53 protein-coding genes (2 of these 53 only partly in view) are annotated in these 57,671 nt (G+C 37.2%); 30 read left to right on the top strand and 23 right to left on the bottom strand.

Annotation, left to right across the window (positions count from 1 at the left end):
- From prfA to kdsA, 6 genes are all read left to right on the top strand, one after another.
- Positions 1-137: the final stretch of a peptide chain release factor 1 gene (prfA, locus tag CPS_RS15860; RefSeq protein ID WP_011044312.1), read on the top strand. Its footprint begins 952 nt before the window's first position; the window shows 137 of its 1,089 coding nt (coding positions 953-1,089); its start codon lies off the left edge, out of view; it ends in the stop codon at positions 135-137.
- Positions 138-172: 35 nt separating this feature from the next.
- Entirely contained in the window at positions 173-1,030 is an 858-nt protein-coding gene (prmC, locus tag CPS_RS15855; RefSeq protein ID WP_011044311.1) for a peptide chain release factor N(5)-glutamine methyltransferase, read from the top strand.
- 408 nt (positions 1,031-1,438) lie between these two features.
- Positions 1,439-1,804, top strand: coding sequence for a SirB2 family protein (locus CPS_RS15850; protein WP_011044310.1), 366 nt, complete (start codon positions 1,439-1,441; stop codon positions 1,802-1,804).
- A 94-nt stretch (positions 1,805-1,898) separates the two neighbouring features.
- Positions 1,899-2,720, top strand: a complete 822-nt coding sequence (locus CPS_RS15845) for a SirB1 family protein (protein WP_011044309.1) — start codon at positions 1,899-1,901, stop codon at positions 2,718-2,720.
- A 76-nt stretch (positions 2,721-2,796) separates the two neighbouring features.
- Entirely contained in the window at positions 2,797-4,059 is a 1,263-nt protein-coding gene (locus CPS_RS15840) for a DUF819 domain-containing protein (RefSeq protein WP_011044308.1), read from the top strand.
- A 208-nt stretch (positions 4,060-4,267) separates the two neighbouring features.
- Positions 4,268-5,110 carry a 3-deoxy-8-phosphooctulonate synthase gene (gene kdsA / locus CPS_RS15835; RefSeq protein WP_011044307.1) on the top strand — a complete coding sequence of 281 codons (843 nt, stop codon included), beginning with the start codon at positions 4,268-4,270 and terminating at the stop codon, positions 5,108-5,110.
- 247 nt (positions 5,111-5,357) lie between these two features.
- Here the strand turns inward: kdsA and CPS_RS15830 are convergent, their stop codons facing one another.
- Positions 5,358-5,645, bottom strand: coding sequence for a hypothetical protein (locus CPS_RS15830; RefSeq protein ID WP_011044305.1), 288 nt, complete (start codon positions 5,643-5,645; stop codon positions 5,358-5,360).
- Between the two features lie 320 nt (positions 5,646-5,965).
- Here CPS_RS15830 and CPS_RS15825 point away from each other — a divergent pair, with 320 nt between their 5' ends.
- The 4 genes from CPS_RS15825 to rlmM all read left to right on the top strand — a co-directional run bounded on the left by CPS_RS15825 (position 5,966) and on the right by rlmM (position 9,251).
- The gene (locus CPS_RS15825; RefSeq protein ID WP_011044304.1) at positions 5,966-6,898 is read left to right on the top strand and encodes a transcriptional regulator GcvA; all 933 of its coding nucleotides are present in this window, start codon (positions 5,966-5,968) and stop codon (positions 6,896-6,898) included.
- Positions 6,898-7,608 (top strand): alpha/beta family hydrolase, encoded by a 711-nt coding sequence (locus tag CPS_RS15820; protein ID WP_011044303.1) that lies wholly within the window; start codon positions 6,898-6,900, stop codon positions 7,606-7,608. Before CPS_RS15825 ends, CPS_RS15820 begins: the two co-directional genes overlap by 1 nt.
- 27 nt (positions 7,609-7,635) lie before the next feature.
- On the top strand, positions 7,636-8,064 hold the full coding sequence (locus CPS_RS15815) for a DUF423 domain-containing protein (protein ID WP_138140303.1): 429 nt from the start codon (positions 7,636-7,638) through the stop codon (positions 8,062-8,064).
- A gap of 80 nt (positions 8,065-8,144) precedes the next feature.
- Positions 8,145-9,251, top strand: a complete 1,107-nt coding sequence (gene rlmM, locus CPS_RS15810; protein ID WP_011044301.1) for a 23S rRNA (cytidine(2498)-2'-O)-methyltransferase RlmM — start codon at positions 8,145-8,147, stop codon at positions 9,249-9,251.
- A gap of 109 nt (positions 9,252-9,360) precedes the next feature.
- Here the strand turns inward: rlmM and CPS_RS15805 are convergent, their stop codons facing one another.
- From CPS_RS15805 to CPS_RS15785, 5 genes are all read right to left on the bottom strand, one after another.
- A complete protein-coding gene (locus CPS_RS15805) occupies positions 9,361-10,368 on the bottom strand; it encodes an isocitrate dehydrogenase (protein ID WP_011044300.1) in 1,008 nt (335 codons plus the stop codon).
- 268 nt (positions 10,369-10,636) lie between these two features.
- Positions 10,637-11,062, bottom strand: a complete 426-nt coding sequence (locus CPS_RS15800; protein WP_011044299.1) for a DUF3192 domain-containing protein — start codon at positions 11,060-11,062, stop codon at positions 10,637-10,639.
- Positions 11,063-11,082: 20 nt separating this feature from the next.
- Positions 11,083-11,955: a flap endonuclease Xni gene (gene xni, locus CPS_RS15795; protein WP_011044298.1), complete on the bottom strand. Its 873-nt coding sequence runs from the start codon at positions 11,953-11,955 to the stop codon at positions 11,083-11,085.
- A gap of 2 nt (positions 11,956-11,957) precedes the next feature.
- A complete protein-coding gene (gene ppnN / locus CPS_RS15790; RefSeq protein WP_011044297.1) occupies positions 11,958-13,304 on the bottom strand; it encodes a nucleotide 5'-monophosphate nucleosidase PpnN in 1,347 nt (448 codons plus the stop codon).
- A gap of 91 nt (positions 13,305-13,395) precedes the next feature.
- On the bottom strand, positions 13,396-15,006 hold the full coding sequence (locus CPS_RS15785; protein ID WP_011044296.1) for a GGDEF domain-containing protein: 1,611 nt from the start codon (positions 15,004-15,006) through the stop codon (positions 13,396-13,398).
- A 281-nt stretch (positions 15,007-15,287) separates the two neighbouring features.
- On the opposite strand from CPS_RS15785, the gene CPS_RS15780 reads away from it, so the two are divergent.
- Entirely contained in the window at positions 15,288-17,120 is a 1,833-nt protein-coding gene (locus tag CPS_RS15780; RefSeq protein WP_011044294.1) for a M61 family metallopeptidase, read from the top strand.
- A gap of 69 nt (positions 17,121-17,189) precedes the next feature.
- On the opposite strand, the gene queF is transcribed toward CPS_RS15780, so the two are convergent.
- Positions 17,190-18,050, bottom strand: a complete 861-nt coding sequence (gene queF, locus CPS_RS15775) for an NADPH-dependent 7-cyano-7-deazaguanine reductase QueF (protein ID WP_011044293.1) — start codon at positions 18,048-18,050, stop codon at positions 17,190-17,192.
- A 55-nt stretch (positions 18,051-18,105) separates the two neighbouring features.
- Between queF and syd the strand changes: the two genes are divergently transcribed.
- Positions 18,106-18,708 carry a SecY-interacting protein gene (gene syd / locus CPS_RS15770; protein ID WP_011044292.1) on the top strand — a complete coding sequence of 201 codons (603 nt, stop codon included), beginning with the start codon at positions 18,106-18,108 and terminating at the stop codon, positions 18,706-18,708.
- 20 nt (positions 18,709-18,728) lie between these two features.
- Here syd and CPS_RS15765 read toward each other — a convergent pair whose 3' ends face one another.
- Positions 18,729-19,094, bottom strand: coding sequence for a hypothetical protein (locus tag CPS_RS15765; RefSeq protein WP_011044291.1), 366 nt, complete (start codon positions 19,092-19,094; stop codon positions 18,729-18,731).
- A 192-nt stretch (positions 19,095-19,286) separates the two neighbouring features.
- On the opposite strand from CPS_RS15765, the gene CPS_RS15760 reads away from it, so the two are divergent.
- The 3 genes from CPS_RS15760 to CPS_RS15750 all read left to right on the top strand — a co-directional run bounded on the left by CPS_RS15760 (position 19,287) and on the right by CPS_RS15750 (position 22,766).
- The gene (locus CPS_RS15760; RefSeq protein ID WP_011044290.1) at positions 19,287-19,679 is read left to right on the top strand and encodes a DUF3192 domain-containing protein; all 393 of its coding nucleotides are present in this window, start codon (positions 19,287-19,289) and stop codon (positions 19,677-19,679) included.
- A 168-nt stretch (positions 19,680-19,847) separates the two neighbouring features.
- Positions 19,848-20,519 (top strand): GNAT family N-acetyltransferase, encoded by a 672-nt coding sequence (locus CPS_RS15755; protein ID WP_011044289.1) that lies wholly within the window; start codon positions 19,848-19,850, stop codon positions 20,517-20,519.
- Positions 20,520-22,409: 1,890 nt separating this feature from the next.
- Positions 22,410-22,766 carry a hypothetical protein gene (locus CPS_RS15750; protein WP_041737100.1) on the top strand — a complete coding sequence of 119 codons (357 nt, stop codon included), beginning with the start codon at positions 22,410-22,412 and terminating at the stop codon, positions 22,764-22,766.
- A 94-nt stretch (positions 22,767-22,860) separates the two neighbouring features.
- On the opposite strand, the gene trpA is transcribed toward CPS_RS15750, so the two are convergent.
- Genes trpA through CPS_RS15720 form a run of 6 tightly spaced genes read right to left on the bottom strand, consistent with a single transcriptional unit; the run spans position 22,861 to position 29,829 of the window.
- Positions 22,861-23,709, bottom strand: coding sequence for a tryptophan synthase subunit alpha (trpA, locus tag CPS_RS15745; protein WP_011044287.1), 849 nt, complete (start codon positions 23,707-23,709; stop codon positions 22,861-22,863).
- A complete protein-coding gene (gene trpB, locus CPS_RS15740) occupies positions 23,709-24,971 on the bottom strand; it encodes a tryptophan synthase subunit beta (protein ID WP_011044286.1) in 1,263 nt (420 codons plus the stop codon). Before trpB ends, trpA begins: the two co-directional genes overlap by 1 nt.
- Before the next feature lies 1 nt (position 24,972).
- The gene (gene trpCF, locus CPS_RS15735; protein ID WP_011044285.1) at positions 24,973-26,415 is read right to left on the bottom strand and encodes a bifunctional indole-3-glycerol-phosphate synthase TrpC/phosphoribosylanthranilate isomerase TrpF; all 1,443 of its coding nucleotides are present in this window, start codon (positions 26,413-26,415) and stop codon (positions 24,973-24,975) included.
- Between the two features lies 1 nt (position 26,416).
- Positions 26,417-27,514, bottom strand: a complete 1,098-nt coding sequence (trpD, locus tag CPS_RS15730; protein WP_011044284.1) for an anthranilate phosphoribosyltransferase — start codon at positions 27,512-27,514, stop codon at positions 26,417-26,419.
- A 49-nt stretch (positions 27,515-27,563) separates the two neighbouring features.
- Complete coding sequence (locus CPS_RS15725; protein WP_011044283.1) at positions 27,564-28,193, bottom strand: aminodeoxychorismate/anthranilate synthase component II; 630 nt, start codon at positions 28,191-28,193, stop codon at positions 27,564-27,566.
- Positions 28,186-29,829: an anthranilate synthase component 1 gene (locus tag CPS_RS15720; protein ID WP_011044282.1), complete on the bottom strand. Its 1,644-nt coding sequence runs from the start codon at positions 29,827-29,829 to the stop codon at positions 28,186-28,188. The genes CPS_RS15725 and CPS_RS15720 overlap by 8 nt, the downstream gene beginning before the upstream one ends.
- A gap of 403 nt (positions 29,830-30,232) precedes the next feature.
- Here CPS_RS15720 and rnm point away from each other — a divergent pair, with 403 nt between their 5' ends.
- The 8 genes from rnm (at position 30,233) to CPS_RS15680 (ending at position 37,553) form a co-directional block, all read left to right on the top strand.
- Positions 30,233-31,138 (top strand): RNase RNM, encoded by a 906-nt coding sequence (gene rnm / locus CPS_RS15715; protein WP_011044281.1) that lies wholly within the window; start codon positions 30,233-30,235, stop codon positions 31,136-31,138.
- Positions 31,139-31,226: 88 nt separating this feature from the next.
- Positions 31,227-31,847 carry an L-threonylcarbamoyladenylate synthase gene (locus CPS_RS15710; protein ID WP_011044280.1) on the top strand — a complete coding sequence of 207 codons (621 nt, stop codon included), beginning with the start codon at positions 31,227-31,229 and terminating at the stop codon, positions 31,845-31,847.
- A 374-nt stretch (positions 31,848-32,221) separates the two neighbouring features.
- A complete protein-coding gene (gene rluB / locus CPS_RS15705; RefSeq protein WP_011044279.1) occupies positions 32,222-33,289 on the top strand; it encodes a 23S rRNA pseudouridine(2605) synthase RluB in 1,068 nt (355 codons plus the stop codon).
- Positions 33,290-33,309: 20 nt separating this feature from the next.
- Entirely contained in the window at positions 33,310-34,449 is a 1,140-nt protein-coding gene (gene rnd / locus CPS_RS15700; protein WP_011044278.1) for a ribonuclease D, read from the top strand.
- A gap of 262 nt (positions 34,450-34,711) precedes the next feature.
- Positions 34,712-35,005, top strand: a complete 294-nt coding sequence (locus tag CPS_RS15695; protein ID WP_011044277.1) for a YcgL domain-containing protein — start codon at positions 34,712-34,714, stop codon at positions 35,003-35,005.
- Complete coding sequence (locus CPS_RS15690; protein WP_011044276.1) at positions 35,005-36,048, top strand: lytic murein transglycosylase; 1,044 nt, start codon at positions 35,005-35,007, stop codon at positions 36,046-36,048. Before CPS_RS15695 ends, CPS_RS15690 begins: the two co-directional genes overlap by 1 nt.
- Positions 36,049-36,109: 61 nt before the next feature.
- Positions 36,110-36,631 carry a YcgN family cysteine cluster protein gene (locus tag CPS_RS15685; RefSeq protein WP_011044275.1) on the top strand — a complete coding sequence of 174 codons (522 nt, stop codon included), beginning with the start codon at positions 36,110-36,112 and terminating at the stop codon, positions 36,629-36,631.
- A gap of 58 nt (positions 36,632-36,689) precedes the next feature.
- Entirely contained in the window at positions 36,690-37,553 is an 864-nt protein-coding gene (locus tag CPS_RS15680; RefSeq protein ID WP_041737975.1) for a DMT family transporter, read from the top strand.
- A 247-nt stretch (positions 37,554-37,800) separates the two neighbouring features.
- Here the strand turns inward: CPS_RS15680 and dsbB are convergent, their stop codons facing one another.
- Together dsbB and nhaD are read right to left on the bottom strand one after the other, a co-directional pair.
- A complete protein-coding gene (gene dsbB / locus CPS_RS15675) occupies positions 37,801-38,319 on the bottom strand; it encodes a disulfide bond formation protein DsbB (protein WP_011044273.1) in 519 nt (172 codons plus the stop codon).
- A gap of 137 nt (positions 38,320-38,456) precedes the next feature.
- Complete coding sequence (nhaD, locus tag CPS_RS15670) at positions 38,457-39,857, bottom strand: sodium:proton antiporter NhaD (RefSeq protein WP_041737099.1); 1,401 nt, start codon at positions 39,855-39,857, stop codon at positions 38,457-38,459.
- A gap of 951 nt (positions 39,858-40,808) precedes the next feature.
- Here nhaD and CPS_RS15665 point away from each other — a divergent pair.
- Positions 40,809-42,725 carry an alpha/beta hydrolase family protein gene (locus CPS_RS15665; RefSeq protein ID WP_011044271.1) on the top strand — a complete coding sequence of 639 codons (1,917 nt, stop codon included), beginning with the start codon at positions 40,809-40,811 and terminating at the stop codon, positions 42,723-42,725.
- Between the two features lie 544 nt (positions 42,726-43,269).
- On the opposite strand, the gene CPS_RS15660 is transcribed toward CPS_RS15665, so the two are convergent.
- Positions 43,270-44,082: a type 1 glutamine amidotransferase domain-containing protein gene (locus tag CPS_RS15660; protein WP_011044269.1), complete on the bottom strand. Its 813-nt coding sequence runs from the start codon at positions 44,080-44,082 to the stop codon at positions 43,270-43,272.
- A gap of 281 nt (positions 44,083-44,363) precedes the next feature.
- Between CPS_RS15660 and CPS_RS15655 the strand changes: the two genes are divergently transcribed.
- From CPS_RS15655 to CPS_RS15635, 5 genes are all read left to right on the top strand, one after another.
- Positions 44,364-46,502, top strand: a complete 2,139-nt coding sequence (locus CPS_RS15655) for a winged helix-turn-helix domain-containing protein (protein ID WP_011044268.1) — start codon at positions 44,364-44,366, stop codon at positions 46,500-46,502.
- Positions 46,503-46,699: 197 nt separating this feature from the next.
- Entirely contained in the window at positions 46,700-47,965 is a 1,266-nt protein-coding gene (locus CPS_RS15650) for an efflux RND transporter periplasmic adaptor subunit (RefSeq protein WP_011044267.1), read from the top strand.
- A 94-nt stretch (positions 47,966-48,059) separates the two neighbouring features.
- The gene (locus CPS_RS15645; RefSeq protein ID WP_011044266.1) at positions 48,060-48,776 is read left to right on the top strand and encodes an ABC transporter ATP-binding protein; all 717 of its coding nucleotides are present in this window, start codon (positions 48,060-48,062) and stop codon (positions 48,774-48,776) included.
- Positions 48,769-51,183: an ABC transporter permease gene (locus CPS_RS15640; protein ID WP_011044265.1), complete on the top strand. Its 2,415-nt coding sequence runs from the start codon at positions 48,769-48,771 to the stop codon at positions 51,181-51,183. Before CPS_RS15645 ends, CPS_RS15640 begins: the two co-directional genes overlap by 8 nt.
- A 90-nt stretch (positions 51,184-51,273) precedes the next feature.
- Entirely contained in the window at positions 51,274-52,461 is a 1,188-nt protein-coding gene (locus CPS_RS15635) for an alpha/beta hydrolase-fold protein (RefSeq protein ID WP_041737098.1), read from the top strand.
- A 538-nt stretch (positions 52,462-52,999) separates the two neighbouring features.
- On the opposite strand, the gene CPS_RS15630 is transcribed toward CPS_RS15635, so the two are convergent.
- The 6 genes from CPS_RS15630 to CPS_RS15605 all read right to left on the bottom strand — a co-directional run bounded on the left by CPS_RS15630 (position 53,000) and on the right by CPS_RS15605 (position 57,404).
- Positions 53,000-53,827: a hypothetical protein gene (locus tag CPS_RS15630; protein ID WP_041737097.1), complete on the bottom strand. Its 828-nt coding sequence runs from the start codon at positions 53,825-53,827 to the stop codon at positions 53,000-53,002.
- Between the two features lie 92 nt (positions 53,828-53,919).
- A complete protein-coding gene (locus CPS_RS15625; protein WP_238383551.1) occupies positions 53,920-54,216 on the bottom strand; it encodes a hypothetical protein in 297 nt (98 codons plus the stop codon).
- A 60-nt stretch (positions 54,217-54,276) separates the two neighbouring features.
- A complete protein-coding gene (locus CPS_RS15620; protein ID WP_011044261.1) occupies positions 54,277-55,266 on the bottom strand; it encodes a cyclase family protein in 990 nt (329 codons plus the stop codon).
- Positions 55,267-55,397: 131 nt separating this feature from the next.
- The gene (locus CPS_RS15615; protein WP_011044259.1) at positions 55,398-55,760 is read right to left on the bottom strand and encodes a nuclear transport factor 2 family protein; all 363 of its coding nucleotides are present in this window, start codon (positions 55,758-55,760) and stop codon (positions 55,398-55,400) included.
- A gap of 133 nt (positions 55,761-55,893) precedes the next feature.
- Positions 55,894-56,358: a RidA family protein gene (locus CPS_RS15610; protein WP_011044258.1), complete on the bottom strand. Its 465-nt coding sequence runs from the start codon at positions 56,356-56,358 to the stop codon at positions 55,894-55,896.
- 116 nt (positions 56,359-56,474) lie between these two features.
- Positions 56,475-57,404 (bottom strand): LysR family transcriptional regulator, encoded by a 930-nt coding sequence (locus tag CPS_RS15605; protein ID WP_011044257.1) that lies wholly within the window; start codon positions 57,402-57,404, stop codon positions 56,475-56,477.
- Positions 57,405-57,502: 98 nt separating this feature from the next.
- On the opposite strand from CPS_RS15605, the gene CPS_RS15600 reads away from it, so the two are divergent.
- On the top strand, positions 57,503-57,671 hold the start of the coding sequence (locus CPS_RS15600) for a DMT family transporter (protein ID WP_011044256.1). Its footprint extends 740 nt past the window's final position; the window shows 169 of its 909 coding nt (coding positions 1-169); it begins with the start codon at positions 57,503-57,505; the stop codon falls past the right edge of the window.

Below are 57,671 nucleotides of genomic sequence, written 5' to 3'. Positions count from 1 at the left end.
GCATGAGTGATCACCGTATTAACCTGACTTTATATCGTTTAAACGAAATTATGGAAGGTAGTTTACAACTGGTGATGGAGCCGATAATGCAAGAAAACCAAGCTGATTTGTTAGCTGAATTAGCCGAACAACATTAATCGTAGTTTTGTCAGCCACTTTATCAGTAATATCAATGGAAAATAACACCATAGCGTACTGGATAGCACACGGACAGGAACAATTAGTTTCCTGTTCAGATAGTGCTAAGCTCGATGCACAAATCCTCTTGTGTTTTGTGCTTGATAAGGAACGTAGTTACTTACTTACTTGGCCAGAGAAAGAAGTAACTGAGCAATCTGAACAACAGTATCTTGCCTTATTACAAAGGCGGATAATGGGTGAGCCAATAGCTTATATTGTTGGAGTACAAGAGTTTTGGTCTCTGCCATTTCGGGTTTCACCGGCTACGCTTATCCCACGTCCTGACACCGAAGTTTTAGTTGAACTAGTCCTTGAACATTTTGGTGAGTTGGATACCTTACATTGCTTAGATCTTGGTACTGGCACTGGTGCAATCGCACTAGCGCTTGCATCAGAACAACCAAACTGGCAAATTGACGCTATTGATTTTAGTCTTGATGCAGTAAAACTAGCCAAGCAAAACGCACAAGACTTACACTTATCGCATGTGAATATATTCCAAAGTGATTGGTTTAATGCAGTTAATGAGCGTAAGTTTGATGTGATTGTTTCTAACCCCCCTTATATTGATGCATTAGATAAGCATCTAAGCCAAGGTGATGTGCGTTGTGAACCTGAATCTGCTTTGGTTGCCGATGAGCAAGGGCTTGGTGATATTAAGCACATAGCACAACAAGCGCTAAAGTTTCTCAATACTCACGGTTCTCTATTTTTTGAACATGGTTTTGAGCAAGGTCAAGCGGTAAGAAATATCTTAACGGCTTTAGGTTATGACAATGTACAAACCGTTAGAGACTTCAATGGTCACGAGCGTATCACTTGGGCAAGTTTATATACCCGTCCCACTTGAATATGCAGGATGCAGCTGGAATTATAAATGCTTTAGGGAAGGCATTGATTGAAGAGAATGGTTGTTCCCTTATCGAAATCAATAACGTAGCATAAAGCATTTATAAACCAGCCCTTTGGGGAGAACTGAGCAAACCATACTCTTCGTTACATTTATTTTTAAGGGAATAACCCTTAACAAAAAAATGTGCCTTGATTATGATTCGCTCAGATCTCCTGAAACAAACATCTTCAGGTGGAGCGGGTATAAGTCGGTTAATACTTGTTGTTTAACTTAATCGTTGATTTTTGCTTTAGGGTTACACTTTGAAACGTTTTGATAACCTAAAATCGATACACTATGAGAAAATAATTGCATAAGCAATTGGACAAATTAATAGAACCATTTGCTCAAATAAAAGGAATAACTTTGAAACATTTACATATAACCCTTGCAGTACTTAGCATTAGCTTATTCACCTACCGTTTTATTTTAACGTTAATGGCATCAAAGAATCTTGACCGTAAATGGTTAAAGATAAGCCCTCATGTTATCGATACTTTTTTACTTATTGCTGGTATTTCGTTAGCCGTAAAATTACATTTAAACCCAATGGAACAAATGTGGTTAGCTGAAAAGATTTTAGCTTTGTTTGCTTATATATTTACTGGCTATTACACCTTGAAATTAGCGCGTAATAGACCGATGCAAATACTTGGTTTTTTAGGTGCTATGGGTTGGGTAATGTTGATAGTTCGCTTAGCAATAACTCGCGAAGCGATGTTTTTTAGCTAACAATAACAGTTAAAAATAAAGTTTAAGTCTGAACTAAAGTGCAAAATCGAATTTATTGGTTAAGCATCCAACGGAGTCATTAAGATAATTAGTTATGAATGAATTGTTTTTATCAGAATTAAAGTCTGCCGATAAAGATTTACTACAGAAACTTGTACTAATTGAAGAGCATGTTTTTGCCGATAGTGCTCAAGAACCTGTGCAAACTGAAGCATCTTTGGATAGCTTAGAATTAATTATCAGCCAGTGTATTGCCATCATAAGTGAAATAGAATCACCATTAGAAAAAGCAGAAGCTTTACTTAATGAATTATATTTTCAGCACTTATTTATAGACCGTTATCAGACCCGCTGGCCTATTTCTGCTTATAGTGTCGCAAAAGGTCTGAATCAACGTGCTATGTCACCTGTTGTTAAGGCGGCTTTAGTTAAAGAAATCATTACCGCTTGTGGCTTTGAGACAGACTTAGTATTTATCCCCAATAAAATTATGGTACGCCTGTGCTGTGATGAGCAGTACGCTATTATTTTTGATGCAATAACAGGAGAGTCACTCGATTGGACTGAGCTTGATGTGCGTTTAGATGAGTTAGATGGCGATCCTGGAGAGCAAGAATTAAAAGCAATCGATGACAGTGTCGCTTTGGTAGAACACCTATCAGCACTGAAAAACGTTTTGATCCATGAACAGGCCTTTGATAAAGCATTAACATGCGTTGATGTTATCTTGTCATTAAATCCTGACGATCCATTGCAACGTAGAGACCGTGGTTTCTTGCTGCACCAGCTTGATTGTTTTAAAGTGGCGGTTGATGATTACCGTTATTTCGTAGAGCAATGCCCTAAAGATCCCGCAGCGAAAATATTAAAAATTCAACTTGAAAAAATTGATGTTGGTAATAACGTACTTCACTAGAATTTTTACTTTATCAAGAATAAAAATAAGAACAAAAACAAAAACAAAAATATAAATAAAGATAAAAGGCAAAATAATGCAAGAAAATATTGTGGCGAATGCGCCACTCATTACCAATGATGCAGTAGTATTGGGACTTTTGGCGCTTATCTTAGGCTTGGTTTTTTATACTTCCACGAGTAAGAATTCCGCCTGTCAAAAATTTTATAAATATGTACCTGCGTTATTAATGTGCTATTTACTGCCTTCTTTTTTAAATACCTTTGGCATAGTGAGTGCTGAGGTTAGCCAAGTTGATGAAGTAGCAAAATACTTTCTTCTACCTGCTTGTTTAGTACTGTTAACGTTAAGTATCGATGTAAAAGCCATTGCAGGCCTTGGTAGCAAAGCTATTATTATGTTTTTAACTGGTACCGTCGGGGTCGTAATTGGTGGTCCAATTGCTTTGCTAATTGTCTCTGCTATTTGGCCTGAGCTTATTGGTGTTACCGGTCCTGAAGCTGTATGGCGTGGTATGGCCGCTCTTGCTGGTAGCTGGATTGGCGGTGGCGCTAATATGTTAGCGATGAAAGAAATATTTGAAGCGGATGGTAAGATATTTACCATTATGGTCACAGTAGATATTGTAGTGGCTAATATTTGGATGGCAGTATTACTTTATATTGCTGCAAACCATAAAGCTATTGATGCTAAAAGTGGTGCAGATACCTCGGGTATTGATAAATTAATTGCTGATGTTGAAGCTTTTGACAAAGAGCATAAACGAACGCCAGAATTGAAAGATTTTATATTTATTATTGCCATCGCTTTTGGTGCAGCTGGTTTTGCCCATTTTGCAGCTGATTTACTGGTACCGTTTTTCCAACAAAATTTCCCTGATCTAAAAAAATTCAGTCTACACAGTAAATTATTTTGGATTATTGTCTTAGTAACTTCAATTGGCTTGGCTTTATCGTTTACTAAAGTTAGACGACTTGAATCGGTAGGTGCCTCTAAAGTTGGTAGTAGTTTCTTATATATTCTTGTTGCAACCATTGGTTTGCATATGGATGTTACCCAAATAGCAGAAGCGCCGAAGTATGTGGTTATTGGTTTAATTTGGATGGCAATACACGTCGCTTTATTATTTGCTGTTGGCCGATTCATTAAAGCGCCAATATTTTACTTAGCGGTAGGTAGTAAAGCTAATATTGGTGGTGCAGCTTCTGCCCCAGTGATTGCCTCTGCATTCCACCCATCATTAGCACCTGTTGGTGTATTACTTGCAGTACTAGGTTATGCCCTAGGTACTTATATGGCTTGGATGTGTGGACAACTATTACGTATTATCGGTAGTTAGTAAAACATCACCTTGTTGATGTATGAACGAATTTAGGTGTCAAAAGTGCTCATTGATACTTTTCTAATTGATAAGTGTCAACTCAGTGCTTTTTCCTTTAAATTGATTTATACAGCTTAAAGTTGAAGCATTACTTAAAGCTACTTTTTGCACATATCTGATAATAGAATTACGGTACTTTTTTAGGAATACTTTTTAGGAAGAAATGATGACAATTAAATCTGTTTCAGTTAAAGGCATTGACGTTGCTAATGAGCAACCTTTTGTATTATTTGGTGGCATGAATGTGCTTGAATCACGTGATCTTGCGATGAAAATTGCTGAGCACTATGTTGAAGTGACTCAAAAGCTAGGTATACCTTATGTATTTAAGGCCTCATTTGATAAAGCAAATCGTTCTTCAGTCAATTCTTATAGAGGCCCTGGTTTAGATGAAGGCTTAAAGATTTTTGAAGAAATAAAGTCAACGTTTAATGTGCCGATTATTACTGACGTGCATGAATCATATCAAGCACAGCCGGTAAGTGAAGTCGTTGATGTTATCCAGTTACCAGCCTTTTTAGCGAGACAAACTGACCTTGTGGTAGCCATGGCTAAAACCGGTGCCGTTATAAATGTTAAAAAACCCCAATTTCTTGCTGCACATGAAATGAAGCACATTATTACCAAATTTGGTGAAGCGGGAAATGAGAATATTATTTTATGTGAGCGAGGTAGTTGCTATGGATATAACAACCTCGTTGTTGATATGCTGGCAATGGACGAAATGAAAAATTACGCCCCTGTTATCTTTGACGCAACGCACGCCCTGCAAAAGCCTGGTGGTCGTAGTGATAGCGCTGATGGTCGTCGTGCTCAAGCGGCGCAATTAGCGCGAAGTGGTATGGCAATAGGAATAGCGGGTTTATTCATTGAAGCACATCCTGATCCATCTGCAGCTAAGTGTGATGGTCCTTGTGCATTGCCACTGGATAAGCTAGAGCCTTACTTAGCTCAAATGAAAGCCCTAGATGATTTAGTGAAAGGTTTTACGCCACTCATCACTGACTAGAATTTGATCCATCTTACGTATTTTGAGCCTACTTATTATTCGTTAAGTAAGTGGTAACTTATAATTTAAGCAATAAAAAAGGTGTCCTAGGACACCTTTTTTTATTTGCGATCTTAATAACTAAGATCTTACTTCAGTAAATGTGCGAGCATTTTGAAATATGGTAACATGCGGGTTAAAACGAACCGACATGAAGAGTGATAACCACTGTGGTTAGTATTACTTTACACAGTGTAGTTCACTTTAATTATTCAGCAATTAAACTTGCGTTAGTTATCGTAATAGACTTGTTTTGATTAGCTGTTTGCTTTTGTTTAGCAAAGCCTGCGTCAGTCGATTGTTGTGTAAATATAATTTTAGCGGGTGCTAAAGAAACCTTTAGGCTTTTATGTGCAGCAGTTGTAAGTTGAGTTCGGTTCACTGGCTCAGCTTTAACAAGTGCCGTTTTTGGTACCGCAGCTGTAGCTGCAGTACTTAATAAAGTAGTGGCGAATAATGCGACAAGTAAATTAGTTTTTTTAATGCTTTGTTTCATGTGTTTGTCCTATGTATGACCTAATAATAAATTTGTAGTACCCTATAGATTTATTAGGACCATTTCTCGCACTGGTTTTATTCTTAAAAAATAAAGCGTATGGTTGGGAGCACACGCTATACCTGAGTTTCATAAAACGTTGAGATGATGTCCTTCATCTACGGCGTGAATAATACGCAAGTTAGTAAAAAAATAAAAATGACTTTAATTAATGTTATTCATTAGAAAAACTAATAAATAATTGTTATGCTCTATTTATAGGTTTTTATGCAGTTATTAACGACATAATTTAAATTTTATTGAATATTCTAGGGTGAATTTTGGCTAGTAGACTCCCACCATTAAACGCTTTGCGAGCATTTGACGCATCGGCAAGGCAGCTTAGCTTTACGCGAGCAGCAGAAGAGCTTTTTGTAACGCAGGCTGCAATAAGCCATCAAATTAAATCTTTAGAAGATCATTTAGGCATTAAATTGTTTATGCGAAAAAACCGAGCCTTGCTACTGACAGAAGAAGGACAATCGTATTATCTGGACATTAAAGATATTTTTACCTCGTTGCATGAAGCCACTGAGCGCTTACTGGCTCGTGGGGCTAAAGGAGCCATAACGGTTAGTTCGCAAGCAAGTTTTGCTATCCAATGGTTAGTCCCTAGGTTAACGGCTTTTAATTCATTGCATCAGGATATTGATGTTAGGATCAAAGCGGTTGATCAGCCTGAGAACTCATTGACTGAAGATGTTGATATCGCGATTTATTATGGTCGAGGTCGTTGGCCAAATATTCATGCTGATAAATTGCATACCGAATACCTAATTCCCGTTTGTTCACCATTGTTAGTGCAAGAAAATGCTGCTAATGGCAAGCCACCTCTTTTAACATTAGAGGATTTGTCTGAACATACATTATTACATGATACTTCACGTAAAGATTGGAAACGCTGGTTCAAACAAGTGGGCGTTAAAGGGGCTAATGTCAATCATGGCCCTATTTTTAGTCACTCCGCTATGGTTTTACAAGCGGCGTTACACGGACAAGGCATTGCGTTGGCTTACAGCGTGTTAGCAAAGCCTGATATAGACTCAGGACGATTAGTTTGCCCTTTTAACGATGTTTTAGTGAGTAAGAATGCTTATTTCATCGTCTGTCGTGAAAATCAAAAAGATATTGGTAAAATTACTGCTTTTAGAGAGTGGATGTTAGACATGGTTGAAGCAGAGCAAGCACAAATTACTGATGGACAAATAAGTTAATGACCCACCAAGATACAATTGCTAGCGAAGATGGTAGCGATATCAATATATTGTTGAACACTGTCCAAAATGCTAAAGCACTCGTTATATTTGCCCATGGCGCGGGCGCTAATATGTCACATGAGTTCATGAATGAAACATCGCGGTTACTTAATCACTTGGGCATCAATGTTTTACGTTTTAATTTCCCTTTTATGGATAAAAGGGCACTGACAGGTAAAAAATACCCCCCTGATAGAATGCCTAAGCTGTTGCTTTGTTATGAAACCGTGATCGAATACGTAGTTGATAAAAAACTAAGTCATCAGTTACCTTTATTTATTGGTGGTAAGTCTATGGGCTCGCGTGTTGCGGCAAGCTTGGTGGCTGATTCTGATCTATTAAAGAGTCGTTTACTTAATCACATTTCTGGCGTTTTTTGTATAGGTTATCCATTTCATCCAGCGAAAAAACCTGAAAAACTACGTCTTGAACCTTTGGTTGATGCCAATAAGCCAGTATTAATTGTACAAGGTGACCGTGATACTTTGGGTAATAAAGTTGAGATTGCCAGTTATCGGCTAGCTGAGCACTGCCAATGTGTTTTTTTAGAAGATGGCGATCACAGTTTAAAACCAAGAGTTAAATCAGGTTTTACTCATCAGGCACACATGCAAAGTGCTGTTGAAGAAATTGTGACATTTATTGAACGGGTAACTATTAGCAGTTAACAACTAAGCCAAACATGAGAAAAAGATATGAATTCTACTAATATAAATCAGCATCAGGATATAAAATTAAATAGTATGGCAATTTTACTTAAATGGTTGATGATTTTTGTTGGTATCAGTGGCTGTTTTTCTGTACTATTCGGCGCTTGGCTAGCACATGGTGGCCAAGCATTGCCGGTAAATGTGCAAGCTAGTTTATCAACTGCACTACAATATCAATTTATTCATACTCTTGCGCTATTAGCTACATTGGTTTGGTTGAAAATAGCTAAGTCCTCAAAGGTATTACTTGGTGCAAGTATCGCCTTTGTCGTCGGGATTTTATGCTTTTGCGGCACAATATATATTAAGTCTTTTTTTGAACTTGCCATTATTGGGAAGTTAACACCTTTTGGTGGTATTTCTTTTGCTCTCGCTTGGCTATTGTTAGCGCTAGAAGGTAAAAATAATTTTTAACAACACTTTTTGTAGTGTTAATACGCTTATGTTCATACATCATTAAAGATGAACATTAGCTATAGAAGGTAAAATAACATATGACCTCCATCGTATTATTCTGTCGACCAGGCTTTGAAAAAGAGTGTGGTGCAGAAATCCAAGAAAAAGCTGCTTGGAATGAAATGTATGGCTATTTAGAGCTAAAGATAAACCAAGGATTAGTTTTTTTTCACTTACACGAAAGTGCACATGGTGAAGCATTAATGAATAAGTTGCCGCTTAAGCGACTTATTTTCGCTCGTCAGTGGTTTGTTACGGTAACTGATAAAATTGACCTTCCAGATTATAATCGCGTTGAAGCTATTACCGAAGCATTAGGTAATGATTGGCAATACAGTGATTTGCGTATGGAAATGGCTGATGATAACGATGGTAAGTCGTTAAGTAAATTTTGTCGTAAACTCTCAGTACCTTTACGCCAAGCTTTACGTAAGAATAAAGTGCTTACCCAGAAAGGCAATAATTCAGCGGATGATCCTGAAGGCGCTATTTTACATGCGTTATTTCTGAGCGGACAAGAAGTGATTTTAGGCTTTTCATTAGCCCGTAATAGCTCTCCACATGTTATGGGGATCCCTAGATTAAAATTCCCTAGCGCATCACCAAGTCGCTCTACTTTAAAACTTGATGAAGCGTTTTTACATTTTATTCCTCGTGATGAATGGGATGAACGATTAACATCAGGTATGAATGCCGTTGATTTAGGCTCAGCCCCAGGAGGTTGGACATATCAATTAGTGCGCCGTGGCATGATGGTAACAGCAATAGATAATGGTCTTATGGCTGAATCCTTAATGGAAACGGGACAAGTAAAACATAAGATGATGGATGGCTTTAAATACGTACCACTGAAGCAAAATGTTTATTGGTTGGTGTGTGACATGATAGAAAAACCACAACGAGTAGCTAAGCTAATGAGTGAGTGGTTATTACATGGTCATTGTAAAGAAGCTATGTTTAACTTAAAGCTACCAATGAAAGGGCGTTATCAACAAGTTACCAATGATTTACAAACAATCAAAGATGCTTTTACTAAACATAATGTGAAGTATGAGCTTTATGCAAAACACCTATATTATGATCGTGAAGAAGTCACCGTACATGCACGCTTACTTTCTCCAGCGCCATTAAGAGCTAAAGAGTAGATATACTATATAGTTTAATCAGCTAGCGCTGAAAATAAAAAAGCCATCAAGTTCACTACTGAACTTGATGGCTTTTTTTGTATGCGGTTTGTTATCAGAAAACTAGTACTTATAGTCTCTCAAGTACTGCTTCAGTAAAGTCCGTAGTACCATGAGTACCACCTAAATCACCGGTAGTTCTATCACCTGATGCAATAACATCTGTAATAGCAGCTCTGATCTTTTCTGCTTTATCACCCATGTCTAAGTATTCCAGCATTTGAATTGCTGCTAATATCACAGACGTTGGGTTTGCTAAGTTTTTACCAGCAATATCTGGTGCACTACCGTGTACCGCTTCAAAAATCGCACAATCTTCACCAATATTAGCACCTGGCGCCATACCAAGGCCGCCAACTAAACCAGCACATAAGTCTGATAAAATATCACCAAATAGATTCGTTGTTACGATAACATCAAACTGTTCAGGGTTCATAACCAGTTGCATACAACAGTTATCAACAATCATTTCTGTTGATTCAATTTGTGGGTAACGCTGGGCAACTTCACGAGCAACTTTTAAAAATAAACCTGAAGTCGATTTTAGGATATTAGCTTTATGAACAGCTGTTATTTTTTTACGACCTTCTTTAATTGCAGTCTCGTAAGCAAATGTTAATATTTTTTCAGCGCCTTCACGAGTAACAATACTCATTGCTTGAGCTTCAGTACCGTCCTCAGAAGTAACTTGGCCAGCACCAGAATACATGCCTTGAGTATTTTCACGAACCGTTAGAATATCAATGTTTTCATAACGTGCTTTTGTGCCCTTAAATGATAATACAGGACGAAGGTTTGCGTATAATTTAAACTGCTTACGTAAGGTTACGTTGATTGAAGTAAAACCTTCACCTACAGGAGTCGTTAATGGCCCCTTTAAAGTGATCTTGTTTTTTTCGATAAGGTTGATCGTTTCTTCTGGTACTAATTCACCATGCTTTTCTAAGGCGGTTAAACCTGCATCTGCAAATTCATAATCAAAACCACAGCCTGCTTTATCTAATATTTTAATCGTAGCATCTATAATGCTCGGACCGATACCGTCGCCAGGAATTACCGTGATGGTTTGTTTAGTCATTAAGTTCACCTTGTCATAATACTTCGGGGGTAATATGTCGTCTCTTAATTTGTACTAAGCGACAACATACATTTAATTAATTACGTAATGCATAGCTGATATATTAAAAGGTCAGCTCAGTGCTTTTATTTGGGCATTTTATATCATGGAAATGCTATGTATGCGAGCTTGAAAGCTTTTACTTTTACCGACAAAACGGTGATGTTTTAACGGGCTAGTAACTTAACAAATAATAGTAGAGGGTTAGGTAGCTAGTAGCAATCTGACTTTAGTCTACAATTGGTCGATTTTTACTTACACTTACATGATTGCTAACTATTCCCCATTGCTCAGGGTAATTATTGCCTAGACCAATTTCTTTAAGAGTCCCATTTACAAATAGTAGAAAGGTACATTCATCTTGCGTAGTGATACCATCCGATTTTACGTGCTGAGTACGATAAAACATAACTTGGTAGTTTATTTTATCAATTGTTCTCGCTTCAGTGATGTCAGGACTTCCTAATTGAGTCAATGCTTGCTCAAAAGTAAAATTATCTAGCATTACTTTTGCAATGAATTGACGATTATACGCTTCTCTGTCTTTCCATTTCATCTGATCAGGGCTGTCATCATAAAAAGTCATAACAAGGGCAACAAAAATGCCATAAACCGTCAGGGCAAGTAGGATTCGACCGATTATTTTTTTATTCATAGTTATTTTTCTTTCTAGTATTAACTTTTATCATCAGTAGTTAGGTTTATATTAGCATTAATCTCGTGGGCAGATGAAGAGGTTGTTAAGCGGATATCTTTTAAATTAAAGCCTAAAGGGATATCTTGTTTCAATGTTAATAGCTTTCTTGCCAAATCCATCTGTTCGAGGCTTTGTGTTAACTTCTCTGCAAGCGAGTCTTTTAAATCAGTCGCTTCAAGTATCGCCTTCAATGAACCATATTGGTTAAGTAACTTTGCTGCAGTAACTTGGCCAATACCACTAACACCTTCAATTTTATTGGTATTATCGCCAGTTAGCGTCCAAAAATCTATCAGTTGAGACGTCTTAACACTAAACTTACTTTGAACATGTTCTTCATCCAAATAGCGGCGATTAAAGTAATCATAAATATGTATGTTAGGGCTAAGTAAAGGTAGGAAACCTTTATCGGTCGAAATAATAGTCACTTTTTGACCGTGAAGTGCCATCTTCACCGCTAAAGTAGCGATAAGATCATCAGCTTCATCTTCGTCTGATGTCAGTGAATCAACACCTTGTTCCATAAAAGCATCTTGTATATCAATTAATTTATTTGCAAGGTGATCAGGCATCTTCTTTCTGCCTTTCTTGTACCCCTCAAATAATTGATACCGCCAGCAGGGCTCTTGACTATCAAATACAGTCAATGCGTGCGTCGGCTGATGTTGGTCGATAATTTTTATTAAAGCGTTTACACAGGTATTTTGCGTATTAAATAGTACTTGTTTTAAGGTGCTGGCTGATAGCTCATCGTCGTGATCCTGCTTTATTTGGATAAAAGGACGCTCTTGTACAGCGTACACACGACGAATTAAATTTAGAGCATCAATGAGTATTAAGTGAGCGGACAATATTAACCCTCAATAACTTTATAACAGGGAATATACTCACTACCAGGTAACTTCATACGTTGTTGTGTTACAAACGAGGCAAGTAGTTTATCCATTAGCGCCATGATCTTTTTATCCCCAGATATTTCAAAAGGACCAAATTCTCTAATTGCTTTGATGCCCCCTGATTTTACGTTACCTGCAACTATCCCTGAAAAGGCGCGGCGCAAATTAGCAGCGAGTTCAGCCGTAGGGAGTTCGTTACTAATGTTTAGATTTGCCATATTTTCATGTGTAGGCTCAAAAGGGTGTTGGAAGTCATCGGCAATCATAAGTGACCAATTAAAGTGAAAGGCATCACCTGTTGCTTTTCTATGTGCAAGTACTTTATCTAAACCTTGCTTCATTACTTGGGCTACTTTAACAGCATCATCAACGACTATTTGATACAGCGACTGTGCTTTTTTGCCAAGAGTGGCGCCAATAAAAAGATCTATTTCATTAAAATATTCAACAGCGCTTGCAGGCCCTGTCAGAATAATAGGTAACTGTTGCTCCGAATTATTTTCGTTAAGCATAATGCCCAAAATATAGAGCAGCTCTTCGGCCGTTCCAGCTCCACCCGGGAATATAATTATGCCGTGTGACATGCGTACAAATGCTTCTAAGCGTTTTTCAATATCGGGCATGATTACTAATTCATTAACTATTGCGTTTGGTGGCTCTGCTGCAATAATGCTTGGTTCGGTTAAGCCTATATAACGTCCTTCTTTGATACGTTGCTTAGCGTGGCCAATGGTTGCGCCTTTCATAGGGCCCTTCATTGCGCCTGGACCACAACCTGTACATATGTTAAATCCGCGTAAACCAAGTTGGTAACCGACATCTTTAGTATATTTATACTCATTGTGTTTAATTGAGTGACCACCCCAGCAAGTGACTAAGTTCGCCCCAGTTTCTGGTAATATTAGATCGGCATTTCTTAATATGTCAAAAATTTCATCGGTAATACCTTCCGACGAGGAAGGGACTCTTCTGTAGCTACTATGGAGAAAAAGAATATCGCGCAATACTGCCGATAGATGTTCTCTAATACCTCGGATTATTTTATCGTCAACAAAAGCGTGAGTTGGTGGATTTTTTAAATCAATTTTTACGCCACGCTCTCGTCTTAATACCTGTATTTCGAATGAAAGATATTTTTGATAAATTTCTTCGGCATCATCAGTATTTGAGCCTGCGTTGAGGACAGCGAGAGAACAATTTCTATAAAGTGTGTATAAGGTACTACTAACGGATTGTTGCAGTTGGTCAACTTCTGCTTGCGAAAGCAAGTTCATATTTCCAACCGGATTAATTTGAGTATGCATAGCTCACTCCTTTTATGCTAATCACTTATGATAAAATACAGCTGTTCTTGGTGAGATGTGAAGGCTGCGATTAAGCCGTGTCTTTTTATCGCTACTTAACGTAAATAACTTGGTTCTTGCCTTGTTTTTTTGCTTTATACATCGCTTGGTCTGCGCGTTCAAAAGCAATATGGATGTTATCGTCAGGTTTTATATGCGTTGCGCCAATTGAAAGGGTAATGCTTACTTTATTCGTTTTAAACTTAAAAGGTAAGCGAGCTACGAAGTTATTCAAAGCATTGAGTTCAGCGGTTAATGCTTCTTCTTGGATTTTAGAATAAATAAGAACAAACTCTTCGCCACCATAACGACCAACAAAAACCCCTTTACTTACATTTTTTACAATTGAGTTAGCAATGACTTGTAATGTTTTATCGCCAGCGGTATGTCCATATGTATCGTTAATCTTTTTAAAGTCATCGATATCAATAACGACTAAGGCAAGCGGGAATGATTTACGATGAAAACGGATCATTGATTTTGCAAAGAAATCATCAAAAGCAGCTCTGTTAGCTAGTTTGGTTAGAGCATCTTGCATACTTTTTCTTTGCTGTTCGGCCAGTTTTTCTTCAAACATCTCGCTCTGTTGTTCAAGTTGTTCAACTTTGGCCGACATATCATTAAGCTTATCAGCTAATTGCTGGTGATTTTGTTGTTCAAATTTTGATTTTTGCTCTAACGTATTAGCAATGACTTGTAGTTTTTCATTAATATCTTCTTTTACTTGACTCAATGTTAACGCTTTCTCTACGGTCCCAGTCATATCGAGTAACTGGCTTTGTAACTTGAGATTGATTATATCGTTGGCTTTTTGCGAGTTTTTCTGTGTAACAATGGTATCTTTAACGGCACTTTGTACCGTTGTTAACGTGGCACTTAGCGTGGTTAAAAAGTTTTTAGCATTTTTTTGCTCATCTTTAAAATCAGCGACAATAACATCAAAAATATCAATGAAATTTTGCAGTACTTTCTCACTTGATTGATTAGTCATTAGTTTTTTCTTAATGGCTAATAAATCACTCGTGTGCGCTTTAGATAATGGCAAAGCACCGAGTGAAATTGAAATTTTTTCAAGAAATTGAGCATCCAAGATTACAGAGCCACCGACTATAGCATTTTTATTTTCGGGTGAAGTAACAGGAGGAGCCTGCAAAATACCTTGATTAGCCATACCACTTTTGGCTTTTAGAGAATGATCATAAAAGGTCAATAATTGACTTAATAGAGGAATATACTGGATTAAAGAATCTTTACCTTCTTTGGTTTCTGTTAACAAGGTACGCAGATCTCTACGTAAATCTCCAGGTAAGCCATTTATTTTTTGTAAGCTTTCACCTGCTTGGCTAAACTGCTCATGGACATGAGAAATATTCTTTCTATTGGTTATGCTGTGTTGTTGCAACAATTTCGAGATAACTGCAATTTTCTCTTCAATCTCAGAGATTGGAGCTGACTTGGTAAATAGGGTTCTTAATTGCGCCAGACGGTTATCCAGCTCAAGATCAATGCCTTTGGAAACTAGCGTTAATTTACCAATAAATTGAATGAGCAGATTAGATTGCAGATTAAAATCATCTTCTAGTGAACTACGAGACTCGATGGCAGTATCAAGTTTTCTTTTTAGTGCAACTAGCTGCTTTTGGGCAACAGAACTGTCATTCATAAAACCAATAAATCCTAATGCAGAGGAATAGTTAGTGCGTAATATAGTCTAAATAACATAATTAATGCTTTGTTTTCTGCTATTTATCTTGATAAATAGTTTATTACTATACTATTACTTTGTTCTTATTATAAGACAGTTTATACCATAAAAATGTTATTTATCAGTATGTGAGTGAAAAAAGATTACTTTCATTGTTCTACAGTAAATTTTAATAGTATTGAGCAATTTTTCATTGGTAAAATAGCGCCATCTTATAGCAACAACTTTGTGTACCAATAATGAGCGAATTTACGCGCGTATTTAATTATAAAATTAAATTAATAATAGCAATATCTTTATTTTTTACACAGCTGATATCAGCTAATGCGAGTGTAGAAGTTAACATCAGCGTAGAGCAACCAGAGCACCATTTAGCGAACGTTGAACTTAAATTTGAGCAAGTAAATGAAAGTAAAGTTAACTTTTATCTTCCTACTTGGCGTACCGGTCGATACGAGACGCTCAACTTAGCCAATGGAATTCGTGAATTCATTGCTCAAGATAGCCAAGGTAATGTGCTTAGCTGGCATAAAATAGATAAAAATACGTGGCAGGTGAGTGATGCTAAAAACAAAAAAATCACTTTAACTTACCAAGTTTATGCAAACCAATTGGCGAAAAGAACTCGTCATATTGATGATAGCCATGCTTTTTTAGATAGCTCCGCCGTTGTTATGTACAGTCAGGCAAGTCGAAGTTCAGAACATATCGTACAGCTTTCAGTGCCTAAATTATGGAAAAGCTTTTCTGGTCTTGAATCCGGTAATAATAGCCATCAATTTATTGCCCATGATTATGATCAACTAGTAGATTCTCCTATTGAAAGCGGTATTAATGAACACTATCAGTTTAGCGTTGATAATCGACAGTATGAACTGGTCATATGGGGAGAAGGTAATTACGACAGTGCGAAAATGGTTAAAGATTTACAAATATTGGTAAAACAAAGTAAGCATGTTTGGCAGGGATACCCTTTTAAGCGTTATGTATTTATGGTGCACGCAACGAGTGGTGCTCGCGGTGCAACAGAGCATGTAAATTCAACCATAATTCAGCGTTCGCGTTTTAAATTTTCAACCCGAAAAGATTACCTCAGTTTTATTGCTGTTGCTGCTCACGAATTTGTTCATACATGGAATGTAAAGCAGTATCGCCCGAAAGGCATTGTGCCTTACGATTATCAACAAGAAAATTACTCTAACTTGTTATGGTTAGTAGAAGGTTCAACCAGTTATTTGCAATACCAGCTTTTATTACGTGGTAATTTAATGACGACAGATGAATTTTTTACTGCGTTAGCTAAACGAATTACCGCGCATGCTCATAAACCAGGGAAAGAAAGTCAGAGTGTGGCACAAGCAAGCTTTGATGCTTGGATAAGTGAGGGAGGAGATTATGGTAATAATCATAGCGTGAACATTTATTCAGAAGGATTTTTAGCCTCTTGGTTACTTGATTTTGATATTCTCGCTAAAACTGCATTATCGAAAAGTTATCGAAATGCACACAATCAACTTTACCAACAACATCGCCTGCCAAAAGGCTATGATGAACAAGATGTTTTAAGTATATTAGAACAGATAACAGGTGACGACTATCAAGTTTGGTGGCAAAAAAATATCCAAGGAACAACAAAAATTAATTTTAACCGTTTATTAGCTAAAGCTGGTCTAAAGATGAGTTATGCTAAAAATGTTAAGGATAAATCGAGTGAGCAATCTAAAGTTTGGACTGGTCTTAAAACTAAGCTAGATAACCATGATTTAATTGTTTCATCGGTAGAGAAAAATAGTCCAGCATGGGACGCAGGACTTACGACAGAAGATGTCATTGTTGCAATCGATGGACTGCGCCTGCTCGACAATGAACTTGATAACCGTTTAAAAGATTTTAAACCGAAACAAACTATTACGGTTACCTATTTTCGAAGAGATAAGTTAATAACTAGCCGTCTTAAACTGGCAGCGATACCTAAAAATAAGTTAAAAATCATTCCAATTGCAAAGGCAAGTGTCGAACAAAAAGCATTTTTTAAAGCATGGATGGGTGTCGATTTTCCAGAGAAGAAATAGTCATATAAAAGCATAAAGCACGCATGTTATGTCGCTCTATGCTTTTTTTTTTTATAGGAGTGCTCTCTGTTATTGGCGCAATGTTCTGGCAAAAGGAGCTTGTTCAATATGACTACTTCTGAATGGGTTAATATCTAACCCTCCTCGTCTGGTGTAGCGTGCAAAAATGGTTAACTCATCAAGTTGACAAAATTGCTGTAAATCACAGTAGATTCTCTCTACACATTGTTCATGAAATTCATTGTGCTGGCGAAAGGATATTAAATACTTTAGCAATGATGAATGATCTATCGCTTTACCACGGTAATGGATATAGATGCTCGCCCAATCTGGCTGATTAGTTATTAAACAATTAGATTTTAATAGATGGCTAACTAAATACTCTTCAATTTGAGATCCTGATCTTTCATCTTGTGCTGTAGCGAGCAATTGTGGGTCATATTGATAATTGTCTATGCTGATATCTTCACCATCAATACAAATACATTTATCTGATTTTTTGGCAATATCTAAGGCAGGGCAGTGATCAACACCAAACAAATTTACGCTTGCCTCAGAGCCAGCTATTTTTGATAGATCTTTAGTTAATACTTTCTCTACGTCTTTAATGCTGGAAAACCGTGTTTGATTAAAGCTATTTAAATAAAGTTTAAACGACTTTGATTCAACAATATTGTCACTGGTGCAAGCAAATCGAAATTCAGCAACAGCGACAACGGGCTTACCCTTTCCATTTAACCATGATAGTTCATATCCATACCAAACATCCTCACCTACAAAAGGTAAATTACTTTGATTTAGTGCTAAGTCGTCCCTATTTAAACTTCTAGGTACTCCTTGTAGCAAATCTGCGGTATATTCGCTGCAATATTGTGTACTTTTCCCCAGTGTTAATTTGCTGAGTTCCGTTGCATTTTGATAATTGGCCATAAAATTTTTCAGTAGTGAGCTAGTATCTCGCTATTTTAAAGGATCTTTTCTTTATATGACATCTACAAATAAAACTTTAACGCAAGCGATTTTAAACTTCAGTAAAAGCTATAGTCAACAACACGTCGAGCAATTTGGACATCTTCCTACAGTAGAACATGATGAACAATGGCCATCACCGTGTGACTTAGGTTCACATGATACTAGTCACCATTACTGGCAAGCCGTTGCAATGGAAAGTGTTCAATTAGCTGATAACAAAGAAGAAGCACTCTCTTTTGAGAATGTCGAGTCAGCATTAAATATTGAATTACATCCGGATATTAAAATATATTTCACCACTATTTTTAGCGGTGATATTGAAGCGCAGTCTGATGACGGTGAATTATCTCTTCTTTTTGCTTGGAACAAAGACGATTTTGAACGATTACAAGAAAATATCATCGGTCATATTTTAATGAAACAAAAGTTAAAGCAAGTTGAAACTGTTTTTTTCGCTGTTACCGACGAGGAAGACATGATTATTTCTGTAGATAACAGTAGTGGAGAGGTCTGGGTCGAACAAGTTGGTTGTAAGCCGCATAAAAAACTCAGCGATTCATTAGCTGAGTTTATAAGTCAGTTAACTCATAAAAATGTAGTGAGTGAAAAATCATAATAGCAAAGATTAAATCATTCCTACTTTTTAGTCAGTTGCTCACTTAAGTTGTTGATGAGCAACTTCATCTCATATAGTTCTTTTTTCATTTCAGTTAATTCCAAAGCTAATGATTGTTGAATCACTTTTTTTATCACACCATTTTCAAGTAAGGATTCCAGTAACTCCGACGTGTTTTTTGCCGATGAATCGTTATTCACTACTTGTTCTTCATTAATAGTAGGAGCAATAAAGTCGGGTTGATGCTGCCAGCCTTTCAGAGTAGTTATTACCGTAGCTAATGGAGCACGTTGACTTAGCTTTGCTTTTACTAAAGCAACTGTCGGCTTTGTTCCGGCATTAGCTAATTGATTTGCGCAGATTAAAATTTCATCGATAATTGTCATTTTACTTACTGATTTGGAATATGAATAATTAATTTAACTATATTTTAGCCAATATAACTAAAGATGTCTTGGTTTTCATTTTCTTATTTTTTAAAACTCTTTAAATTCAGTCACTTAATTATTTGGCTTGTTTTTTGCCTTAATACATCTGAGCATTATAATAAATATTAAAACACCTTAGGAAATATAGACATGAAAAAATCAATAATAGCTTTACTGATTGCAGCTCCACTAGCTATGACATTATCTGGATGTGTTATTAAAATAAATGACGACGGAATGGATCATGGTTTTGTTGGTGATAGCGAAGACCGAACTTATAAAAATCGTAAGAAAATTGCCAAAGTACAATTAGGCACTTCATTTATGGATATACAAGAAAATTTAGGTGTTTCTGATTTTTCTGAGACTTATGCTGATGGCGATAATACAGTGCGCGTTCTATATTATCGCACCCAACGCAAACATAAAGATGGTTTAACGACAAAAGATGAATGTACTTTCCTCCAGTTTATTAATGGCCAACTAGTAGAAACAGGTAATGGTGGAGATTATTCAAAAATTGATAAGGTTATAGCAAATTAATTATCAGTTTTCTTGAATTTTTAAATCCCCCGCATAGCGGGGTATTTTTTATCTCCACATCTATAGTAACAGTTTGTTATAAACTTATTATATTTGACCTATTTGAAATTATACTGGTATGGTGGGTTGTTAAATTAATGATCATCCATCGTCAGAGTAGGGATAATAATGAGTGAGACAGTATCGGTAGAAAGTAGTGTTGATAGCAATATAAATCAAGACGTTAATATTCGAGCGACATATTTGGGTGCTCATGAATTGAAATTAGCCGCGTCCCTTTTATATCAGGCCTATCATGATGACCCCGTTTTTTTGGATATTTTTAAAAGCGATAAAGAAGATTATGAGCAACGTCTTCGTGGTGCTATCAGGGAAGAACTTAATGCTTTCTGGCAAGCTAAACAGCCTATGATTGGACTGTATCTAGGTGAGGCTATGGTTGGTGTTGCTTGTATTAATAGCCCTGATGAAACATTGGCGAGTGATCGTTTTTGGCATTGGCGTTTAAAGATGCTGTTGAATGCAGGTTACTTTAGTACCAAACAAATGATGCAAAAAGAGCACACTGTATTGGCTGCTGTGCCGTTAAAAATATTTCACTTTTTATCCTTTATCGCAGTTCATCCACTGCATCAACAGCATGGTTTTGGTCACTACTTAATGGCCGCTGTAAATACAGTTCTTGATGAACATCCCGATAGTGAGGGTGTTGCGGTGTATGCAACCTCAGGAAAATTTAAAGAATTCTTCAAACAGGTTGATTATCACACGGTTAAAGAGGTGACAGTAGGCAATGTCTGTGGTTCTGTGATGGTTCACTATCGAGATAAAGAAGAATAAATGTTATTTATTTGCTTTTATTGAAGCTACTGTAGGTCTCTTGTTCCCTAATTTCATTCCCTAAAAAAAATAGCACTGACAAAGTGCTATTTTTTTTGTAAGACATGTCTTACATCACTGTGAGATATATTGGCAATTTCTGCTGCTTTATTTAAATCACAACCTTAAGTTATTGATTGTAATCGGTTATTTTTTGTCATTAATTGTGATGTTGTTTCTGTATTTGGATCTTAATTGTTAACCTGCTTCGACCAATGATGTTTAGGTGTATTATTATTCCTGTCAGGAAGACAAGAAGCAGGGGGCTTCAGCATTACTTGTAATGCTATTAAGGAAGATGCAAGTTACTGAGATGGAATCTAGTGGCTTAAGGACTTACCGGGACGGTAATTATTACTTAAGGATTGAGTTGAGAAAGTTGGATGCAACGGATGCTATTCAAGGAAGATATAAGTAAGGATGCTTGTGTCAGATAAAAGGAAAACCTAAAGCAGGATGCTTTAATTCTAAATAATATTTTTGTGTTATTCAGGATAGGGTTTGATAAGGAGACTTTAAGGATAGAGTCGAGTGGTAGGATACCACAAAGGAAGAAATGAAAGGATATGGCTTAGTGATGATAGCCAATGTCAGGAAGACATGAATTATGGATGATTAAATGAGAGACTAATCGTTTTTCTAAATGGATATGAGTGGACTCATAAGGGATGTGCTAAGGATAGTTGTTCAAGGAAGAAATGAGATCATTAAATATGTGTGCAGGACGCACCATATAAGCTAGTTATAAAGATGCGACTCAATGAGTCGCATTTTTTATAGATCCTAATAAATCACCCAGTTATAAAAATTACTCGACAACCCCGCTTCAAACCGTATTTACTCTAGTTCATCTCTGGATAAATAATAACACCGCCAAACCTCTGTATTCTTTGTAAGACATGTCCTACATCAGTGTGAGATATGTTGGCAATTTCAGCTAGAACATAAGACCAATAAATCCTATCGTACTGATTAATAAGAGTAAAATAAAAAAAGTTTTTGTTACATTATTTTTACATTTTGAACTTTGTTATTACTCGCTTCGATAAACGATATTTAGGTGTAATATCAATCATGTCAGGGAGACAAGGAGCAGGGGGCTTCGGCGTTACTTGTAACGTGATTAAGGAAGATGCGGTTACTAAGATGGATATAGTAACTTAAGGACTTACCGAGGACGGTAACATGACTCAGGGATTGAGTTGAGCAGGAATAATGCAATGGATGCATTTCAAGGAATATATGAGTAAGGATGCTTGTATAAGAGAGAAGGAAAACCTAAAGCAGGATGCTTTAATTATTAATAACACGTTAGTGCTATTAATAATAGGGTTTAACAAGGAGGCTTTAAGGATGAAGTCTAGTGGTAGGATGCCGCTATGGATGATATAAACAAGGATGTGGCTTGGTGAGGATAACCAAGGTCAGGAAGACAATAGTTACGGAAGACTATTACCAAGGAATGTTAGCTAAGGAAGGTTAACTAAAGGATAAAACACGGAATTGTTGAATTGTATACTTTAAAGGAAATAGGGTCAGGAAGACACTAATTATGGATGATTGAATAGGAAACGTAACCGTTACCCAACATGGACATGAATGGATTCATAAAGGATATACTAAGGATAGTTGTTCAAGGAAGAAATGAGATCATTAATATGTGTGCAGGACGCACCGTATAAGCTAGTTACAAAAATGCGACTCATTGAGTCGCATTTTTTTATGTTTAGATTATAATCTATGTTCGTTTATCGATATGATTTACTAGGGAAAATCATTATCAACCAGTACCGTATGCTTTGAACGTCATTTATTCGAAAATCATTGAGTCATTTGAGAGTTGGGCTGTTCATGTTGGAAATATTAGAAAAACTGTCTTCAAAGCTACAACCATTTCGTAAATTGACTTATATAGTGGCAGTACTGCTCATTGCAGTTATTGTTGCTCAGGTGCTGCAAACATCTTTGCCAACGCAATCAACCGATCCTACAGCTATGTTAAGTTTTGTTGGCTTGATATGGTTATTACTATTTAATATATTACTTTCTCTTTTCCATAATCTCCCAAAGAACGATGAAGTCTCACAAGGCGTGTTTACACGGGCTAAAATTAAATTGCAACGAAGTTTGTATCATCTTTTAGCATTGCTCTTTATCGGTTTAACGTTAGTGATAGTTTTTTTATCAGTCCGCATGTTGAGAATTTAAATAAACATAATAAAAAAGGAGCAATATAATTGCTCCTTTTTTTATTGTTATTAATTAGCCGGTCACTTGATAACTTAACGTTATTAGGCGTTTATTACCTCGTAGCAGCTTTCATATCTTTAACAAAATGCGTTAAATCAATGAGCATTTTACTTTCGTCGGCTAAGTTATCTTCAATGATTTTAACTACTGCCGATCCACTAATTGCACCAAGAGCGCCTGCTTTGAGGGCATCTTTAACTTGTTGTGGTGTTGAAATTCCAAATCCTAGCACAGGAGGCGCAGCATGATATTTTGCTAAACTATCAATTAACTTGTTTGCTGTCGTCGTAACAGTGTTTTTGGGGCTTTCTGCCGTGTCTACGCCGGTCACGCCTGCGCGACTTAATACATAGGTATAACCACGAGAGTATGAGGACACTTCACGTAAGGTTTCATCACTCGCATTAGGAGGCGCAATGAAAATAGGAGCAATACCGTATTTTAATGCCGCTTCTCTAAACGGTTCACTCTCTCTAATAGGTACATCAGCAATCAAAACTGAATCAACTCCAGCTGCGCTCATATCCCGATAAAAGGCATCAATACCGCGTGCAAAAACTAAGTTGCCATAAAGCAATAAACCAATAGGTATCTGTGGCGCGTATTCTCTTACTCTTTTTAATATATCAATACAAATATCGGTGTTGATGCCAGCACCTAAAGCACGAAGAGCTGCATTTTGAATAGTCAAACCATCAGCACTTGGATCCGAAAATGGAATACCTAACTCTAAGGCATCAGCTCCAGCATCAATTAAACTTTTGATAACAGCAATTGACTGTTCAGCATTAGGATCGCCAATCATGACAAAAGGGATGAAGGCTTGTTCATTTTTTTCTTTTAATGACGCGAATGAGGCTTGGTATCGGGCACCAGCTTGTTGAATGTTTGAGTTTGACATTATGCCTCTCCTCTGTGTTTAACTTTTGTTGTGGATGAAGCTTCTTCAGGTGAAAGAATAGCATGGACATGGGCTAAATCTTTATCGCCACGACCTGACAAGTTAACTAAATAAATAGTTTCTTCGGTTGCAGACTCTGCCATTTTTAATGCTTGGGCAAGGGCATGAGATGATTCAAGTGCAGGAATAATGCCTTCATTCATTGCTAAGGCTTGAAATGCTGCCAATGCTTCATCATCATTAATAGGAACATATTGAGCACGTCCAGTATCTTTCAAAAAGGCATGTTGTGGACCAACCGCAGGGTAGTCAAGACCAGCAGATACTGAGTAAGATTCTTGAATTTGGCCAAAATCATCTTGCATTATATAGGTGTAGTTACCATGCAACATTCCTTTTGTACCAGCAACAAGTGTTGCACCGTGTTCGTTGGTATCAATACCTTTACCACCGGCTTCAACGCCAATAAGCTTAACACCCTCTTCTTTAATAAAATCGTGAAACATGCCGATAGCATTTGAACCACCGCCAACACAGGCGATAACATAATCAGGTAAACGACCTTCTTCATCATAAAACTGTGCTTTGGCTTCTTCACCAATCATTTTTTGAAATTCACGCACTATAGTAGGAAATGGGTGAGGCCCGGCAGCTGTACCTAATAAGTAGTGTGCATTTTCATAATTTGCAGACCAATCTCTTAGTGCTTCATTAACAGCGTCTTTTAATGTACCTGAGCCAGCCGTTACAGGAATAACTTCAGCGCCCATTAATTCCATACGAAAAACATTAGGCTGTTGTCGCTGACAATCTACAGCGCCCATGTAAACTTTACATTTCAACCCAAGTAATGAACAGGCAATCGCGGTTGCAACACCGTGCTGTCCAGCACCCGTTTCAGCAATTATTTCAGTTTTACCCATGCGCTTAGCAAGTAGAGCTTGTCCTAAAACTTGGTTCGTTTTATGTGCTCCACCATGTAATAGATCCTCACGCTTCAAGTAAATTTTAGCTAGAGGGTTTTTTACAATGTTACGACAACACGTTAATGGTGTTGGTCTTCCAGCATATTTTGTTAATAAATTATTGAACTCGGTTAAAAAGGCTTCATCGGTTTGAGACTCGATAAAAGCTTGCTCTAATTGCTCTAGTGCGGGGACTAATAACTCACCAACGTACATACCACCAAACTCACCAAAGTAGGCAGGCAAGCGAGTTTTATTTGATTTTGTCTCTTGAGTATTCTTATTTGTATCTGACATCTTAATAATTCCTAATTTTCGAAAATACTTGCGCTAGTTTGTCACTTGATTTAATACCTGGGCTATCTTCTACACCTGAGTTGAGGTCTAGGCCAAATAAATCTACATGGGTTAACTGCTCGAGGGCTTGACCAATATTGTCATTATTTAAACCTCCAGCTAAAAAGCTTTTTGATAAATTTTGCTCACTCAAGGCTAACACTTGCCAATCGAAGGTTTTACCACTGCCAGGGCTTTGACCATCAAGTACATGATGGCTGACATTTGGATTAAGCAAAGGCACACTTTGTGCTACGGGACTCGCTTGCCATATTTGACAAAAATCGCAATTTTTCAGGGCAAGTTCGGCAATTAAAGCCTCTATATACTGAATATCTTCACTCCCATGAAGTTGCACTGCACTTAAATGTAGCGCTTGAACTAATTCAATAATCTGATCACGATCTTCATTAACAAAAACGCCGACATACTCTAATTTGGGCTCTGCTTTGATAATTACCTGAGCTTGCTCCTTGGTAACATATCGAGGCGACTTCTCTGCAAAAATAAGTCCGCCAAAACGTGCTCCTTTATCAGCGGCTGCGGTAGCATATTTTATATCTGTTAATCCGCAGACTTTATTATTTCCATAAATGAGCTTGCGACACGCTAAATCAATATCTTGATAAGCGTTGTTTTTGGGATCCATTAATGAGCTCCCTACTAAAAACCCATCAACAGCAGGGGCTAATTCTCTCACTTGAGAGTGAGAATAAATGCCTGATTCAGAAATAATGATTCTATCGTCCGGAATAGTTGGTGCAAAGTCGAATGTACGTGAAATATCAGTACTTAGATCACGTAGGTTGCGATTATTAATACCGATCATTTTTGCATTGAGCTTTATTGCTCTATCGCGCTCAGCTTCGGTGGATATTTCTGTTAGTACTGCTAAGTTATATTGTTCGGCAACTGCCGATAACTCAAGGTACTCTTCATCTGATAATACACTAAGCATCAATAAAACTGCGTCAGCACCGTAGTATCTTGCTAAGTACACTTGATAGCTATCAACAAAGAAATCTTTATTAAGTACCGGGCACTTTACCGATTGGGTTACTATTTTGAGGTAATCAAAATTACCTTGGAAATATTTTTCATCCGTTAATACTGAAATAGCGGCTGCATATTTATCATAAATTTGGCAAATGGCTTTAACATCGAAATCTGGGCGGATAAGCCCTTTAGAAGGTGATGCTTTTTTGCATTCAAGGATAAAACCAGCATAAGGTTTATCTTTAGTTCTTGTTAATGCCGCATACATATCTTTAGTTGTTGGCACTAGTTCATCAATAAAGCTTGATAATGGTTTCTTAATTTTTAAAGCCGCAATTTCAATACGTTTATCGTCAACTATTTGTTCTAAAATATTCTTTTCAGCTGAAGTATTTGTGTCGGTATTCATATTATTTATCAGCCTTTAATTCAGTTTGAGTCGATGAAACATCTTGGTTTGAAAGTTTAACCAAGGTTAATAAAGTGCTTAAGCCTTTACCTGAAGCAAGCACCTCTGTTGCAAGTTGTGCAGCTTGAGTAAGTGACTCAGCTTTATCGTGTAAATACAGTAATGCAGCACAGTTAACTATTACTGCTGCATTGTGTGCATCCTTTCCTTGACCAGATAAAATATCTCTAATAATATCGGCATTTTCTGCAGGCGTGCCACCCTTAATCTCTTCAAGAGTGTAATTTTTTAAGCCAAAGTCTTGTGGTGAAATCGTACGTTCAATTAGTTCACCATTGTTAATTTCAATGGCTTGCGTATTGCCGTGTAACGCAATTTCATCTAAGCCACTACCATGAACAACAAAAGCGCGTTTAACACCGGTCAGCTGGAGTGCTTGAGCCATCGGCATTAATAATTCAGGCGTATATACGCCGAGTAACATTATATTTGGCTTAGCAGGATTAACTAGCGGCCCTAAGATATTGAATAAGGTACGAATGCCCATAGCTTTTCTCACTGGTCCGGCATATTTAAAACCAGAGTGGTAAGCAGGGGCATATAAGAAACATAAATTTGTTTGTGCTAGACAGTGATTGGCTGTTTCAGGTGACATGGATAAATTGACGCCAAATGCTTCGAGTAAATCAGCCGAGCCAGACATACTTGAAACACTTCTATTGCCATGTTTCGCCATTTTTAAGCCACAAGCTGCTGCTAGAACCGCAGCAGTAGTTGAAATATTAATGGTATTAGCACCATCACCACCAGTACCAACACAATCGGCGACAATATCTTCTTTATTACGTTCAGGAAAAGGAGTCGCAGCTGCGCGAATAGCAATTGCCGCACCAGCGATTTCTTCTGGTGTTTCACCTTTAATTTTTAGTGCTGTTAATACACTCGCCATTAAAGCTGGGTCGATGTTGCCTTGGAGTACTTGCTGAAAAAAGTCATGGCTTTGTCTTTGATTCAAATCAAGGCCATCAACTAAGGTAGGTAAAATAGTGTTGATAGTTGATGAAACTAACTCATTTGAGGCAGCACTGGTTGAAGCCATCTCTTTGGAACCTATACTATTGGAGTCAGTATTTAGTGGATTCGTCATTTTATTCTCCAGTAACTTTATTATTAAGTGATGGGGCTAAGGTAAGTAAATGCTGAATACTCTGAGCCAACAAGGTTGCACCAAATGTCGTTAATATTGATTCGGGATGAAATTGAAAGGCTAAAACAGCGTCTTCATCTTTACTAATGGCCATACACATACCGTTATACTGGGCTATCACGTCTAATGATTTTGGTATATCTTTGCCTATCAATGAATGATAGCGAGCAACGGGTAAAGGGTTTTGAATATTTTCAAATGCACCACAGCCACTATGAGTAATACTTGATGCTTTACCGTGCACAATTTCTTCAGCTCTGTCTACCAGACCACCATAGTGTTCAATTAATGCTTGATGTCCTAAACAAATACCTAGCATCGGAATACGTCCAGCACACATTTTGATCAAAGCCATCAGGCAACCCGCTTTATTTGGCTCGCCTGGGCCAGGGGATAAAACAAGTAATACCGGCTCTGATGTTTTTTGGGTATGTTCAAGCATTTTGCTGAAAATAAAATCAGCACTGAGTGTATTTCGATAAACACTGGGCTCAAACCCTAAACATTGAAATTCATCGACCAAGTTATATGTAAAAGAATCTAGATTATCGAGCATAAATAATTTAGTCATGAGCTTGCTCCTTTGCCGACGTATTAGCCGTGATAATGGCACTAATAACCGCTTGGGCTTTTTGCCTTGTTTCATTTGCTTCACTTATTGGGTCTGAATCATAGACCACACCAGCACCCGCTTGTACTTGAGCAATATTATCTTTAACAAAGGCGGAGCGTATAACAATACAAGTATCCATTTCACCAGTACCAGTTAAGTAACCAACCGCACCGCCATAACTACCACGTCGTTTACCTTCAACTGCCCTAATAAGGGAGGTTGCTTTTACTTTAGGGGCACCAGATAACGTGCCCATATTCATGCAAGCCTGATAGGCATGTAACGCATCTAAATCGGTTTGTAAGGTACCGCATACTCGTGAAACTAAGTGCATTACGTGAGAGTATCGATCAACTTTGAGTAAGTCGGCAACATAACGAGTACCGGGTTGTGAAACTCTAGCAACATCATTTCGTGCTAAATCAACCAACATGATATGTTCGGCAGATTCTTTTTTATCTTGCCTCAGTTCTAATTCTATTCGACTGTCTAAGTCGAGTGAAATATTACCCTGTTGATCGAAACCGCGAGGGCGAGTCCCCGCTATTGGGTAAATCTCAACATGACGATTACTCGCTTGATATTTTAATGACGATTCTGGCGATGCGCCAAAAATACAAAAATCACTATCTTTTAAATAAAACATATAAGGACTAGGGTTACTAATCTTGAGGGCTTTATAAGCAGCAATAGAATCAAAACAAGGTAAGCTAAAAGTACGTGATGGCACTACTTGAAAAATATCACCTGCTCGAATATTTTCTTTTAATTGATCAACTATTTCACAAAAACGTTCGTCACTAATATCAACTTGCAATTGTTCATTGAGTTTATCTTTATCGGCTATATCGGTAAATGAAGGGCTTAATTGCAATACCTGTTCGGCATCAATAGACTTAGCAAGCGTTTCTTTAATCTGAGCAACACGATTGGAAATCACTACTTGGCTTTGTTTGGTTTTTTCAGAATCATTGCAGTTGAAAATATTACCTATAATTTCGGTGCTTTGTAATTCATGGTCAATAATTACTAACGTTTCAGCTAAGTAATAAACAAAATCAGGGCAAGTATTATCACCTTGAGCAACAGTGGGTAATTCCTCTGCTATTGCCATAAGATCAAAAGCAAAAACACCCCCTAAAAATACGGAGAAAGGGTGACTTTTATCATCGGTGAGTTGATTGAATAATCGTAAACTGTGAAATTGATTGGTTGCACTTAATCGCGCTTTTTCATCAAGGTCTTTAGCAACCTCGCTAAATGTTGCTTGAAATGATTTTCCATCATCAGCAAAACTTACTTGAGCATGTGACTCTAGTTGAGTCGCCGCGTAATCGATAGCACTTTCGCCATTTAAGGATAATGCAGAGAAAGTGACAGTATTGCCATTACATACAATCTTTACTGCCGCGTCAGTTAATAATAGGCTTTTTAATAAATGCTTTTTATCAATCTCGGCAGATTCTAGTAATATATTATGTTGTTGTTGGTGACATAATAATTGGTAAACACTTAACGGATCATTTTGATAGTAAGTACTATCTTGTATGGTGATTACTTCACCCTTGATTTTACTTGGTAAATTTTGAGTCATATTGAATACTTCTATTAGAGTTTATTAAACGAAAAATTGTCAGCCTGCGTAAATAGGCAACAGCCACCAAATAAACCATGTTTTTGTTCTGTTCATTTTAAATCCTTTGTTTACTAACTCTCGTTCGCTTTAACGAGAAAAACCCGCTAACAGGAGCGGGTTTTTTTGAAATTCGATTCATCTTTTTTAAGATACACGCAATTATCACAACCCAATTATGTCGAGTTATGCCACCACCAAATTAATGTTATGTTTGTATTTGCTGTGTTCATTATTTACGTACCTTTAAAATGTATTGTCTTATCTACTTTTCGATTAATAATAAAGGAAAAAGTATCATTGTTTACTCGTTATCAGTAAACTTATCATAAGACTAAGTTTTACCCCTATAGAAGACCTTATTATGGCGTTGCTGTCAACCACTGATTTCCCGCATCTGATAGTAAAAACCGAGGGTTTTGCCCACAAACGCATCGACCTACACAGCCACACGAATTGCTCTGATGGCGGCTTGTCGCCACAAACCTTGATAGATAGGGCGGCTAACTTTCAAATTGATGTTTTAGCTATCACAGATCATGATACTGTCGCTGGGCTTGATATAGCGCAAAAGCATATTGAAGACAAAAATATTCCACTTAAATTGATTGATGGCATTGAAATATCTACTGCATGGCAAGGGTTTGAGATTCATATTGTTGGTTTAAATATTGATAAGAAAAATTCAGAATTAAAATCACTTATAGAGCAGCAGCAAGAAGCGAGAGAACAGCGCGCTATTTCAATGGGTGAGAAACTAACGAAGTGTGGTTTCCCAACTATTTATACCGATGCTAAAGCGATGGCTGGTGAAGGCTCTATTACACGGGCTCACTTTGCTAAAGTACTGCATCAACAAGGGCATGTTAGTACTATGCAACAGGCCTTTGATAAATATATTGGTAAGAAAGGTTCAAAAGGGCAACGCGCTTATGTAAAACCTAACTGGTGTAGTATTGAAGAAGCTATTGTGGCTATACATCAAGCTGGCGGAAGCGCAGTGATGGCTCACCCAATTAGATATGATCTTTCGGCTAAATGGTTACGGCGTTTGATTGTTCACTTTAGCGAAGTTTCAGGTGATGGTTTAGAAGTGGTATTACCACAAATGAGCCCGGATCAAAGACGAAAGATGTTGGCTTATTGTCAAGAATACAATTTATATGCTTCGATGGGATCAGATTTTCACTACCCAAATAAATGGAGTGACTTAGGTCGTAACCTGACTATGCCTGTTGGTGCAAAACCTATTTGGGCTCAATGGCAATAACGCAAACGATAGAAAGTATCTCAACAGATTAATTAGCCGTTTCAACTGACAAGAAACAATCAAAAAGTTTTAAAGAAAGGAAAGTCTCATGAGTCAGTTTTTTTATGTACACCCTGATAATCCGCAAGGTCGTTTAATGAAGCAAGCGGCAGATATTATTAAGCAAGGCGGGGTCATTGTTTACCCTACAGATTCAGGCTACGCATTAGGTTGTCACTTAGGTGATAAAAAAGCATTAGAGCGTATCTGTCGCATTAGAGACATAGATAAAGATCATAACTTTACCTTAGTTTGCCAAGATCTATCACAAATATCAGAATATACACGGGTAGATAACACAGCTTATCGATTACTAAAAAGTAATACTCCGGGCGCTTACACCTTTATCTTTAAAGGTAGTAAAGAAGTCCCTAAGCGACTGTTAAACCCTAAAAAGAAAACAATAGGCATAAGAGTGCCTGATAATACTATTGCACAAGCCTTGTTGACTGAACTTGCAGAGCCTATAATGTCTACCAGTTTAATTATGCCTGGCCAAGAAATGGCTGAGTATGATCCTGAACAAATTCGAGATTTGTTAGAACATCAAGTTGACCTTATCGTCAATGGTGGTTATTTAGGGGAGCACCCTACCACTGTGATTGATTTTTCTAATGACAGTATTGAGATAATACGCGTGGGAGAGGGTGATCCTACTCCATTTCAATAAGCTGAAGTAAAGTGCAAGTGAAACATGCACTTTTATACCCGTGACCATTCAAAATGCATGTTTCAGTGGGAGAAAAAAACGATTTAGGCAAGACATTGATTGTAGGAAATGGTTGTTCCATTCTCAAAATCAATAACGACGTATAAATCGTTTTTAGCCCCATCGTAGAAGCGCTTGAGCAATGTCATTTTATTGTTGCGTCAAAGAAATAGGGAATAACCTTAATTTAATTGACACGCCTAAAACTGAAATAGCTCAAGTACTCTGAATCGAGTATTTTGAATAATTACGGGTATATAAGGTAATTGAGCCTGAACAATGAGCCAGAAGTTAGCTTCAAGGGAGCTGCTACTGACGTAACAGAGTAAAAGATAATGACGGTTGACAAGAAAAAACAAGCGAGAAAAGACGAAGCCTTAGATAAAAAATATGGCACGCGTGGTACTGAGAAAAAAGGCACTGCTAAAAAAGGCATGACCAAGCAAGATGTCGCAAAGAAGGGCGCAGCTAAAAAAGGTCAGCATAAAAAAGAGCCTGAAAAGGCAGTGAAGGTTGAGTTTCAAAAAGCAACGCATTCAGACTCAGAGAAAGTACAAAAAGTATTAGCTCGTGCTGGTAAAGGCTCTCGCCGTGAAATGGAAACCATGATAAGTGAAGGTCGTGTCAGTATTGACGGTAAAGTCGCTTTTCTAGGTGATCGAATCACAGGTACCGAACAAATTCGCCTTGATGGACATCACGTTAAACTTACTGCCCAAGATGAAGATATCTGTCGCGTACTTGTGTATAACAAGCCAGAAGGTGAAATGTGTACACGTAAAGATCCTGAAGGAAGACCAACCGTTTTTGATCGTCTTCCTCCTCTTGACGCGGGTCGTTGGGTTGCTGTCGGTCGTTTGGATATTAATACTTCCGGTATGTTGTTGTTTACCACTGATGGTGAATTAGCTAACCGATTAATGCATCCGTCACAGAAAGTAGAGCGTGAATATGCAGTACGTGTCTTTGGTGAAATCAACGAAGCTATGTTACAAACGTTACGTGCAGGTGTTAAATTAGAAGATGGTATGGCACGTTTTCAAAAAATTACTTACCGTGGCGGAGAAGGTCGAAACCATTGGTTCCATGTTGTCTTATCTGAAGGACGTAACCGAGAAGTTCGTCGTTTATGGGAAAGCCAAGATGTACAAGTAAGCCGTCTTATTCGAGTGCGTTACGGTGATATGGAAATGCAGCGACAATTACCTATGGGTGGTTGGCGTGAATTGGCGTTAAAAGAAGTGAACTATTATCGTCAATTAGTTAACTTAACACCTGAAGCAGAAAGTAAAGTTAAAGTTGATGAGAAGGCGATGGACAATGCTAAAAGTCGTCGAATTCGTCGTTCAGTTAAAAAGCATCAGCAACGTCATCAGCAAAGTACTCGTCGCCGCCATAAGTAGCCGTAGTAGAAATAAAAAATATGCATTATCAATTGATTGAAGATCAGAAAAGCTTAAATAATTTATGCGAGCAACTAGTTAAAGCTAAAGTGTTAGCCATAGATACTGAGTTTGTTCGTACACGTACTCTGTATGCTAAATTAGGATTACTTCAGGTATGCGATGGAGAGCAATTAGCACTTATTGATCCTCTTGCAATTGATGATTTAGCACCTTTTTGGGCGTTACTTACCAACGAAAATATCACTAAAGTGCTGCATGCTTGTTCAGAGGATTTAGAAGTTTTCTTAACTGCTGGAAATTGTAAACCGGTGAATTTAATTGATAGTCAGATCATGATGTCATTTTTAGGTCATGGTTTATCTTTAGGTTATGCCGCTATGGTAAAGCACTTTACTGATATCGAATTAGATAAATCGGAATCACGTACTGATTGGACAAAAAGGCCATTAACAGAAAAACAATTGGACTACGCCAGTGCAGATGTTGATCATTTATTTGATATTTACCCTAAATTATTAGCTGAAATTACTCAAGCTGGTTTTTTAGCTTATGCTCAGATAGAAACACAGAGCATGATAGACAAAAAGTTTACGCCTATCATTGAAAGTGAAATGTACCTTAATATCAAGATGAACTGGCGATTAAATCCTAAGCAATTAAATTTATTAAAATACTTAGCAAGTTGGCGTTTTCAGCAAGCAAAAAAGCGTGATTTGCCTCTTGGTTTTGTTGCAAAAGATCATACCTTAATGGCCTTAGCACAAAGCAATCCAGAGAGTGTAAACGCCATGCTTACGCTTGAAGGAGTCGAAACACTTGATATTCGCCACAAAGGTAAAGCTATGTTGGCGGTTTTAAGCCAAGCAGAACAGGCGGAAGTAAGTAGTTATCCAGATAAAATTGATAGGTTAGATGAATATCCCGGCTACAAACAGATATTTAAAAAGTTGAAAACGTTTTTAATTACGGCAAGTGAGCAGCAAGGCTTAGCGATTGAAAATGTTGCATCAAAGAAGCAAATCAATCAATTTTTAACTTGGCAGTTTGATCTTAATGACGCTCGCAATAGTTCGGCTAAGGTTGATCTCATAACTGGTTGGCGTTACGAGTTGTTTGGTCAAACCTTGTTAGATTTTGCCCAGCAAGGTTTCGAATAACCGTCATATATCCATTGTTACATTTGTTTTTAAGGGAATAACCCTTAACATAAAAATGTGTCTTGATTATGATTTGCACAAGTTTCCTGAAACGAGCATCTTCAAGCTGATCAGGTATGTCACCTTCGTTTTCTATGTTAGGCACTCTCTAAATTTACATTTTTGTTAACAATATTTCATTGAGTCACTATGGGGTTCACCCATGGCTCATGATATATTGATAACTCAACGCTATTTTCTCAATTATCTATAGGTCTCCATTATGCTATGTGCAATTTATAAAAGTGCTAGAAAAGCCCAAACTTATCTTTTTGTTAATAAACGTGATGACTTTTCGTCAGTGCCTGAAGGTTTGATGAAAACGTTTGGTACACCAAATTTAGTCACATTAATTAATTTAGCTACCAAAGATAAATTAGCAATGGCTGACTTAGAAAAAGTGAAAAAAAACTTAATAGAAAAAGGGTTCTATTTACAGTTACCACCACCACAAGAAGACTTATTGAAAGAACATAAAGCGGCTATGGCAGCTGAAAAAGAGCAAGGAGAGCTTTAATGAATTTGACTATAAAAAGCATCATTCTATCGATGCTTCTAATTATTGGCATGATGAACTCATCAATGGCTGCTAAAGCGGAGCTTACAGAAGAGGGGTTTGCTGAGTATGTTATAAAACTAAAGGCAGAAGCATTAGCGAAAGGGTTTAGCAAAGCATTAATTGATGAAAGTTTTGCAGAAGTAAAGTTTCACGAACGTGCGGTAAAAGCGGATAGAAGCCAACCTGAAAATGTTGAAACACTTGATACTTATCTACCTAAGCGAGTGCCAAAGTGGAAAGTTGATAAAGCCAGGGCTTTGTATAAAGAGCATCAAGTATTGTTAAACCAGATCGGTGAAAAGTATCAGGTTCAACCGCGTTTTATTGTAGCTTTGTGGGGACTTGAAACTAATTTTGGTAAGTTCACTGGTGGATATAATGTTATTTCTGCCCTAGCGACATTGGCTTATGAAGGGCGACGAGAAGTCTTCTTCAAAAAACAATTAATGGCAGCATTAACTATATTAGATGAAGGTCATATTACTAATAAAAATATGAAGGGCTCATGGGCAGGGGCAATGGGACAAAATCAATTTATGCCAACGTCTTTTTTAAGCTACGCAGTTGATGGTGATGGTGATGGTAAGAAGGATATTTGGCAAAACCAAGCCGATATTTTTTCGTCTATGGCAAATTACTTACAAAAAGAAGGCTGGAATGATGAACTGACTTGGGGACGCCAAGTGAAGTTACCAAAAAACTTTGACTATACTTTAGCTATCCCAAAGAATACTGGCAGTCGAAAAAATTGGTTAAAGGCGTGGTCCAAAACTGAAAGAACGCTTACTCAGTGGCAAGCACTAGGCGTAAGGCGTTCTGATGGTACTAATTTACCTAATGTTGATATTAAAGCGGCGTTAGTTTTTCCAGATGATGAAAATGGCCGAGCATACCTTGCTTATGATAATTATAAGAGTTTAATGCACTGGAATTTATCTTATTATTTTGTCAGTTCAGTAGGTCATTTATCCGATCGTATTAAGTTTCCACCTATTCAGTAATGTACTTGAAATTTTATGAGCAAATTATGAGTAAATCCATTCGTCAATTAAGTAGTAGTAAATGATCGATAAAAACACACAAGAAAACCCATTTTGGCAAACTAAAAGCTTAGCGGAAATGACTCGCCCCGAATGGGAGTCATTATGCGATGGCTGTGCTAAATGTTGCTTAAACAAGTTTATTGATGATGAAGATACTGATGATGATTCGGAGCTGTTGCCGACCGATCATATAAAAGAAGGTGAGCACATTTTTTACTCTAATATTGCTTGTCACTTACTTAATGAAAAATCTTGTCAATGTTCTAAATATGAGCAACGGACAACGTTAGTACCTGATTGTGTTCGTTTAACACAAGAGAATATTGATGCGGTATTTTTCATGCCGCCTAGTTGTACTTACCGTCGCCTGCAAGAAGGGCGTGGCATGCCATCATGGCATCCTCTTCTACATAAAGGTAAAAAGTCTGCTATGCATAAAGCAGGTATGTCGGTAAGAGGGAAAATAGTTAAAGATAATGAAGTCAGTATTGAAAATTTTGAAGATCACATTGTCATTTGGCCATTGAATGATATTGATTAATTGATACTTAGATAGCGTATCGTTTATGACGAAAAGTACTCCCCACCCGTCCTCTATAATAAAAGCTGAACAGCAAAGCTTGCTTTACTTACATATCGCAGTTTTCCTTTTCGGCGGCACTGCGCTATTTTCTAAACTCATTGGTTTACCTGCCCTGGATATAACCGTTTATCGAACGGGTATTGCTGCCTTAGCATTGTTTATTTTGCTAACGTTGCAAAAAAAACAAATATCCTTATCAAGTATGAAAGATTACGGTATCGCCATTTTATTAGGCTGTGTGGTAGGCTTACATTGGGTCACTTATTTTACCGGCATGCAAATGGCAGGGGTTACTGTCGGCATGATAGCTTTTTTTACTTACCCGGTAATAACCGTCTTTATTGAGCCTTTTTTTAATAGAACAGTCCCTAAAATGAAAGATATGATCACAGCTTTTGTGGTTATTATTGGCATTGTGCTGTTAATTCCTGAAATTAGTTTTGGTAATCAAATTACTTTAGGCATTGTAACCGGAATTATTTCTGCGGTATTTTTTGCATTACGAAATATTCTGCATAAAAATTATTTTTCTCATTATTCTGGGCCACATACCATGCTATATCAAACCTTGGTAGCCTGTTTGATGCTGTGCCTTTTTGTAGAGGTGCCACCAATGCAAGTAACAGAAAGCGATTGGTTATTGCTTTTATTAGTCGGAGTTGTTTTTACTGCCACTCCGCACGCCTTATTTGCCTCAAGTTTACGTTCTTTATCAGCCACAACAGCTGGGCTCATTTCTTGTTTACAGCCTTTGTACGGTAGTATATTAGCCATCATTCTATTACATGAACGTCCTGATATCTTAACTATAATCGGGGGGCTATTGGTCGTTAGTGCTGCTATTTTTGAAACATGGTCAGTGAGTAGAGGAAGACGTTAGTAAGGGTTTTTAAATCACTTATTAGTAGAGAAATATAGCTATTATGAAAGGGGGATGTAGCAAGGTTTACTCTTTACTTGAACTGAGTTCATTGTGGCTGATTTAGTATTTGCGGAGAAAGTACTAAAGTCACTAGGTAAAAGGAGACGGGTATTAAATAAACCTTGTTTAATACCATACTTCACATGAGTAGAGACACGCTATGAAGAATAGTCTGTCTCTACTCATGTTAATTGTTATTTAGTCGTTATGGTTTCTTCGCACAAACTAGGCGATTTATGAGTACAATGCTAAATACTATTGAAAATAAAGCATAAACAACGACCATCCACTGTGGCATGCTGTAATTGAAGAAACGCCAACTTATTTCACCACAATCTCCCGTCGCCTCAAATAAGAATGGTATCCACTCATGCAAAGGAGCCCAAGTAGGAAAGTTAGGTATGAATTCACAACTAAAGAAGAGTGAGCCGCTATTTTTCTGCATTTCAACATGTTCTAACGCAATAATTAGTCCCCAAATTGCGCCAACTCCCCACAAAACATAAGCTAATATTCGGGCAACGATATTCTGATGTCCGATAGCACCAATAGCACCAGCGGAAAATATAGCCAAAATAGCAAGCCGTTGATACACACACATGATACAAGGCGCTAAACCTAGCACGTATTGGAAATATAAAGCTGAAAGCTCTAAGCCTAAGGCGGCGAGTGCCAGTAGTAACCATGGCCTTTGACTAGTGGTTATATTACTTAAGTAATTCACAAAAAATCCTCAAAAATGTTCAATAAAAAAGCCTCTAGCAAACTAGAAGCTTTTTAAGGGTAGCATGAAGAAATTACAGATTAAGTATTTCTTTGCTTTAAGCTCACATTATTAATGTAAACAATTGATACAAATTATTAATTTATTAATAAATGTACATAAATACTAGCAGCGTAACCTAGTGCAATTACTGGCGTCCATTTTAGGTGACTGAAGAAGGTATAGTGACCTCTTGCTTGTCCCATTAAGGCAACACCAGCGGCAGAGCCTACTGATAACAAACTACCGCCAACACCAGCAGTAAGTGTTACTAATAACCATTGCGTATGATTCATATCAGGGTTCATTGTTAGTACTGCAAACATGACGGGGATGTTATCAACAATAGCAGATAATAGACCAACTAAAATGTTGGCATTAGTTGCGCCTAATTCACCGTACATAAACTCTGATGCCATACCAAGGTAACCAATAAAGCCTAAACCACCTACAGCAAGGATAACACCATAAAAGAAGAATAAAGTATCCCATTCTGATTTAGCTATTTTATCGAAAATATCAAATTCATCTTCTTGTTTAAGAGTACTCGGTATACCTGAATCGTTGATTTTACCTTGACCAGATCTACGAAGGTAATAACCAAAGAACTTTAAGTAACCTAAACCTAACATCATGCCAAATACCGGTGGTAAATGTAGGAAGTTATGGAAAGATACGGCAGTAAGAATGGTTAAAATAAATAACCCAACGATGATTAAACCACCTTTTTTGATAGGAGTTACGTCACTTGTCTCTGAACTAGGGTTACCTGTAGGTAAAAAGAACTGCATAATAAGTGCAGGAATAACAAAGTTCACAACGGATGGTAAGAATAAGTGGAAGAATTCAGAGAACTGAACCATACCTTTTTGCCATACCATTAAAGTAGTAATATCGCCAAATGGACTAAATGCACCACCAGCGTTTGCGCCTACCACAATGTTTATACAACTCATTGCGATAAATTTAGGCTCATCTTTTCCTACGGCTAATACTACAGCACACATAATTAATGCCGTTGTTAAGTTATCTGCAATTGGAGAGATAAAGAAAGCTAAAATACCAGTTATCCAGAATAAAGCTCTATAGCTATAACCTTTTTGTACTAACCAGTCACGAAGGGAATTAAAAACATCACGCTCTAAAAGTGCGTTGATGTAAGTCATGGCAACTAATAAGAAGAAGAATAGTTCAGCATATTCAAGAAAATTATGACGAATTGCAACTTCGGCAGCATGAGGCATGCCATTAGAACCATAATAAGCAGCGATTAAAATCCAAATAAGTCCAGCAGCAAGTAATACGGGTTTTGATTTTCTTAGATGCAATTGTTCTTCTAAAATCACCAGCGTATAAGCTAGAACAAAAATAGCAATAGCGGTATAGCCAATCCAATGACTAGTTAAATCAATACTCTGATGTGCTGCCTCTGATGCAAAAGCCATGCTTGGGAAAAGCACTGCTGATAACGCCAGTAAAACGTATACAAGTGGTTTCATGTTACTCTCTAAATGGACTGTAAAGTTATATGCGGATTTAGCGATTATTATTCGGCGTGAAGTCTAACAAATTTTGTACTTAATGACACAAAAAAGCCGTTGATTTCTATTAATTTGGTTGATAACAGCTATCAATTTGATTTATAACAAGCTTAGGGGAGGCTGTTCTTTTCATTTTGGACATTGCCACTTATCTGGAGAATCTCAAGCATTTGACTTTCCTCGAACTCAAGTTCTTAGGAAATAGCCAACATGAAAGACTGCCATTTAAGTTGAGACCTATAATCACTTTAGGCACTCATCTTGATATTTACTATCGCCAAGCTAAATTTAGTACTCAAGTATGAAAAGTGAATAAAAAGTGAATGAACCTCCTACATTTCTATAGCGCTTTCGTACTCTAAAGTAGATGGGATGCATATTTTCAAGCATCGATAGAAAAGCGATACATTAAGGCCAATTTGGTGACCTTAAACTTTAGATCAGGTTTGGGCATCAGTGAGGATAAAACCAATTCCCAAAATCGGTTTGGTTTTATCTCTAATATTTATAGGTGCTAAGGTTCCCTTTGTGCCTTGAGTTCAAATGGTGAATGCAACACACAAGTTAAATTTCTCTGTTGGTGTTTCATATTTGCATGCTAAATGGACATTCTCCACCTAAGTAGACAAACTCTGTCTATTACAAGACCAGACTATAAGAACTCTAATCGAGTTAACTTTTTACTTATGCCGAGTTGACGCAATGTATAAAATTCACCTGAAGTAAGGGGAGAGGTACTTATGAATTTGAACATGCTCTTAAAAGTTTGAAAGTCTCAATTATGTCTGTTTTTTATTCACTTAATTTAACGCTGTTGATTTTTATACACTATACTGACGCCGGAGAATAAATACGCCACTGATAGCGTTGATAACTCAGAGCTATAATAACTATAAAAGGAATTCACGCATGATAAAACTCCCTCCATTAATTGTCACCGTTTGCGCAGGATTATTACTTTTAGCTTGTTCAACACCACCAAAAGAATTTGTTAAACAATCGATTACTGAAGAAAGTAAACCTCTATTTCAGAGCTATAGTGCTGAAGAGTTTTTCAAAACAACCACGGTATTTGGCTCATCAATTAATTCTGACGCGAGTGCTGTACTGATTAGCAATGATGAAACAGGTATATTTAATGCCTTTAAAATGCCTCTTGATGGCTCACCGCCAATACAGTTAACCCATTCAACACTTGAGTCTATTTATGTTAAGAGTTGGTTTCCTCGGGATGATCGATTTCTTTATACCGCTGATAAAGGTGGTGATGAATTAGATCATTTGTATGTGAGGGAATTATCGGGAGAAGTGACTGACTTAACTCCTGGAGATAAACTAAAAGCCTTCTTTGTAGGTTGGCACGAAGATGACAATCAGTTCTTTGTCGCTTCCAACGAAAGAGACCCCAAGTTTTTTGATGTATACCTCTATCAGGCCAATGATTATTCAAGGGAACTCGTTTATCAAAACAATGCCGGATATTCAGTAGAAAGTATTAGCCCTAATGGTCAGTACATAGCGTTGAGTAAGACCAATTCTAATGCAGATTCCGACCTATACCTTGCTGATCTTAATGAGAAAAATGCTGTGACTGTATTAATAACTGAGCATCAAGGGGATATTGAGCACAGTGCCTATACTTTTACGCCCGACAGCAAACAGCTGATATATTCAACAGATGAATTTGGTGAGTTTAAGCAAGCTTGGGCTTATGACTTGAAAACAAAAAATAAATCGCTAAATTATGCTTCTGATTGGGATGTCAGGTTCACTTACTTTTCTGAAAATGGTCGCTACCAAGTGATAGGCGTCAATGCAGACGCCCAAACTAAGTTACAAATCATTGATTTAAAAACAAGACTACGATTAGCTCTACCGAACTTGCCAGGTGGAGATTTACGGGGGGTTAACTTTTCTGCCGATGCCAGCCAACTAGTATTTTATATTAATTCAGATACGTCACCATCTAATTTATATGTCCATAAATTAGGTTCAACTGGAGTTAAACGTTTAACCAACACAGGAAACCCTAATATTCTCGAAGATAATTTAGTGGAGGGAGAAGTTGTTCGCTTTAAAAGCTTTGACGGTTTAGATATCCCCGGTATTTTGTATAAACCAAAACAGGCAGAATTCAACAAGGTTCCTGCTTTAGTATTTATACATGGTGGTCCAGGGGGACAAAGTCGCAAGGGATATTCGGCCTTAGTGCAACATTTAGTGAATAATGGCTATGCTATTTTTAAAGTAAATAATCGCGGTTCGAGTGGCTATGGCAAAACATTCTTTCACTTAGATGATAAGAAACACGGTGATCATGATTTAAAGGATGTGGTTTATAACAAATATTATTTGCAATCGTTGGATTGGGTCGATAAAGACAGAATTGGTGTTATTGGAGGCAGTTATGGCGGATATTTAACTATGGCGGCGATGGCATTTACAGACGAGTTTCAAGCAGGAGTCAATATATTTGGCGTCACTAATTGGGTGCGAACACTGGAAAGCATTCCTCCATACTGGGAAGCATTTAGGAAATCACTATATGATGAATTAGGCGATCCCAACACTGATAAAGAACGATTGCATAATATTTCTCCGGTTTTCTTTGGTCATCAAATCAAGAAACCTGTACTTGTTGTGCAAGGTAAAAATGATCCTAGAGTGTTAAAAATTGAAAGTGATGAAATGGTTGATTCCATCAGGAGTGGTGGTACTTACGTTGATTATTTGGTGTTTGATGATGAAGGCCACGGTTTTAGTAAGAAAGCTAATCGTATTGAAGCATCCAACAAGTACTTAAACTTTTTCAAAACACAATTGTAATCTTTGAACTTCACCATAGTATAAAAATTTTTAGGTAAAGGTCAGATTCAAGTTCTGACTTTGCCTAATATTAAATTCGCCCTAGAATGCGTACTCTTAAGTCATACCAATACAACTTCCTGACTGACGGCTATGGTAGCTTAGTTCGCTTCTGGCTTAACGACTCATTGACGAAAGTCATCATTAAAGACTCATGTTTTATCTATGGAGAACATCCGCTATCAACAGACTGTTAACGTTCATGAGTGTTCCTGTTAAAGATTATATGCTTTTAGCGCATCATCATACTTATACAAACAGTAAATTGGCTATGTTAAATTACAAAGATGATATGCAAAAACAGTCTATAGATTAAAGCTTTCAGATGTCGAAGTTCAATGATAAAACCTTGGCAGCTAACTTGCCTTACTCCGGTAACATCCAGCGTTTTTTCCTGATATGTCAACTATTTTGATTGTCGATAAATACAAAAATATAAACGCTAAGATTGTGGCCCTACAAAGAAAAGAACCATCAATACCTATGCGAATATACTCCTTAATATTTATATTACTGTCACCTTAGATAATGAGTTTTGAATTTCATACGCTGGATGTTTTTCTTTGGGAGTTAAGTGCAGGATTAATGCCTTGGTCATAGGAGCGGCCGAAGCAGGATTTTGACCTGTGATCAACCTTCCGTCTACAATTACATGTTCTTTACCTTTAGCTGCTGAGGTATAAATACCGCCGAGCGAAACAATTTTATCTTCTAATAAAAAAGGATAGTTATTTTTAGCCCAACGTCCCTCTTCGATGTTAGCTTTTGCTGTTAATTTCCTTCCTGAAATAAGACGCGAACCATCAGATAGTTTGACATTAATAAGTGCAGCTGGACCATGACAATCTGCTGAAATGATACCGCCATTTTCATATATTTCTCGAGTCACCCTTTGTGCTTCTTGGTTTTCAACCAAATCAAACATAGGTCCCGCGCCACCTGCAAAATATACCGCTCTATATTGCCTTGATATTACCTGTTTTAGCTCAATTGACTGTTCAAGTTTTTCCGGCAACGAAGATTGCTTAAACCAGTTACTGTCCTTGCCCGACAGACGAGAACTACCACTGGCAATTCCCTTACCTCCTTTAGGACTAGCAATATCGATTTCAAATTCAGCTTGTTCTAACAATTTATATGGTTCAACAACTTCAGGCAACCAAAAGCCATGTTGATCACTCGAAATTATGATCAGCACCTTACCCTTAACCTCATTATCGTTTATCCCTTTAGCATTTGAACTGGTGGCAAAAGTAAAAACAAGCCAAAGTGGAAGGAGCATTTTTAGTATCAACTTATATTGTTTTAATTCTTTCATTAGTAATCCTCTTGTACAGTCATTGTTTATATTTCGATGACAAAGGTACTGATAATTAAGCTGGAAAAAATGAACAAAAAAGGATTAGTTAGGATTTAATAAGGAAAAACTTGTGACTTAATTATGACTTCACATAAAAATCATATAGTTATAATTAAATCCATCTCAAAAAAAGCTGACTCTTTTTGAAGGTTTTCATTAGTTATTTTGATTAAATACTTTATGATGATGCTAGCTAAAATATAACAACTAATAAATTTACAGTATTAATAGGATGTACTTTGCGTTATCTCGAATTTAATCACATTACGATAGATACTCAGAATCAATTACTGATCCGTGATGGTGAAAGCATTATCCTTGCACCTAAAGTTTATGACTTATTGATCTTCTTTTGTAAAAACCCAGCAAGAATAATAACCAAAGATGAGTTAATGGATGAAGTCTGGACAGGTACGTTAGTGACTGAAAATGCCATTAGTCGTACCCTAGTAAAAGTAAGAAAAGCATTAGGAGATGATCCTAAAAGCCCGCAATTTATCATTACCGTGCCGCGTAAAGGCTATAGAATGGTTACTGAATTTAATGGCAGTGATAAATGCCAATACAATGAGCAAAATACGACTGAGCAAACAAGTACAAACAAAGAAAACAATAATACGATAACAACTTCTTTCTCTTCAGTTAATAGCACTAAAAACAAAAAACCAAAAACGTTATTTTCCTTGTTTGCGATCTCTTGCACATTATTAATAGTGGCAGTTTCCTTTTATTTTTCAATTCAACAGAATATCGAAATAATTGCCACTAAGCAGCTAAAGCCACTAACGAGAGAGATAGCTGACGAACAACATCCAAATGTCTCTCCAGATTTAAGTCAACTTGCCTATACCAAAGTAGTCAGGGGTAAACCAAGTTATATTAATATTGAAAACTTGTCAGATCATTCCAAAATGAGTGTCAGTCACCCAAGAGGAAAGTTATCTCGCCCAGTATGGTCGCCAACAGAGAGTAAAATTGCCTTTTTATATCAGCATAAACAGGTTTGTATTATTTTTTTAGCTGAACAAAAAGAAATTAAAAACAAAGATAACTGGCAAGAAATTACAGAATGTAGCGGCGAAAGTTGGCCTCATTTGGTTTTTTCACCTGATGGCCAGTATTTATACTTTAACGACCGACAATCAAAAGCTAATGGTTATCAAATTTTTCGTGTCGATTTGCTTAATAAACAAAAAGATATTATTAATCAGCCAATCACCAGTGGTCAGGGAAATTACGCTTTTGATATTTCCCCTGATGGTCAACGCTTAGTCATGCTAAATAGTGAGTTCACTTCTCAAACTCGTATTTATACACTAGATATCGCCCAAGCTAAATTGCAACTAAGAGCAAAGTTACCTTACTTGATGGGCGCTGTCGTTTGGCATCATGACAATATGACACTGGTGCATCCTTCTCCTCACCCAGCTTATGAGTTATGGCAAAGTAATTTGGCCGGAGAAAAATTAGCAGTGGTTGTCAGTAATACCTCACGGGTCAAACAACTTTCGCGTATTAACAACAAGCAAGATTTTACGTTTGTTTCTTATTTAATAAACCGAGACATTCACTTTAAAGACTCAAATAAAGACAATCAGTCGATGAATTTAGATAACTCTTCGGTAATGGATTATCTGCCTGCGCTTGCTAATAATAGTGGTCAATATGCTTTTGTTTCCAAACGTTCAACTACAGCAGAAGTTTATTTAGCACCATTACCTACTGAGAATAAGCGTGTCGCTACGAGTAAACAGCTAACATTTTTTAATGCCCCGATGAGACTCTATCAATTGTTATTTTCACCTGATGACAGTCAACTTATGGTTTTAGCTGACAATCAAATCGTTATTGTTGATATAGATAAAGGCGAGGTAAATAAACTGGCTTTAGGTAATAGAGCTATTAGCGGTATCAGTTGGCAGGATCAACACACCTTATTATTCTCGACTATTCGCAATAATGATTGGCAATTAATGCAGTACAACATCGCAACTAAAATACTCACAGCCATGCCAAATGGTTATCAGGGAGGTCTATATGATCACAAAAATCAGAACTTTTACTTTTTAGCCGATGAAAGCAATGAAGTGATGAAATTGAATGATTTAACACAAACCCCTCAATCAACAGGATTAATTTGTGACCCAGGCTTTATAAACCGCCAGCTGAATTTAACATTAACACCTAATGGCTTAGTTTGTTTATCTGATGTTAACAATAATATACAAGAACTTAAGTACTATTCGTTTGCTGATAAGTCGATCTCCCCATGGCAAAAATTGCCAACATCGTTTGATTATCAAATAAATGATAAAGGTGTTATTTTCACTCAGTTGAAACAATCTGTGGCTGATATTATGCAAACAAAAAGTAATTAACGAGTAATACCCACCAAGCACTTAACTACATGACATAACAAAATACAATGTAACCCTTTGTTTATATGCTAATAAAGTTGTGACCACTTAGATGGTCACAACTTATTCCAAACTAATCACTTCTTTATCCCGCTTTGTTCCTTTCTTTAATAGCTATTTGCTTAACACTGGCACCACATTGTTAAGCAGGAGTTATTATGGACAAGCCCATCAGCAACAAAATAAAAAAAACCAACTACCGTAACTATTTATTATTTACGTTAACTATTTGTATAGCAGCCGCTGTACTTACCATTGCCAAATCAAGTATTGATACAGGAAAAACGTATAACGTTGAGAAACAAAACTTAGTCCTAGATACCGTAAAACAATCAACGTTTACTGAATTTTTACCTTTGCGTGGTTTAGTACAACCCGAAGAAACAATTTTTATAGATACTATTGATGGGGGGCGTGTTGAGGAAGTTTTTGTTCAAGAAGGCGCATTGGTTAAACAAGGTCAAGCAATTCTCAAATTAAGTAATACTAATTTACAACTGAATGTTCTAGCACGAGAAGCTGAAGTGTCAGAGCAAATCAATAATATGCGCAATACACGTTTAGCATTAGAACAAAATCAATTATCGCTTAAGCGAGATGTAATTGAACTCGATTTTTCAGTACTACGTTTACAAAAAGATTTTAATCGCCATAAAGCCTTAATCGAAAAAAAAATAATTTCACAACAAGCTTTTGAACGAGTAGAAGATGAATTAGCTTTTCAAATTAAATATCGAGAAACAGTTAAAGAAAGCCAAGAAAAAGAAGCCATATTACAAAGCCAACAATTAGCGCAACTTGAACAAAGTATCCAAACACTACAAAGCAACCTCGCTATTTCTCGATCCAGTTTAGATAAGTTAATTATTCGAGCCCCAAAAGCTGGGCAGTTAACATTTTTAGATGCCAGAGTCGGTGAGTCAAAACGTGATGGCGAAAGGTTAGGTCAAGTGGATTTAATTGACCAATATAAAGTCAGTGCACAAGTAGATGAGTTTTATGTTAGCCGTGTTGCCAAAGGACAAATTGCGTCTTTTGAATCAGGCCAAAAAAGTTATCAGTTAATCGTTAGTAAAGTTTATCCCGGTATAAATAACGGCACCTTTAAAGTTGATTTCAAATTACAAAGCCAACAAATTGCTCAAACGTTACGCCTTGGTCAAAGTTTACAAATGAAGTTTAACTTGTCATCAAGTGAGTCAAAACTGCTACTCGCCAATGGAGGATTTATACAGAGTAGTGCTGGAAGTTGGGCATTTGTAGTTGACCCCTCTGGTGCGACCGCTAGTAAGCGCACTATTCGTTTAGGTCGAAAAAACCCACAAAGTATTGAAGTTATTTCTGGTTTGCTGGCCGGTGATCGCGTGATCACTTCTTCCTACGCCAGCTTTGCTGATGCACAGCAACTTAATCTTAGTAACTAAACACGTATAAAAAAACGAATTTTAAAATCAAATAACTATGGTCGGTCGACAAAAGTCGGTCGAAAACAATACACATATACCCAAAGGAATTATTATGATCACATTAAATAATATCAGCCGCTCATTTATCGGCGATGAAGTAGAAACGGTCGCTATTGACGACATGAGCTTGACCATAAAAAAAGGCGAATTCTTGTCAATATTAGGACCGTCGGGCTGCGGTAAGTCAACCTTACTTAATGTACTTGGTATGTTAGACCATATCGACCAAGGGCAGTTTACGTTTTTGAAAACCAATGTAGGCCAATCAACTGAAAGCCAGCGCGCACAATTAAGAAAACAACATATCGGTTTTATTTTCCAGAGTTTTAATTTAATTGATGAATTAACTGTTGAGCAAAACATAGAGTTACCGCTTTATTATCACAAAGTGGCAAAGGCTGAACGAAAACGTTTAGTTGATGAAGTATTACATCGTGTTGATATTGCTCATCGTCGTAACCATTTACCCGCGAAATTATCAGGCGGACAGCAACAACGTGTTGCTATTGCGCGCGCTATTGTTACTCAACCAGACCTAATTCTAGCCGACGAACCAACAGGGAATTTAGACTCAAAAAACTCGATACAGATAATGGAATTACTCCAGCAACTAAACCAAGAAGGGTCAACCATTGTTATGGTGACTCATGCACCTGAACATGTAAATTATGGTACGCGTGTTATTGAGTTGCTCGATGGAAATATTTGCAAGGACAATCAAATAAGCTCTCAAATTGAGCTAACTACTGCGGAGGTGTCATGTGCTTAAATTATTATTAATTGTTGCGTGGCGCAACTTCAGCCGCGATAAAGTAACCAGTGCGATTCAATTAGTTGGACTGATTATCGGTATTGCCTGTTTTATCTTAATTCAACAATATGTTGACCAACAAAAAAGTTATAACCAGCAATTTACAGACGCTGAGTCTATTTATCGTGTTAACTTACAACGTGATGATAATAGAGCACAAGCTTTGACTACGTTGGCGCTAGCTGAAGGACTTGATAGTAACTTTAGTCAAGTAGACTCTGTTACTCGAGTATCACGTAGTAATATTTCAGTTAAACATCAACAAAATGTATTTTCGGAGCGTGGTCTCTATGTCGATAGTAATTATTTTGATTTCTTCGACTTTGAATTGATCGAAGGTGATATTCACACAGCACTTGATGCTCCAGATAGTCTCGTTTTACACGAAGCATTGGCCATTAAGTATTTCGCGCGCAGTAGCGGTGTTATAGGTAGTCGCTTAACCATTAATGGTAAAGAGCATCAAGTCACTGCTGTCGTGAAAAAAACTACGACGGCTAGCACTATGCCTGCCACACTATTGATACCAATCAAAAATTTCTATGAACAATTGCCTGCAGTCGATTGGGCCGAACGCTGGAATTACGCAGCGACAGTGACCTTTGCTAAGATAACAGACACAACAAATATACAAACAGTCGCTAGCGATGTTAGTCGTTATTACGATAACCGGACAAAAGGTTTATCGTCTTATAAAAAACGTCAGATCACTTTCGAACCTTTGCGCGAGCTTTATTTAAACAACAACGTAGCTTATAGCTTAATACCACCAGGCAGTGCTGCCATGGTCAATGTATTCAGTATTATTTCATACATGATTTTAGTACTTGCTTGTGTCAACTTTACTAACTTATCAACAGCAGCCGCCATGCGCCGTGGTAAAGACGTTGGTGTACGTAAAGCACTAGGTGCGAGTAAAGGGCAATTAGTAACGCAATACTTAGTTGAAACAGTGTTATTAACAGCAATCGCTACACTACTTTCCTTAGTCGTTATAACGTTATGTTTACCTACATTTAATCAACTGATGAACGTCGAAATAAGTTTGACATACTCGATGCTTTTTATCACACAAATAAGCGGACTAACGCTTTTGGTCGGTATGGTATCAGGGAGTTATCCAGCATTTTTCTTAAGTAACTTATCTCCTGCGCATGTATTAAAAGGTTTAGTGACAACATCAAAGTCAGGTGTGCTCTTACGCCGATCTCTGATCATTATACAATTTGCGATTGCCGCATTTTTAGTAGTCACTAGTTTAGTTGTAAATTGGCAAATGCAGTTTATTAAAGACATGCCACAAGGTTTTGACAGAGAAAATGTACTGATCGTTAGTTATGGTGAAAAAATATATCCTGCTTTTAAGAACCAAGTCGAACGTCACCCGGATGTTATTTCAGCTTCGATGTCACACACAGTGCCAACAAAATCAACGCGTACTTCAAACACTGTAAGACGACTTGAGGATATGACGACAGAGATTTGGACAGGTAACAATCCTGTTCATTATGATTTCTTTTCAACCTTTGGCATTACGATTTTAGCAGGGCGTGATTTCTCTACTGCTTATGTAAATGATACTTATCAAGAAAATAAAGATGACTGGCAAAGTTCAACGGGGAAATTAATCATTAATCAAACCTTAGCCACGACACTCGGTTGGAGCCCCGAAGAAGCTGTGGGAAAAATGTTGACCTTAGGTGGCGGCAACGAAGGATTACACAATCATCAAATTATCGCAGTAGTTGAAGATACCCATTATGTTAATGCTAAAAATGTTATTCCGCCGATGACCTATATATTATCTGCTAAGCCAGAACAACGCCCTTTACGTTGGGTCTCTATTCGCTTAAAAGCAGGTGCCAGCTTACAAACAGTCAAAGATCTTGAACAAATATGGTTGGGCTTAGATGGTAAGTTAGCTTTTAAATATAACTGGTTGTCAGACTTGTTTTCAGCCTCATATCGCAATGAAAACCAACAAACAAATTTACTCAATATCTTTACGTTAATTGCAATTACAGTAACGGCTATTGGCTTATTTGGCTTGGCTGCTTTTAATACCCAACGACGTATTAAAGAAATTGCCATACGAAAAATACTCGGAGCAAGCACTGGCCAGTTATGCTTTATGTTAGTAAACCAATTTTCAAGTTTAGTATTACTCGCTAATCTTCTCGCTCTACCCTTGGCTTACCTACTAATACAAGACTGGCTAAATGGTTTTATTTATCGTATTGCTATGCCTTACAGCGCCTTTTTACTTAGTGCGTTATTTTGTTTAGTTATTGCCTATGTCACTGTAATGGCAGTCGCATTTAAAGCGGCAACAGCCAAACCCGTTGATTCACTTACCTGCGAATAGTCACTATTTTAAGTTCTAAGCTAAAGCTTTTGGTATGCCCAAAAGCTTTAGCCAAAACAAGTGCCCTTTATAAAAAAACATGGTATTCAAATGATTAATATAAAAAAATCTAACATAATTAAAAATATAAAAACGGCTGTTATTTTAATCACATTATCTATTTCTCCACTAACGGTATTTGCTAATAGCGCTGTAGTCACAGATCTAAATGAACCACTCGTTATTGCGAAAAAATATAATTTTCAGTCAAAAAGGCTTGGAGAAGACCGTACTTTCTATGTGCATTTACCTGATAACTACCCACTATCAGGCAAAACATATCCCGTATTATATATTCCTGATGCTCAAAATAAGATGCAAAAAACAGCTGCTATCACTGATGATTTAACAACTTTTGGTAAACGTATTCCGGCGATGATTGTGGTTGGTATTGAAACCAATAAAAACCGTAAAGCCGACTTAAGCACTTTTGATAGTTCAATAACCTTTCTAAATTTTATTACCCAAGAGCTTAAGCCTTACATAAATGAGCATTATCAAACAAGTGGTGAAAATTTATTAATGGGTAGCTCGATGGGAGGAGAGTTTGTATTACGTGCTTTATTAGAGCAGCCAAATCAATTTAATGGATACTTTGCTATAAGCCCAAGTGTTTATTACAGTGATTTTACGTTAGTTGATAAAGCGATACAAATTTCAAATAAAAAACAAGTTATCAACAAGAAACTTTATTTAAGCGTTGCTAATGAGGGCTGGAACCAAGGGGTAGACATGCTAGTTTATCATTTGAAAAAGCATCCTATTCAAGGATTAGAGTGGCAGTTTGATAAGTTAGAACACGAGTCACATGGCTCCATTTCATTTAGAAAAAGCTATACCGATTTACAAGATTATTATCAAGGGTGGGCAGCACCCCATTTTAAAAACATTCAAGACTTTGAAACGCAAGGAGCCATAGAGGGTTTACTGAGATTATATGCTAAACGATCCCCATCAGTTATTCCTGTGAGCTTACTTGACCACATAGCGATATTGTATCTTGATGAACAACAAGCTGACAACGCTATTGAGTTATCCTTGTTGGCTGTCAAGGAACACCCTACATCTGGTAGAGTGTGGAGAAACTTGGCTTTCATTTATGAAAAACTATCAATGCAAAATGAAGCATTAGCAGCTTTAGAGCAAGCATTGAGCACCGCAATTTTAAATAAGCATCGTGCACGCAGTATTGCCTCACATAAAAAAGCTTTGACTGAGTTTAAAGCTAAACAAGGGTAATATCTGGCTGTTGCACGCTCAAAAAGCAGACTATCATTACGTCTACTTGTTATTAAACCAAGACTAATTAAGTATTCGTATATAATGCTTATTAATCTCCACTTTCGTATCTAAGTAATACTTATCAAGGATGATTTTACTCATAAATAATGACCGCTTCAGGTTCAGTTGATTTTAACTCAGTAGTTATTCATGCCAGTTTTGAGATGAAATTGATATTAAGTTCTATTTCACAAAAGGGGCGATTGCGCCATAGATTATATAATCTAAATAACCTCCTATCTCGCAAAGGGTCACTTAGTGAGATAGGATCTATGACAACTTGGTGCCTTGCTGACGTTGGCTGTTGGCTATTCTTTATGTCAACAGATTAGCCAAAAACGGTCATTGAGTTTTTGTGAAACCATGAACATATTTAGGGTAGTTTTAACCGAAATAAGTTGGTCGCTTGTGAGGCAAGTTTAAGCTACAAAGCAGACATTAGGTACATAACTTTTATTGTTGCAAGAGCGAGCCTAACTACCTCCACATGACCTTGTTAGGCTTTTTTATTACTAATAGACTTTAAAGTTCCAACAGTATCATTTTTAAAATTAAAAATGATCATATGAGAATCGTAAAACAATGCATTTCCAGCAATCCCTTCAATTCCTGCACCTTCTAAGCCTGGAGTTTGATCAATATAAATAGCTTTTGAGCTGCAAGAGCTACCAATGCAAATAGGTTGAACTGGTAAAGCCCCTTTTAATACAATCTCTTTTCCCCAAGCACTAACTTTAATTTTATAAGGTGGATTCTTAGCGTCTTCAGGAGATACAACTTTAAGCCAATTTTTTTTAGTTAAAGTAAGAGGGAATATTGAAGATCCAGTATCTAAAACAATATTATGAAATGTTTGCTCACCAGAATTAACTTTAACCATTAAATGGCCCGTTTTGAATCTATATGACTCTAACCAGCTAATTTCTAGTTTGTTTGTATCATCACAGTTATCCACTATTAACATTTGATTTGGAAAATCAACCGTCAAACATTGATTTTTAAAATAATCAGTACCTAACGTGCCTATAACTCTATCAGTTTCCATTTTAGGCATTGCCTTAAAACTATGTGTTTGGGTTGTTTTATTTAAGCTATTAAAGTTGATAGTTTTACTAACCTCTGTCCCATAAGCATATGAGTCTGTTGCACCAGTATCTAATTGTAAAAACTTATCTTTTTTACCCGCTACAGCAATAAGCATTGCTCCTTTTTCATAGGTGACACCGAAACTCTCAAAACTCTCCCAAAAAAAAGGGATTTTTGTTACTGCAAAAGAGGTAGTGGAAAAAATTGAAAAAATCATAAAAATAATACTTTTTGTCATTGAAATGAAACTCCATATATTGATTGAAAGCCTAATGGCAAACATTTTTGCCTAAAATTATATAGCTTATGAAATCCTATTGACGCGTTATGTTATATGCACGTACTACTAATGATTTCTTTTTGTTTTTTAATTTTACTTTCATTGTTATTTGATTCTGAAATTGCTAAGTCTATTTTAGCTTCTGTACATTTATCAGATAAGTCTTTACTCATGAGATAACCTTGATCTTTTTGTTGTTGTACCATACCTTCTGTACCGTTATATTCATTTCGGTCTTCAGGCTTCCTATCTTTCTGATATGAAGGGGGCTGAGTTACTTTACAGCCAGCCAATAAGATAACTAATGAAATTACAATTGATTTACTAAACATTGCTTCTATCTCCATGTGAATATAACGCCTCAGATGACCTGGTCATTGTGGTGTCATGTATTATGCCTTGCGGGTTTACTTAATAGGAATTGCAATAGGACGCATTGGAGCAGCATCCGCGCCCCTTAACTTTAGAGATCCCCCAATGAATGCAAACTGATAAGTTTTATCCTGTGAAAGTTTTTCTAAGTTAACCAACTCCATAATAGGGATGCCGTGTTGCGCCAATAGATAAGTGTGAACTGGGAGATAATTTCCCTCTATCTCTGAAGGAAATGCCTCTAGGCTAAGGTTATCTCCGCCGATGACCATAGCGCCTTGTTCTACCAAATATCTGGCACCCGTCATGCCGAGTCCAGCAGGTGCCTCAAGGTAAGCTTCAGTGTTCTTATAATTGACCATTTTCCCCGTACGAATAAGTACAACATCGCCTGGTTCAAGGGTTATTTTTTGACTTTTAAGTGCGCTTTGTATTTCTTTTTTGCCAATACGAAAGTTTGGTGGTAATACTTCAACACCTTGATCCGCGGCGACATCAATTAAAACACCACGAGCAACAATAGGCGGTATAGTTTCAGCGCCTGTTTTATTCCAGCCGCGGTCACCTAAATCTTTGTCTGCATCGAAGCCATTATATATTTTACCATCTAGTCCGAAATGGTTGAGAGCATCAATATGGGTACCCGTGTGTGTGTACATGGAAATGGCAGAGCCAGAATAACTGACATGCTCATTCATTTCCTTGCCAACATTCATAGGATCACTGTTAACAGTGCCTTGTGGTGTATGAGTCATCCAGAATGTATATCTCGGGTCGCCGGCAGGAAACCAACCAGGCATACCCATGAAGTATTCAACAGAGAGATCATAAACGTCACCGCCACTTATACGAGAAAGTATTGATGCTTTTGACGCTTCGGTCATTAAATTTAAACGACCAATTTCGTCATCTGGCCCCCACGGACTTTTACCGACTTTACTTTGATCTGCATAGACAGAAGTAAAGGTTAAAGTGCCCATTACTGCAATAAGTGTAAGAACTGATGTGAAATTACTTTTTGTCATGAGATTTCTCCATGTTTAATCATCGACAGTTGTAGATGATTAAACATTAATTTTTAGATGTAGGTGATTACTTACGTAGTATTGCGATGGCATCAATTTCGAACATGACTCCATCGGTATAAAGGTGAGTTTTAGAGACCCGAAATATCGGCATAAACAAAGTATTCAGCAATTTTTCCATTATCCATGGTTAATACAGTAGAAAAATAAGCTGAGTGTGCACTACCGTCTAGACGTATATAGTCCACCAACCCATTGCACAATACATCATTTTCCACGCTCCACACTTTGTCAATAGTGTGGCTCATTGACTCTATACTGCCGAAAAATTCTTGATTCGCCGCTAATGCAGCAGCCTTATCAGAAATAGTATCGTAATTACCAATGCGAAATTTAACATCATCGCACAGAGTTTCTTCTAAATAATTAAGGTCTTTGCTATCAACGGCGGTATAGAGGGTTCTGATTAGCTGGTTTGCTTGTTGGTTATTCATTTTGTTGTCCTTGATTGGTGTTTTGTTACTTAGGCGTTACTTTATGCGTTAGGTCGCCAGTTTCGCCGCCGTAAATGTTTATTTATCATCGACAGTTGTAGATGGTTAAACATTAATTTTTAGATGTAGTTGATTACTTACGTAGTATTGCGATGGCATCAATTTCGAACATGACTCCATCGGTATAAAGTCGAGTAACGGGGATCAAAGTGCTTGCCGGAGGAGAATCACCAAATATGGCTTTGCGTTTTTTTACCATATAAGCAAGTTTATCAGGATCGTAATCGGTGATCAGTAAAGTGATTTTGACCACATCTTTAAAATCTGCACCTGATTTTTTTAGTACCGCTTGTAAACTATCGAATGACCTGTCGACTTGCGAATAAAAATCGTTTGAGCCAGTTTTACTCGCGCCTACTTGTCCTGACACGTATAACATAGGACTACTTTCTATCACCGCATTAGCGTGTGAAAAACCATATTGTGTTGGAGTAATGGTTTGGCGAATTGGTTTTGAATCTGCGAATGCTTGTGCAGAACTAAAAGCACCTATTAGTGCAAATATAGGGATTAACAGGGTAAGTATTTTGTTACTCATCATTTTTCCTTAGTTATTAATAATGATGAGTAAAGTATATTGGAGTATTTTTACATGATAAATAGCTAATATGACAACTGATTGTTCACAAATATTAACTAATTATTTCGTAAAAATTAAAATCTATCCCATGAAGGCTTACCTTCCATTATTTTTACCATGTAATCGATAAAGGCTCGTGTCTTAGGTGCCATATGATTACGTTCAGGAAATACCAAGTAAATAGAATGCTCCAAAAGAGAATATTTGGGTAATAGTTGAATAAGCCGCCCCGATTTTATGTCTTCTCCTACGGCAAAGGTGGGCATTCTAGATATTCCAACACCCGCTAAAACAGCTTCGCGTATTGCTAGGCTATTGTTCATTTGTACCGAGCCATTGACCCTAACTCGTTTAGGCTTAGATTTAGCTGCAGTGAACTCCCATTCCCATGGTGATTGTTGATATTGATAGGTAATAACGTTGTGAGCAACTAAGTCCTCGGGCCTCTTAGGGGTACCGCGTTTGGCTAGATAGTTTGGCGCTGCGACCAAAGCATGGTGACAAGGAGCAATTCTTCTAGCGATTAAGTTACCTTCTAATTGATGGGTGATTCGAACAGTTAAGTCAAAGCCATCTTTAATCATATCAATTTTTTTGTCGTCAAACCGAAGATCTATCTGCATTTCAGGGTAGCGATGAATAAACTCTTCAAGTGCAGGAGCTATATGCAAAGCACCAAAAGACAAAGGAGCGTTTATCTTAAGGGTACCTCTGGGTTTTCCCTGTAAAAAAGAAACTGCTTCCTCGGCATTATCAATGGCTTCTAATCCCTGCCGTGATCCTTCATAAAATGTTCTACCTATTTCAGTGAGCGTTAAACGGCGAGTAGTACGCGCTAACAGCTTTACGCCAAGCCTTTTTTCTAAGCGCGTTATGTACTTGCTAATCACCGATTTTGAGGTGTTGAGTTGCTCGGCAGCTGCGGTAAACGAACCTGTTTGCACCACACACACAAATGCGGCGACATCGCTTAGCTCTGAGTAATTGATACTATTAGTTAACATATGAGAACAATGAGTTTGAATTATCGGTATTTATCTATATTAACTTAGCTAATATAATTTACAACATAAAGTAAGTCTTCAACATCAAAGGAATACGAATGAGTATACTAAAAGTTATAAAGCAAAAGTGGGTTGCTCTTGGCGCTTTACTAGGCTCTGGTGCTTTAGTAGGACTGTCTACTAACTTAGCAAAAGTAGCTTACGGTCAGGACCTTGCTCCTTTTCCATTCCTAACGTGGTCATTAGCTGGCGCAACACTGATTCTTG

This window comes from Colwellia psychrerythraea 34H, from assembly GCF_000012325.1.
Classification (GTDB): Bacteria; Pseudomonadota; Gammaproteobacteria; order Enterobacterales; family Alteromonadaceae; genus Colwellia; species Colwellia psychrerythraea_A.
The sequence above is the reverse complement of the archived record's forward strand: the minus strand, read 5'-3'. Positions and strand labels throughout refer to the sequence as shown.

Bases quoted from the DNA above. Each gene is read 5' to 3' on its own strand.
- rnm (WP_011044281.1), top strand. From the start codon at position 30,233: ATGGCGTTGCTGTCAACCACTGATTTCCCGCATCTGATAGTAAAAACC.
- trpB (WP_011044286.1), bottom strand. From the start codon at position 24,971: ATGTCAGATACAAATAAGAATACTCAAGAGACAAAATCAAATAAAACT.
- CPS_RS15695 (WP_011044277.1), top strand. From the start codon at position 34,712: ATGCTATGTGCAATTTATAAAAGTGCTAGAAAAGCCCAAACTTATCTT.
- CPS_RS15840 (WP_011044308.1), top strand. From the start codon at position 2,797: ATGCAAGAAAATATTGTGGCGAATGCGCCACTCATTACCAATGATGCA.
- CPS_RS15685 (WP_011044275.1), top strand. From the start codon at position 36,110: ATGATCGATAAAAACACACAAGAAAACCCATTTTGGCAAACTAAAAGC.
- CPS_RS15725 (WP_011044283.1), bottom strand. From the start codon at position 28,193: ATGACTAAATTATTTATGCTCGATAATCTAGATTCTTTTACATATAAC.
- CPS_RS15785 (WP_011044296.1), bottom strand. From the start codon at position 15,006: ATGAATGACAGTTCTGTTGCCCAAAAGCAGCTAGTTGCACTAAAAAGA.
- CPS_RS15805 (WP_011044300.1), bottom strand. From the start codon at position 10,368: ATGACTAAACAAACCATCACGGTAATTCCTGGCGACGGTATCGGTCCG.
- CPS_RS15630 (WP_041737097.1), bottom strand. From the start codon at position 53,827: ATGACAAAAAGTATTATTTTTATGATTTTTTCAATTTTTTCCACTACC.
- kdsA (WP_011044307.1), top strand. From the start codon at position 4,268: ATGACAATTAAATCTGTTTCAGTTAAAGGCATTGACGTTGCTAATGAG.
- CPS_RS15645 (WP_011044266.1), top strand. From the start codon at position 48,060: ATGATCACATTAAATAATATCAGCCGCTCATTTATCGGCGATGAAGTA.
- CPS_RS15660 (WP_011044269.1), bottom strand. From the start codon at position 44,082: ATGAAAGAATTAAAACAATATAAGTTGATACTAAAAATGCTCCTTCCA.
- CPS_RS15625 (WP_238383551.1), bottom strand. From the start codon at position 54,216: ATGGAGATAGAAGCAATGTTTAGTAAATCAATTGTAATTTCATTAGTT.
- CPS_RS15690 (WP_011044276.1), top strand. From the start codon at position 35,005: ATGAATTTGACTATAAAAAGCATCATTCTATCGATGCTTCTAATTATT.
- rnd (WP_011044278.1), top strand. From the start codon at position 33,310: ATGCATTATCAATTGATTGAAGATCAGAAAAGCTTAAATAATTTATGC.
- CPS_RS15800 (WP_011044299.1), bottom strand. From the start codon at position 11,062: ATGAATAAAAAAATAATCGGTCGAATCCTACTTGCCCTGACGGTTTAT.
- syd (WP_011044292.1), top strand. From the start codon at position 18,106: ATGACATCTACAAATAAAACTTTAACGCAAGCGATTTTAAACTTCAGT.
- CPS_RS15830 (WP_011044305.1), bottom strand. From the start codon at position 5,645: ATGAAACAAAGCATTAAAAAAACTAATTTACTTGTCGCATTATTCGCC.
- CPS_RS15635 (WP_041737098.1), top strand. From the start codon at position 51,274: ATGATTAATATAAAAAAATCTAACATAATTAAAAATATAAAAACGGCT.
- CPS_RS15820 (WP_011044303.1), top strand. From the start codon at position 6,898: ATGACCCACCAAGATACAATTGCTAGCGAAGATGGTAGCGATATCAAT.
- rlmM (WP_011044301.1), top strand. From the start codon at position 8,145: ATGACCTCCATCGTATTATTCTGTCGACCAGGCTTTGAAAAAGAGTGT.
- CPS_RS15815 (WP_138140303.1), top strand. From the start codon at position 7,636: ATGAATTCTACTAATATAAATCAGCATCAGGATATAAAATTAAATAGT.
- CPS_RS15710 (WP_011044280.1), top strand. From the start codon at position 31,227: ATGAGTCAGTTTTTTTATGTACACCCTGATAATCCGCAAGGTCGTTTA.
- CPS_RS15755 (WP_011044289.1), top strand. From the start codon at position 19,848: ATGAGTGAGACAGTATCGGTAGAAAGTAGTGTTGATAGCAATATAAAT.
- CPS_RS15765 (WP_011044291.1), bottom strand. From the start codon at position 19,094: ATGACAATTATCGATGAAATTTTAATCTGCGCAAATCAATTAGCTAAT.
- CPS_RS15845 (WP_011044309.1), top strand. From the start codon at position 1,899: ATGAATGAATTGTTTTTATCAGAATTAAAGTCTGCCGATAAAGATTTA.
- CPS_RS15610 (WP_011044258.1), bottom strand. From the start codon at position 56,358: ATGAGTAACAAAATACTTACCCTGTTAATCCCTATATTTGCACTAATA.
- CPS_RS15760 (WP_011044290.1), top strand. From the start codon at position 19,287: ATGAAAAAATCAATAATAGCTTTACTGATTGCAGCTCCACTAGCTATG.
- CPS_RS15615 (WP_011044259.1), bottom strand. From the start codon at position 55,760: ATGAATAACCAACAAGCAAACCAGCTAATCAGAACCCTCTATACCGCC.
- CPS_RS15720 (WP_011044282.1), bottom strand. From the start codon at position 29,829: ATGACTCAAAATTTACCAAGTAAAATCAAGGGTGAAGTAATCACCATA.
- ppnN (WP_011044297.1), bottom strand. From the start codon at position 13,304: ATGCATACTCAAATTAATCCGGTTGGAAATATGAACTTGCTTTCGCAA.
- CPS_RS15780 (WP_011044294.1), top strand. From the start codon at position 15,288: ATGAGCGAATTTACGCGCGTATTTAATTATAAAATTAAATTAATAATA.
- CPS_RS15605 (WP_011044257.1), bottom strand. From the start codon at position 57,404: ATGTTAACTAATAGTATCAATTACTCAGAGCTAAGCGATGTCGCCGCA.
- queF (WP_011044293.1), bottom strand. From the start codon at position 18,050: ATGGCCAATTATCAAAATGCAACGGAACTCAGCAAATTAACACTGGGG.
- CPS_RS15750 (WP_041737100.1), top strand. From the start codon at position 22,410: ATGTTGGAAATATTAGAAAAACTGTCTTCAAAGCTACAACCATTTCGT.
- prmC (WP_011044311.1), top strand. From the start codon at position 173: ATGGAAAATAACACCATAGCGTACTGGATAGCACACGGACAGGAACAA.
- trpD (WP_011044284.1), bottom strand. From the start codon at position 27,514: ATGGCTTCAACCAGTGCTGCCTCAAATGAGTTAGTTTCATCAACTATC.
- CPS_RS15665 (WP_011044271.1), top strand. From the start codon at position 40,809: ATGATAAAACTCCCTCCATTAATTGTCACCGTTTGCGCAGGATTATTA.
- nhaD (WP_041737099.1), bottom strand. From the start codon at position 39,857: ATGAAACCACTTGTATACGTTTTACTGGCGTTATCAGCAGTGCTTTTC.
- trpCF (WP_011044285.1), bottom strand. From the start codon at position 26,415: ATGAATACCGACACAAATACTTCAGCTGAAAAGAATATTTTAGAACAA.
- CPS_RS15650 (WP_011044267.1), top strand. From the start codon at position 46,700: ATGGACAAGCCCATCAGCAACAAAATAAAAAAAACCAACTACCGTAAC.
- rluB (WP_011044279.1), top strand. From the start codon at position 32,222: ATGACGGTTGACAAGAAAAAACAAGCGAGAAAAGACGAAGCCTTAGAT.
- trpA (WP_011044287.1), bottom strand. From the start codon at position 23,709: ATGTCAAACTCAAACATTCAACAAGCTGGTGCCCGATACCAAGCCTCA.
- CPS_RS15620 (WP_011044261.1), bottom strand. From the start codon at position 55,266: ATGACAAAAAGTAATTTCACATCAGTTCTTACACTTATTGCAGTAATG.